Source organism: Streptomyces sp. NPDC051907, from assembly GCF_040681075.1.
Taxonomy (GTDB): domain Bacteria; phylum Actinomycetota; class Actinomycetes; order Streptomycetales; family Streptomycetaceae; genus Streptomyces.
On record NZ_JBFAYB010000036.1, the window covers coordinates 1 to 57,441 of the forward strand.

At 72.2% G+C, this 57,441-nt stretch carries 43 protein-coding genes, 6 tRNA genes and 1 riboswitch (1 of these 50 only partly in view); of the genes, 19 read left to right on the forward strand and 30 right to left on the reverse strand.

Annotated features, from left to right (window positions below):
* Positions 1-456: 456 nt before the first annotated feature.
* Entirely contained in the window at positions 457-1,035 is a 579-nt protein-coding gene (locus tag AB0M39_RS20055) for a MarR family transcriptional regulator (protein ID WP_365366119.1), read from the reverse strand.
* 237 nt (positions 1,036-1,272) lie between these two features.
* Here AB0M39_RS20055 and AB0M39_RS20060 point away from each other — a divergent pair, with 237 nt between their 5' ends.
* Positions 1,273-2,571 (forward strand): MFS transporter, encoded by a 1,299-nt coding sequence (locus tag AB0M39_RS20060; RefSeq protein WP_365366215.1) that lies wholly within the window; start codon positions 1,273-1,275, stop codon positions 2,569-2,571.
* A 58-nt stretch (positions 2,572-2,629) separates the two neighbouring features.
* Here AB0M39_RS20060 and AB0M39_RS20065 read toward each other — a convergent pair whose 3' ends face one another.
* Entirely contained in the window at positions 2,630-4,285 is a 1,656-nt protein-coding gene (locus AB0M39_RS20065; protein ID WP_365366121.1) for a SpoIIE family protein phosphatase, read from the reverse strand.
* A gap of 108 nt (positions 4,286-4,393) precedes the next feature.
* Positions 4,394-5,836: an NAD(P)/FAD-dependent oxidoreductase gene (locus AB0M39_RS20070; protein ID WP_365366123.1), complete on the reverse strand. Its 1,443-nt coding sequence runs from the start codon at positions 5,834-5,836 to the stop codon at positions 4,394-4,396.
* 340 nt (positions 5,837-6,176) lie between these two features.
* On the opposite strand from AB0M39_RS20070, the gene AB0M39_RS20075 reads away from it, so the two are divergent.
* The gene (locus AB0M39_RS20075; RefSeq protein WP_365366125.1) at positions 6,177-7,016 is read left to right on the forward strand and encodes a TetR family transcriptional regulator; all 840 of its coding nucleotides are present in this window, start codon (positions 6,177-6,179) and stop codon (positions 7,014-7,016) included.
* Positions 7,017-7,397: 381 nt separating this feature from the next.
* Positions 7,398-9,503, forward strand: a complete 2,106-nt coding sequence (locus AB0M39_RS20080; RefSeq protein WP_365366127.1) for a sigma-70 family RNA polymerase sigma factor — start codon at positions 7,398-7,400, stop codon at positions 9,501-9,503.
* A gap of 146 nt (positions 9,504-9,649) precedes the next feature.
* Here the strand turns inward: AB0M39_RS20080 and AB0M39_RS20085 are convergent, their stop codons facing one another.
* Positions 9,650-11,794: an asparagine synthase-related protein gene (locus AB0M39_RS20085; protein ID WP_365366129.1), complete on the reverse strand. Its 2,145-nt coding sequence runs from the start codon at positions 11,792-11,794 to the stop codon at positions 9,650-9,652.
* Positions 11,795-12,544: 750 nt separating this feature from the next.
* Between AB0M39_RS20085 and AB0M39_RS20090 the strand changes: the two genes are divergently transcribed.
* The 4 genes from AB0M39_RS20090 to AB0M39_RS20105 all read left to right on the forward strand — a co-directional run bounded on the left by AB0M39_RS20090 (position 12,545) and on the right by AB0M39_RS20105 (position 18,139).
* Positions 12,545-13,972, forward strand: a complete 1,428-nt coding sequence (locus AB0M39_RS20090; RefSeq protein WP_365366131.1) for an MFS transporter — start codon at positions 12,545-12,547, stop codon at positions 13,970-13,972.
* 132 nt (positions 13,973-14,104) lie between these two features.
* Positions 14,105-15,328, forward strand: coding sequence for an L-2-hydroxyglutarate oxidase (gene lhgO / locus AB0M39_RS20095; RefSeq protein ID WP_365366133.1), 1,224 nt, complete (start codon positions 14,105-14,107; stop codon positions 15,326-15,328).
* Positions 15,329-15,899: 571 nt separating this feature from the next.
* Positions 15,900-16,646 (forward strand): tRNA (guanosine(46)-N7)-methyltransferase TrmB, encoded by a 747-nt coding sequence (trmB, locus tag AB0M39_RS20100; RefSeq protein ID WP_365366217.1) that lies wholly within the window; start codon positions 15,900-15,902, stop codon positions 16,644-16,646.
* A 158-nt stretch (positions 16,647-16,804) separates the two neighbouring features.
* Positions 16,805-18,139 (forward strand): PrsW family intramembrane metalloprotease, encoded by a 1,335-nt coding sequence (locus tag AB0M39_RS20105; protein ID WP_365366135.1) that lies wholly within the window; start codon positions 16,805-16,807, stop codon positions 18,137-18,139.
* Between the two features lie 95 nt (positions 18,140-18,234).
* Here AB0M39_RS20105 and AB0M39_RS20110 read toward each other — a convergent pair whose 3' ends face one another.
* The 4 genes from AB0M39_RS20110 to AB0M39_RS20125 all read right to left on the reverse strand — a co-directional run bounded on the left by AB0M39_RS20110 (position 18,235) and on the right by AB0M39_RS20125 (position 22,529).
* Entirely contained in the window at positions 18,235-19,179 is a 945-nt protein-coding gene (locus tag AB0M39_RS20110; RefSeq protein WP_365366137.1) for an aldo/keto reductase, read from the reverse strand.
* Between the two features lie 279 nt (positions 19,180-19,458).
* A complete protein-coding gene (locus AB0M39_RS20115; protein ID WP_365366139.1) occupies positions 19,459-20,520 on the reverse strand; it encodes a M23 family metallopeptidase in 1,062 nt (353 codons plus the stop codon).
* Positions 20,521-20,531: 11 nt separating this feature from the next.
* Positions 20,532-20,687: riboswitch (cyclic di-AMP (ydaO/yuaA leader) on the reverse strand.
* Positions 20,688-20,922: 235 nt separating this feature from the next.
* Positions 20,923-22,095, reverse strand: coding sequence for a PP2C family protein-serine/threonine phosphatase (locus AB0M39_RS20120; protein ID WP_365366141.1), 1,173 nt, complete (start codon positions 22,093-22,095; stop codon positions 20,923-20,925).
* Between the two features lie 360 nt (positions 22,096-22,455).
* Positions 22,456-22,529: transfer RNA gene (locus tag AB0M39_RS20125), tRNA-Met, on the reverse strand.
* Between the two features lie 100 nt (positions 22,530-22,629).
* On the opposite strand from AB0M39_RS20125, the gene AB0M39_RS20130 reads away from it, so the two are divergent.
* Positions 22,630-23,562 carry a hypothetical protein gene (locus tag AB0M39_RS20130; protein ID WP_365366143.1) on the forward strand — a complete coding sequence of 311 codons (933 nt, stop codon included), beginning with the start codon at positions 22,630-22,632 and terminating at the stop codon, positions 23,560-23,562.
* 304 nt (positions 23,563-23,866) lie between these two features.
* Here the strand turns inward: AB0M39_RS20130 and AB0M39_RS20135 are convergent, their stop codons facing one another.
* Positions 23,867-24,067 (reverse strand): DUF5988 family protein, encoded by a 201-nt coding sequence (locus AB0M39_RS20135; protein ID WP_365366145.1) that lies wholly within the window; start codon positions 24,065-24,067, stop codon positions 23,867-23,869.
* A gap of 75 nt (positions 24,068-24,142) precedes the next feature.
* Between AB0M39_RS20135 and AB0M39_RS20140 the strand changes: the two genes are divergently transcribed.
* Positions 24,143-25,537, forward strand: a complete 1,395-nt coding sequence (locus tag AB0M39_RS20140) for a chloride channel protein (protein ID WP_365366147.1) — start codon at positions 24,143-24,145, stop codon at positions 25,535-25,537.
* A gap of 184 nt (positions 25,538-25,721) precedes the next feature.
* Here AB0M39_RS20140 and AB0M39_RS20145 read toward each other — a convergent pair whose 3' ends face one another.
* From AB0M39_RS20145 to AB0M39_RS20155, 3 genes are all read right to left on the reverse strand, one after another.
* The gene (locus AB0M39_RS20145; protein ID WP_365366149.1) at positions 25,722-26,972 is read right to left on the reverse strand and encodes a sigma-70 family RNA polymerase sigma factor; all 1,251 of its coding nucleotides are present in this window, start codon (positions 26,970-26,972) and stop codon (positions 25,722-25,724) included.
* The gene (locus tag AB0M39_RS20150; RefSeq protein WP_365366151.1) at positions 26,969-27,376 is read right to left on the reverse strand and encodes a YciI family protein; all 408 of its coding nucleotides are present in this window, start codon (positions 27,374-27,376) and stop codon (positions 26,969-26,971) included. Before AB0M39_RS20150 ends, AB0M39_RS20145 begins: the two co-directional genes overlap by 4 nt.
* A gap of 117 nt (positions 27,377-27,493) precedes the next feature.
* Positions 27,494-28,303, reverse strand: coding sequence for an alpha/beta hydrolase (locus tag AB0M39_RS20155; protein WP_365366153.1), 810 nt, complete (start codon positions 28,301-28,303; stop codon positions 27,494-27,496).
* A gap of 133 nt (positions 28,304-28,436) precedes the next feature.
* Between AB0M39_RS20155 and AB0M39_RS20160 the strand changes: the two genes are divergently transcribed.
* Positions 28,437-30,110, forward strand: a complete 1,674-nt coding sequence (locus AB0M39_RS20160) for an alkaline phosphatase family protein (protein WP_365366155.1) — start codon at positions 28,437-28,439, stop codon at positions 30,108-30,110.
* A 453-nt stretch (positions 30,111-30,563) separates the two neighbouring features.
* Here the strand turns inward: AB0M39_RS20160 and AB0M39_RS20165 are convergent.
* The 6 genes from AB0M39_RS20165 to AB0M39_RS20190 all read right to left on the reverse strand — a co-directional run bounded on the left by AB0M39_RS20165 (position 30,564) and on the right by AB0M39_RS20190 (position 35,300).
* A tRNA-Lys gene (locus AB0M39_RS20165) sits at positions 30,564-30,636 on the reverse strand.
* Positions 30,637-30,914: 278 nt separating this feature from the next.
* The gene (locus AB0M39_RS20170; RefSeq protein WP_365366157.1) at positions 30,915-33,086 is read right to left on the reverse strand and encodes a DEAD/DEAH box helicase; all 2,172 of its coding nucleotides are present in this window, start codon (positions 33,084-33,086) and stop codon (positions 30,915-30,917) included.
* 287 nt (positions 33,087-33,373) lie between these two features.
* Positions 33,374-33,952, reverse strand: coding sequence for a hypothetical protein (locus AB0M39_RS20175; RefSeq protein WP_365366159.1), 579 nt, complete (start codon positions 33,950-33,952; stop codon positions 33,374-33,376).
* A gap of 123 nt (positions 33,953-34,075) precedes the next feature.
* The gene (locus AB0M39_RS20180) at positions 34,076-34,438 is read right to left on the reverse strand and encodes a CrcB family protein (RefSeq protein WP_365366161.1); all 363 of its coding nucleotides are present in this window, start codon (positions 34,436-34,438) and stop codon (positions 34,076-34,078) included.
* On the reverse strand, positions 34,435-34,917 hold the full coding sequence (crcB, locus tag AB0M39_RS20185) for a fluoride efflux transporter CrcB (RefSeq protein ID WP_365366219.1): 483 nt from the start codon (positions 34,915-34,917) through the stop codon (positions 34,435-34,437). Before crcB ends, AB0M39_RS20180 begins: the two co-directional genes overlap by 4 nt.
* 32 nt (positions 34,918-34,949) lie before the next feature.
* Positions 34,950-35,300, reverse strand: a complete 351-nt coding sequence (locus tag AB0M39_RS20190) for a metallopeptidase family protein (RefSeq protein WP_327324599.1) — start codon at positions 35,298-35,300, stop codon at positions 34,950-34,952.
* A 75-nt stretch (positions 35,301-35,375) separates the two neighbouring features.
* On the opposite strand from AB0M39_RS20190, the gene AB0M39_RS20195 reads away from it, so the two are divergent.
* The 4 genes from AB0M39_RS20195 (at position 35,376) to AB0M39_RS20210 (ending at position 37,307) form a co-directional block, all read left to right on the forward strand.
* Positions 35,376-36,944: a metallophosphoesterase gene (locus tag AB0M39_RS20195; protein ID WP_365366163.1), complete on the forward strand. Its 1,569-nt coding sequence runs from the start codon at positions 35,376-35,378 to the stop codon at positions 36,942-36,944.
* An 80-nt stretch (positions 36,945-37,024) separates the two neighbouring features.
* A tRNA-Glu gene (locus tag AB0M39_RS20200) sits at positions 37,025-37,097 on the forward strand.
* 39 nt (positions 37,098-37,136) lie between these two features.
* Positions 37,137-37,211 (forward strand) — tRNA-Asp (locus AB0M39_RS20205).
* 22 nt (positions 37,212-37,233) lie between these two features.
* Positions 37,234-37,307 (forward strand) — tRNA-Phe (locus AB0M39_RS20210).
* A 107-nt stretch (positions 37,308-37,414) separates the two neighbouring features.
* On the opposite strand, the gene AB0M39_RS20215 is transcribed toward AB0M39_RS20210, so the two are convergent.
* The 3 genes from AB0M39_RS20215 to AB0M39_RS20225 all read right to left on the reverse strand — a co-directional run bounded on the left by AB0M39_RS20215 (position 37,415) and on the right by AB0M39_RS20225 (position 39,712).
* Positions 37,415-38,239 carry a cytochrome c biogenesis CcdA family protein gene (locus AB0M39_RS20215; RefSeq protein ID WP_365366165.1) on the reverse strand — a complete coding sequence of 275 codons (825 nt, stop codon included), beginning with the start codon at positions 38,237-38,239 and terminating at the stop codon, positions 37,415-37,417.
* Positions 38,236-39,180: a DsbA family protein gene (locus tag AB0M39_RS20220; RefSeq protein ID WP_365366167.1), complete on the reverse strand. Its 945-nt coding sequence runs from the start codon at positions 39,178-39,180 to the stop codon at positions 38,236-38,238. The genes AB0M39_RS20215 and AB0M39_RS20220 overlap by 4 nt, the downstream gene beginning before the upstream one ends.
* A 67-nt stretch (positions 39,181-39,247) precedes the next feature.
* Positions 39,248-39,712 (reverse strand): hypothetical protein, encoded by a 465-nt coding sequence (locus tag AB0M39_RS20225; protein ID WP_365366169.1) that lies wholly within the window; start codon positions 39,710-39,712, stop codon positions 39,248-39,250.
* A gap of 112 nt (positions 39,713-39,824) precedes the next feature.
* Between AB0M39_RS20225 and hrpA the strand changes: the two genes are divergently transcribed.
* From hrpA to AB0M39_RS20240, 3 genes are all read left to right on the forward strand, one after another.
* Positions 39,825-43,784 carry an ATP-dependent RNA helicase HrpA gene (hrpA, locus tag AB0M39_RS20230; protein ID WP_365366171.1) on the forward strand — a complete coding sequence of 1,320 codons (3,960 nt, stop codon included), beginning with the start codon at positions 39,825-39,827 and terminating at the stop codon, positions 43,782-43,784.
* Between the two features lie 91 nt (positions 43,785-43,875).
* Positions 43,876-43,950: transfer RNA gene (locus tag AB0M39_RS20235), tRNA-Asp, on the forward strand.
* A gap of 424 nt (positions 43,951-44,374) precedes the next feature.
* Complete coding sequence (locus tag AB0M39_RS20240) at positions 44,375-44,545, forward strand: DUF6274 family protein (RefSeq protein WP_365366173.1); 171 nt, start codon at positions 44,375-44,377, stop codon at positions 44,543-44,545.
* 606 nt (positions 44,546-45,151) lie between these two features.
* Here AB0M39_RS20240 and bldC read toward each other — a convergent pair.
* Together bldC and AB0M39_RS20250 are read right to left on the reverse strand one after the other, a co-directional pair.
* The gene (bldC, locus tag AB0M39_RS20245; protein WP_003949541.1) at positions 45,152-45,358 is read right to left on the reverse strand and encodes a developmental transcriptional regulator BldC; all 207 of its coding nucleotides are present in this window, start codon (positions 45,356-45,358) and stop codon (positions 45,152-45,154) included.
* 508 nt (positions 45,359-45,866) lie between these two features.
* Positions 45,867-46,709: a hypothetical protein gene (locus tag AB0M39_RS20250; RefSeq protein ID WP_365366175.1), complete on the reverse strand. Its 843-nt coding sequence runs from the start codon at positions 46,707-46,709 to the stop codon at positions 45,867-45,869.
* Between the two features lie 155 nt (positions 46,710-46,864).
* On the opposite strand from AB0M39_RS20250, the gene AB0M39_RS20255 reads away from it, so the two are divergent.
* Together AB0M39_RS20255 and AB0M39_RS20260 are read left to right on the forward strand one after the other, a co-directional pair.
* On the forward strand, positions 46,865-47,959 hold the full coding sequence (locus AB0M39_RS20255) for a Glu/Leu/Phe/Val dehydrogenase dimerization domain-containing protein (RefSeq protein ID WP_365366177.1): 1,095 nt from the start codon (positions 46,865-46,867) through the stop codon (positions 47,957-47,959).
* 457 nt (positions 47,960-48,416) lie between these two features.
* Complete coding sequence (locus tag AB0M39_RS20260) at positions 48,417-48,668, forward strand: DUF3073 domain-containing protein (protein WP_365366179.1); 252 nt, start codon at positions 48,417-48,419, stop codon at positions 48,666-48,668.
* A gap of 111 nt (positions 48,669-48,779) precedes the next feature.
* On the opposite strand, the gene purM is transcribed toward AB0M39_RS20260, so the two are convergent.
* From purM to AB0M39_RS20295, 7 genes are all read right to left on the reverse strand, one after another.
* Entirely contained in the window at positions 48,780-49,880 is a 1,101-nt protein-coding gene (purM, locus tag AB0M39_RS20265) for a phosphoribosylformylglycinamidine cyclo-ligase (protein ID WP_365366182.1), read from the reverse strand.
* Positions 49,881-49,913: 33 nt separating this feature from the next.
* A complete protein-coding gene (gene purF, locus AB0M39_RS20270) occupies positions 49,914-51,431 on the reverse strand; it encodes an amidophosphoribosyltransferase (protein ID WP_365366184.1) in 1,518 nt (505 codons plus the stop codon).
* A gap of 1,280 nt (positions 51,432-52,711) precedes the next feature.
* Entirely contained in the window at positions 52,712-53,524 is an 813-nt protein-coding gene (locus AB0M39_RS20275; protein WP_365366186.1) for an META domain-containing protein, read from the reverse strand.
* An 88-nt stretch (positions 53,525-53,612) separates the two neighbouring features.
* Positions 53,613-54,404, reverse strand: coding sequence for a sterol carrier family protein (locus AB0M39_RS20280; RefSeq protein WP_365366188.1), 792 nt, complete (start codon positions 54,402-54,404; stop codon positions 53,613-53,615).
* 108 nt (positions 54,405-54,512) lie between these two features.
* Positions 54,513-55,604, reverse strand: coding sequence for a hypothetical protein (locus tag AB0M39_RS20285; RefSeq protein ID WP_365366190.1), 1,092 nt, complete (start codon positions 55,602-55,604; stop codon positions 54,513-54,515).
* Between the two features lie 327 nt (positions 55,605-55,931).
* Complete coding sequence (locus AB0M39_RS20290) at positions 55,932-56,753, reverse strand: M23 family metallopeptidase (protein ID WP_365366221.1); 822 nt, start codon at positions 56,751-56,753, stop codon at positions 55,932-55,934.
* Between the two features lie 226 nt (positions 56,754-56,979).
* Positions 56,980-57,441 carry the 3' portion of an ArsR family transcriptional regulator gene (locus tag AB0M39_RS20295; RefSeq protein WP_365366191.1) on the reverse strand. It continues 45 nt past the right edge of the window, so the window shows 462 of its 507 coding nt (coding positions 46-507); the start codon falls outside the window, past its right edge — the gene reads right to left on this strand; its stop codon occupies positions 56,980-56,982.

Genomic DNA, 57,441 nt, shown 5'->3' on the forward strand with positions numbered 1-57,441 from the left:
CAAGGAACGGACGCTTCCTTTGTACTCACCCTCTCGGGCTTTCCTCCGGGCGCTTCCCTTCGGTCTTGCGTCTCCGACTCTATCAGACTCTTTCGTGTCCGATTTCCTCGGTGCCTTTCAGGTTCCCGCTTCCGCGTTTCCCTTTCCGGTGAGTCCGACTCTATCAGATCCTTTCGGGCCTGATTCCCGGTCGAACTCGGGTTTGTCTTTGCGGCTGTTGGGCCGTTCCGACGCTCAAACTCTAGCGGATTTTCCAGGCGACTCATAATCGAGTCTTCGAAATGAATTTCGGCATGCCGAAATTCGTCCCGGCTGGGAGATCGTGCTGAGTTTGGTTGCCGCATCTGCGGCGGGAGTGGCTGTCGAAGAACCGTTCCGGCTCCGCGACAACTCGAAGAACCTTACGGACCGGCGAGGGTCGTGTCAACCCCCGCTCTCCGTTGCCCCAGCTCCGACCTAGTCCAGGTCGGTCAGGCGTCCGCCGGCGTCCGGCTGCGCGCGCTCCACGCGGCGCAGGACGCGGATGAGGAGCTCGCCGAGGACACCGCGCTCGCCGGGCTCGAGGTCCTGGAGGAGCTCCTCCTCGAAGTCCGTCGCCATGCGCATCGCCTCGAGCCACTTCGTACGGCCCTCGTCCGTCAGCTCGACGATGACCCGCACCCGGTTGTTCTCGTCGCGGTCGCGCGTGACCAGGCCCTCGCCCGCCATGCGGTCGATGCGGTGGGTCATCGCGGCCGGGGTGAGACCGAGCCGCTTGGCGAGCTCGCCCGGGCCCAGCCGGTAGGGGGCGCCCGCGAGCACGAGGGTCTTGAGGACCTCCCACTCGGCGTTGCTGATGCCGAGGTCCGCGAGCTGGCGGCCGTACGCGACGTTCATCCGCCGGTTGAGCCGGCCGAGCGCCGAGACCACCTTCTCGACCTGGGGGTCCAGGTCGCCGTACTCGCGCTGATACGCGGCGATCTGCTCGTCGAGCGTCGGCTCCTGCGGGCCGGACGGTGCCTCGGGGCTATGGCCCTCGGGGGTCGCAGTAGGCATGCGCCGAAGTATCGCACGGTACGCGTTGGCGTTGAAGTCCTTCTATGTGTATTGTTGACGTTCTAACTTTAGTGTTGAAGTCTTCAGGGGTCAGTCCTTCGCTTCCCTTCAGACCTCTTCCTCTTCCTCTTCTTCTCTTCTCTCTTCAGACAGACCTCTTCAGCCCCTCGCTCAGGGGCTGAAGCCCGTTCAAGACCCTCGAGGCAGGTGAGTGTGAGCACGGCGATGGGTGCAGCGATGCGCCGGATCCAGGCAGGGAACGCGCTGAGCGCGTTCGGACTCGGTTTCACCGTTCCGTATCTGTACGTCTATGTGGCGCAGGTCCGGGACCTGGGCGCGACGACGGCCGGCGCCGTCCTCGCGGCCTTCGCTATGGCCGCGCTCGTCGCCCTCCCCTTCACCGGCCGCGTCATCGACCGGCGCGGGCCGCTTCCCGTGCTGGTCGGGGCCGCGCTGCTGGCGTCCGTCGGCGCGCTGGGCATGGGGCTCGCCAGCAGCACGACGACCGTCGTGCTCGCCGCGGCGGTGCTCGGCGCCGGGACCGCGGTGATGCAGCCGGCGCTCGCCACGATGATCGTGTGGTCCTCGGACACCTCGACCCGGACGCGCGCGTTCGCCATGCAGTTCTTCCTGTCGAACCTCGGGCTCGGCGTCGGCGGGCTGATCGGCGGGCACATCGTCGACGAGAGCCAGCCGGACACCTTCCTGCTGCTGTTCGCCATCGAGGCCGTGATGTTCCTGGTGCTCGCCGGGATCGCGGTGAGCGTGCGGCTGCCGCGCACGGTGTCGATCGCGGACGCCCGCCCCGAGAACGCCGAGGCCAAGGCCAAGGGCGGAATGCGCGCGCTGTTCGGGCACCGGGCCATGGTGCAGCTGTGCGTGCTGGGGTTCGTCCTCTTCTTCGCCTGCTACGGACAGTTCGAGTCGGGCCTGGCGGCGTACGGAACCGAGGCCGCCGGGATCCAGCCCGCCACGCTCGGCACCGCGCTGGCCGCCAACACCGCGGTGATCGTGGTCGCGCAGTTCGTGGTGCTGAAGTTCGTCGAGCGCCGCAGGCGCAGCCGGGTGATCGCCGCCGTCGGGCTGATCTGGGCCGTGGCCTGGATCGCGGCGGGGTACGCGGGGCTGGGGCACGGCAGCCAGGCGATGGCGACGGCCGCGTTCATCTCGACGTACGCGCTCTTCGGGCTCGGCGAGGCGATGCTGTCGCCGACCGTCGCGCCGCTCGTCGCGGATCTGGCGCCGGAGTCGATGGTCGGGCAGTACAACTCCGCCTTCGCCCTGGTCAAGCAGCTCGCGCTGGCGATCGGCCCGGCCGTGGGCGGGCCTATGGGCGCCGCGTTGCACGGGCCGTACATCGTGACGTTCGTGCTCTTCTCGCTCGGCATCACGGTGCTGGCGCTGAGGATGGGCCGTCAGCTCACCCCGGTCCAGGACCAGCCGTCGCTGGCGGCGAGGTCCCGGGTGGTGGCGCAGCACAAGCCCGCCGATGCCGCCCCGGCGGAGCCGGCCGAGCCGGTCGGCTCCGCGATCTAGCTCCGGGCCCAGACCGGCTCAGACCGGCTCAGACCAGCTCAGACCGAATCTGTCCGGCTCAGGCCGGGAGGGCGAACTCGCACCAGACCGCTTTGCCGCCGCCCGGCGTGCGGCGGCTCCCCCAGGACGAGGCGATCGTCGCGACGATGGAGATCCCGCGACCCGCCTCGTCTTCCGTTTCCGCGCGGCGGCGGCGCGGAAGGTGGTCGTCGCCGTCCGTCACCTCGATGATCAGGCGGCGGTCGGTGCGGCGGAGCCGAAGGCGCATGGGCGGGGTGCCGTGCTGGAGGGAGTTGGCGACCAGTTCGCTGGCGGCCAGGACGCCCAGATCGTGCAGCTCCGGGGAGAAGCGCCAGGAGGCGAGGACTCCGGAGGCGAAGGCACGCGCGCGTGGCGCGGCCTCGACGCCGCCGAGCAGGTCGAGGGCCGCGTTGTGGAACAGCTCGGCGGACGGTCCCGTACGCGTCGGATGCTGGACCACCAGGACCGCGACGTCGTCGTCGTGCTCGGCCGTGACGCCCAGCGAGCGGATCAGCCGGTCGCACACGACCTGAGGGGCGCCGGTCGCCCCGGACAGCGCGCGCTCCAGCGCGGCGACCCCCTCGTCGATGTCCTCGCCGCGGCGCTCGATCAGACCGTCGGTATAGAGGACGGCGCTGGAGCCGGGCGGGAGCGCGATGGAGCCCGAGGTGTGGATCCAGCCGCCGGTGCCCAGCGGCGGACCGGTGGGCTCCGCCGCGCGGCTGACCGTGCCGTCCTCGTCGCGCACCAGGATGGGGAGGTGGCCCGCGGAGGCGTAGACGAGCCGGCCTTCGTTCGGGTCGTGCACGGCATAGGCGCAGGTGGCGATCTGGCTGGCGTCGATCTCGGCGGCGAGGCCGTCGAGCAGCTGGAGGACCTCGTGCGGCGGCAGGTCCAGCCGGGCGTACGCCCGCACGGCGGTGCGGAGCTGGCCCATGACCGCCGCCGCGCGCACACCGCGGCCCATGACGTCGCCGATGACGAGCGCGGTACGGCCCGCGCCGAGGGTGATCACGTCGTACCAGTCGCCGCCGACGGCCGCGTCCGTGCCGCCCGGCTGGTAGGTGGCGGCGATGCGCAGGTCGTCGGGCTGCTCCAGCTCCTGCGGGAGCAGGGATCTCTGGAGCGTGACCGCCGTCTCGCGGTGGCGGCGCTCGCTGGCGCGCAGCCGCTCGGCGGCCTCGGCGTGGTCGGTGACGTCGGCCGCGAAGACGAGGACTCCGGCGCCCTCCTCGGGGCTCTCCGCGGGCAGGCAGGTGACGGTGTACGAGCCGGAGCCGAGGACCTTGCGGGACTTGACGGTGCGGGGCTTGCCGCTGCGCAGGACCTGGTCCATGAGCGGCAGCAGGCCCAGTTCGGCCAGTTCAGGGCAGACGTCGGCGGCGAGCGCGCCGGCCGGGCGGGGTCCGAAGGCGGCGGCGTAGGCGTCGTTGACGTACGCGATGCGGTGCTCGGAGCCGTAGACGAGGGCGACCAGGGCGGGCAGACGGCCGAGGATCTCCCGTACCGGGAAGTCCTCGAGGGCGGGGGCGTCGAGCACGGGCTGTGCCGGCTGCTGCTGCTCGAACTCGCCGCGGGCCGCGGGCACGGAGCCTTCCCCTCGCTGCGTCGGGGAGAGCCCATGGTCGGTTCTCCGTGCTGCGGCGCGACGCTGCGTACCGGGGAGCCTTGGGCTCCAACGCGTGAAGTTCACTGACTTTCTAGCCTCAATGGGTTGTCGCCAAGGGTCACTCTGTGCACGTGTGAGCCCACCTATGGTCACACGTCCAGTGTGACCGACCGGACTGACAGCCGGGGTCGTCTACTCGACTCTTGGACCGCTCCCCGACGAACCGTCGGGGCCGGGCTCGGGGGGCTGTTTCGGCTTCAGGGGCCCATGGTGGTGCGGGCCGTGGCCCGGGCGCCGGTCGCTGCCGCCCGCCGCCAGCTCGAACTCCGCGCGCGGATGCTCGAGCGAGCCGAGGGAGACGATCTCGCGTTTGAAGAGCCCGGAGAGAGTCCATTCGGCGAGCACCCGGGCCTTGCGGTTGAAGGTGGGCACGCGGCTGAGATGGTACGCCCGGTGCATCAGCCACGCCGGGTAGCCCTTGAGCTTGCGTCCATAGATGTGCGCGACGCCCTTGTGCAGGCCGAGGGAGGCCACCGAGCCGACGTATTTGTGCGCGTACTCCTTGAGGGGCTCGCCGCGCAGCGACGCCGCGATGTTCTCCGCGAGCACCTTGGTCTGGCGCACGGCGTGCTGGGCGTTGGGCGCGCACTCCCGGCCCGGCTCGGCCGTGACGTCGGGGACGGCCGCCGCGTCGCCCGCCGCCCAGGCGTGCTCCACGCCCGCGACGGTGAGCTGCGCGGTGCACTTGAGGCGGCCGCGCTCGTTGAGGGGCAGGTCGGTCGCGGCGAGCAGCGGGGCGGGCCTGACGCCCGCCGTCCATACGACGGTGCGGGTCGGGAAGCGGCTGCCGTCGCTGAGGACCGCGACCCGGTTCTCGCAGGAGTCGATACGGGTCTCGAGGCGTACGTCGATGTTGCGTGCGCGCAGCTCCCGTACGGCGTACTTGCCCATCTCCTCGCCGACCTCCGGGAGGATGCGGTCGGCGGCCTCGACGAGGATCCATTTCAGGTCCTCGGCCTTGATGTTGTGGTAGTAGCGCGAGGTATAGCGGGCCATGTCCTCCAGCTCGGCGAGCGCCTCGACGCCCGCGTAGCCGCCGCCGACGAAGACGAAGGTGAGGGCCGCGTCGCGGATCGCCGGGTCGCGGGTGGAGGAGGCGATGTCCATCTGCTCGATGACGTGGTTGCGCAGACCGATGGCCTCCTCGACGGTCTTGAAGCCGATGCCGTAGTCGGCGAGGCCGGGGATCGGGAGGGTGCGCGAGATCGAGCCGGGCGCGAGGACGAGCTCGTCGTAGGTGATCTCGATGGGACCCGCGCCCTCCTCCTCGGTGGCGAGGGTGACGACTCTCGCGGTGCGCTTGGCGTGGTCGACGGCCTTGGCCTGGCCGATGACGATCTTGCAATCGTCGAGCACGCGGCGGAGGGGGACGACCACATGGCGCGGGGAGATGGAGCCGGCCGCGGCCTCGGGGAGGAAGGGCTGATAGGTCATATAAGGGTCGGGCGTGACCACTGTGATGACTGCTTCGCCCCGGGCCAGCTCGTGCTTGAGCGTCCGCTGCAGGCGCAGCGCGGTGTACATCCCGACGTAGCCGCCGCCGACAACGAGAATGCGCGCAGGTTCCTTCACCATCCCATGACGCAACGGGCTCAGTCGTTTGTCCACAGCCCCGACAAATTGTGTGACCGGAAGACGTCTACGGCCGGGCGTAGGCCGACGGCCCTCTCGGGCGGAACATGCGCAGGTCAGGGCATATGAGGGGGGTATCGAGAGGGGGTTGAATACGGAACCTTCCGGCCCTTGCTCCGATCGGGGGGCGCAGTGTGCGGAACTACCCCCTTCTGAATTGACTCCGGCTCAACTATGTTCGTACTTCGTCGGGGTGTCCGTCGAGGCACGCCTGACTACAGGGCGGGGAGGTCTCCGGGGGGAGACGTTCCGAGGGGGAGACACCATGACCGGGGGAACACGTATGCACATCCAAGATTCGCATTGGCAGGCTGCCGCCGTCGCTCCGGCGCCGTCGCTCGACGGGCACGGAAGCACAGGCGGGAACGGGAGCGGTATGACCGCCGCGCCCGATTCGAGCGCTGTCATAGGCGGAGACAGTGGAAACGGACGAGCGGGATCGAGCGGGGCCAGCCGCTCGGCGCCGCTGCGGGTAGACGCCCAGCGCAACCTCGAGCACGTCCTGCGGGCTGCTCGCGAGGTCTTCGGAGAGCTGGGCTACGGCGCGCCGATGGAGGACGTGGCGCGCAGGGCCAGGGTCGGAGTCGGCACGGTGTACCGGCGCTTTCCGAGCAAGGACGTCCTGGTCCGCCGGATAGCCGAGGAGGAGACCTCCAGGCTGACGGACCAGGCGCGTACGGCCCTGGGGCAGGAGGAGGAGCCCTGGTCGGCGCTCTCCAGGTTCCTGCGCACATCGGTGGCCTCGGGTGCGGGCCGGCTGCTGCCGCCGCAGGTGCTGCGCGTGGGCGTGGACGCCGAGGAGTCGACCGTCGTCGCGCGGGAGGAGCCGCGGGTTCCGCAGCAACGCGCGGGCGAGCAGCCCGAGCTGCGCGTCGTCGCTCCTCGGCCGCTGCCGGCGGAGGAGCAGGACGACGCGGGCGCGGCGGACCTGCTGGAGGTCGTGGGACAGCTGGTCGACCGGGCGCGGGCGGCGGGTGAGCTGCGGGGCGATGTGACCGTGGCGGACGTCCTGCTGGTGATAGCCACGGCGGCGCCGTCGCTGCCCGACGCGGCGCAGCAGGCTGCGGCTTCGGCGCGACTGCTGGACATCCTGCTGGAGGGACTGCGTCCGCGGACGGCGTGAGGAGAGTCGGCGCGAGCGTCGGGACGACAGTCGTGACGAGAGTCGTGACAGGCGTTGTGGAAGGGGCACGGCAGGGGGCGTGCTTCCTTCGCGCAGGTGACCGGTCGGGGCTTGTGCTCGCGTCTGCGCCCAGCGCTGGTGCTCGCGGTGGGGCCCGCGCTGGCGCTCGCGCTGGCGCCCGCGTCGGTCGGTGCCGCGTCAACTGACTGTGCAGTGAGGCCGGTTGAGGTTTCCCCGAACGAGTGATGGCTAGCGCTCGGATTCGGTAACTCTCCCCAGATGAATGGTTGTGCTTGCCGTACTAGGGGGTTCGGCCCGCTGCCGCTCTGTGGCACGCTTGCCCGGTGTTCGGGTCTGGGCGTGCTAACGGGGGCTTCCGCGATGAGCGGTGACAGTCAGGACGAGTCTCTCGGCGGCGCGAGCGAAGCAGGCGGCCCGAGGGGCACGGACGGAACCCTCGGTGCCCAGGGAACCGGCGGCGCACGCGGTGCGGAGTCGGCCGGGCTCGCCTCTCGGCAGGTGCCCAGCCAGGGCGGGCGCGGCCGGTCGGCCAGGAAGCCCGGTCTCAGCGCACGCGGCGACGGTGGCGGCGGCGGTCAGGACGAGCACACCGTTCCCGCGCAGCGCGAGGGCGCGGGCGTCGGTTCGGTGCTGCCGCCTCCCCGTGAACTGCCTTTCTCCGACGCCGAGTTGGTCCAGCGCATGCGCGAGGGCGACGACAGCGCCTACGAGGAGCTGTTCCGCCGCCACTCCGACGCCGTCCGCCGGTACGCGCGCACCTGCTGCCGGGACGCGCACACCGCGGACGACCTGACCGCCGAGGTGTTCGCACGGACACTGCAGGCGGTGCGCGGGGGCGCGGGACCCGAGCACGCGGTGCGGGCATATCTGCTGACGACGGTCCGCCGGGTGGCGGCGGCCTGGGCGAAGTGCCAGAAGCGCGAGCAACTGGTCGACGACTTCGCGGTGTTCGCCGCGGAGGCCGCCCGCGGCGCCGGCGCCGATGCGGCGAGCGAGGGGACCCTCGATCTCGGCGCGGACGTGCGCGCGATGCACGAGGCGGAGCAGTCGCTGGCCATGCAGGCCTTCCGCTCCCTGCCCGAGCGGTGGCAGGCGGTGCTCTGGCACACGACCGTGGAGGAGGAGTCGCCGAGCGAGGTCGCGCCGCTGTTCGGGCTGACCGCCAACGCCACGGCGGTGCTCGCCAGCCGGGCGCGCGAGGGGCTCAAGCAGGCCTATCTGCAAGCCCATGTGAGCTCCGCGCTCACCTCGGGCGGCGACTGCGCCCGGTATGCCGACCGGCTGGGCGCGTACGCCCGCGGCGGGCTGCGGATGCGGGCCGAGCGAGGGCTGCGCGCCCACCTCGAGGAGTGCGCCAAGTGCCGGCTGGCCGCGGGCGAGCTGGCGCACGTCAACGCCGGGATTCCGGCGCTGCTTCCGGTCGCGGTCATCGGCTGGTTCGCCGCGGGGTACTCCCTCAAGGCCGCCGGGATCGTGGCCGGCGGGGCCGTGGGGGCGGGGGCGGCAGGAGCGGGCGCTGCCGGAGCGGGTGCGGATGCAACGGCCGGCGGTGCGTCGGGCAGCGCGAGTGGCGGCGGGGGCACGGCGGGCGGCGCCGCAGCCTCGGAGGGGCTGGGCGCTCCGGCGAAGGCCGCGATCGCGGCGACGCTGGCCGTCGCGGCGGCCGCCGGACTGGTGTGGGCCATGGCCAACGACCCCGAGTCCGCGCCGAAGGCCGAGGCGAAGCCGCCGCTCGCGGACTCCGTCCTGCCGCAGAACCCCGCCCCTTCGCAGAAGCCGGCATCGCGGCCAGAGTCGCAGCCGAAATCGCAGCCCAAGGCGCCCGCGCCGTCCGCCCCCGAGCCTGCCCCCGACCCGACCACGACGCCACAGCAGCAGGAGCCCTCGCCCAAGCCGACGCCGAGCCCGGCGCCGCCCCCGAAGCCCGCACCCGAGCCGAAGCCCACACCGCCGCCCGGCGAGCCCGCTCCCCCGGTGCCGCCCGCGCCCCAGCCGACGCCCAGGCCCACTCCGCCGCCTCCGCCGCCGGCCCCGAAGGTCTACCAGGTGAACCGGCTGTCGTACGGCCTGTTCGGCGACCACACCGGCCCCGAGGTGCGCCTCGCCGAGAGCAGCTGGATCTGGCAGCGCTGGGGCATGTCGATCGACGGCAAGCGGTACAGGCACGGTGTGACCGTGCGCGCCCAGTCCTCCGTCGTCATCGACCTCAACCGCCCCTGCTCCGCCTATGACGCGTGGGTCGGGGTCGACGACCTGACGCTGGGCCTGGGGGCGATGCGGTTCTCGGTGTACGGGGACGGGGCGCGGCTGTGGCAGTCCCCGGTCCTGCGGGGCGGGGATCCGGCAGTGCCGGTGCATGTGCCGCTCGCCGGGCGGAAGACGATCCGCCTGGTGGCGGAGCCGCAGAAGCCTCGGGACTCGCTGGCGCTCGGCGACTGGGCGCAGTCGCAGATCAGCTGCGGCTGACAGTCCGGCGGCCGACCACCCGTCTTCACCGGCGGCCACTCACGCAGCCCGACCACGCGCCGTCCAGCCACACGCCCGCGTGCCGCGCGCCGCCCGCCGCCCGCGGCTGAAGGCCCACCCCTCAACGCCCGCCGCGCGCCCGATCCCTACGAGCGCAGCGTCGGCCTCGGCGGGACTCCCCCGGCCACCGCCCGCTGCTTCGGGGCCGCCGTGCCCGTCCAGCAGGTGCCCCTTCGGGACAGGAGCCTGCGCAGCCACAGCTCGGTGGAGATCAGGTCGGCCAGGCCGTCCAGCGCGATGGGCTCGCCCTCGGACGCCGCCCTCAGCGCCTTGCGGACCACCCTCGCCTCCACCAGGCCCGCGTCCGCCAGCAGCGGCGCGTCGAAGAGGGCCAGCAGGTGCGGGAGCGAGGCGCGCAGGCCTTTGCGGGCCGCCGCCGTCGAGGTGGCCTGGGTGGTCGCGCCCCAGCCGGGCGGCAGATCATGGATGCCCGCGCCCGCCAGGACCCTGCGGAGGATGTCCGCCCGGGCGCCCGGCTGGACCCGGAGCGACTCGGGCAGGTCGCGGCAGGCTCGTACGACCTGGTTGTCCAGAAATGGCGCATGCAGACGCTGGCTGCGGATCTCCGCCGCCTGCTCCAGGATTCGCTGGTCGGTCGCGTGCCGGGCGAGCGCGGCACGCGCGCGTGCTTCACCCGGACGCTGTACGGAGGTCGGGCGTGTCGCCGCCTCCGTCAGCCGAACCGATACTTCAACGAGAGCCTCCCCCGTGAGCCAGCGCGCCGCCGGACCCGGTCGGGACCAGGCCAGCGCGGCGAGCGAAGCGCCCAGCGGTCCCGCGCCGTTCAGCAGCCCGCCGCCCGGGCGGTTCGCCTCGACCAGGCGGCCCGCCGCCGTCTCCAGGCCGGTGCGGTAGGGCGTACGGGCCAGCCGTCGCGCCGCCCGGTACACCGTCAGCGGGACGAACAGCGACTGCGGCGACGGCCCCTGTGCCCGCGCCAGGGCGGCGACCGGACGCAGCAGATGGCGCCGCCGTCGGTCCATCAGCAGGTCCGCCAGCCGCGCCGGGTGCGCGTCCAGGACCTGGCGGGCGCCGGCCCCGGTGAAGTGGTCCGCGCTGCCCGCGCCCAGCCGGCTGCGATGGCGCTCCGCCATGACCAGGGAGGGCGCGGGCTCGTCCGTCAGCGGGCCCTCCAGTCCGGCGTAGGGCAGCGCCTCCTCGCCGGCGGCGACGACCACATGGTGCAGCCGCGGGTTCGAGGCGATGGCCCGGGCCCGTTCCAGCTCCGCCTCGCGCCCGGCGGTGGCCAGGTCGTTGAAGGTGACGGCGAGCAGCCGTTCCCCCGCGCCCGTCCCATGGCCCAGCACCGTGCCGGGCACCCCGGGCAGTCCCGCCGCCAGCAGCGCCAGCGTGCCGGACGCGCTGCCTCCGGACAGGTCCGCGCCGATGCCGGCCGCGGGCCCGCCCCGCGCGGCGCGCCGGTCCGCGGGCCCCATCCCCGGGACCGGCCCCGGGTCGGGCGGCAGGGTCTCGGGCGCGTGCCGGGGCGCGGTGAGCCGGGCCCGTACCGCCTCGATCAGCGCGTCCCGTACGCCGTCGACCGCGCGCTCCGCCTCGATCTGCGGCCCGGCGACGGCCAGCGAGGCCACCGGCTCGTACCCGGTGATCTCCCGCGAGCCCTCGCGCAGGATCAGCGCGTGACCGGGCGGGATGCGCTTGACGCCCTCGTACGGAGTGGAGTCGCGCAGCGCCTCCGGCGTCTCCGGGCAGGCCAGCAGCGCGGCCAAGTGCCCGATGTCCAGCTGCGCTTCGATCAGGTCGGCGAGCGGCAGGGCGGCGGTGCCGTACGCGGTGCCGTTCGCCCACGGGGTGTAGAAGACGGGTCTCGCCCCGGCGAGGTCGCCGATGACGGTGACGCGGCGGCCGACCTGCACGACGACCGTGTAGCTGCCCGCCCACGCCGTCAGATGGCGCAGCGCACCGCCGCGCGCGGCGAAGAGCCCCACCCGCAGCTCCTCGTCGCTGGCCGCGCAGCAGCCGAGGACCGCGAGCTTGGCGATGGGGTCGACGGTGACGACGCGCACCTCGTCGGGTCGCCAGTCGCCGACCGCCCAGAGCGGGTCGGGGTCGCCCCACAGCAGCTGGGAGCCCACGGGGTGGACGGTGCGGCCCTCTTCGGGCGCGCCGACGGATCCCGCTGTGCCGAGCCCTCCGGAACCGAGCCCTCCGGCGCCGAACCCTGCCGTGGCGAAGTTCGCGGCGACACTGCTCCAGCCCACCAACCACCGCATCGCGCCTCCACAGGGTGTGGACAAACCCGGGCCGCCGGACCGGGGGCGTGGGACCGCCGGGCCATGGCCGTTCGGGAACATGCTGCCACGAAGGAGGCGCACTGGACGCGATCTGGGCAGCGCGCGCAAAAAGTGAACGCGCCCCCGGCGTTGGCGATTTGCCGACGGTCGAGGGAGAGTCGAGGCGCCGGGCAACCACCCACACGGGAATAAATGGGACCCCATGGACAGTCGACTTCAAGCCAATCTCAGGGCGGATCGGAGTCGTACAACCGTGCCCCAGGCGTGCCCCGAAATCCTCAACGCACAGTCCGGGAGGCGCTGTTCGCCTCCCGGACCGGTCCGCCGCCCGCGGGGATTGAGGCGGCGGTGTCCCCCAGCCCACCGGTTCCAGTACGCAGTGGGCCGACCCACGCAGCACTCATGGAAGCGCTCCCCCAACTGACCGGCCAGAGCGCACGGACGGGCGCACGGCCACACGCCCGGAGCACGACGGCGACGCGCCAACGGTCAACCATCCAACAGAGCGCACAACAATCTCGCCATACGGAACACCGCCTCTTAACGGTCGGGATGCGGCGAACTACGCTGTGTTTACTGATGTTCTCCACAGGGGGCGCATATTCCGAGGGGCTCGGCCACATGCTCTTGCAGCCGGGATACGGGAGCCGCTCACCGGGGAGGACGCAGTACGAATGCCGTGCGCCCCACGGGCGTCGCGGCGGCCGTCTGTGTGTCGAGGGGTGGCGCATGTCCAGGGAGCAACGCGGGCCGAACGAAAAGCTCGGCACCGTTCTCGCCCTCGCGGGAATCAGCAACGCCGGCCTCGCCCGGCGGGTCAACGACCTAGGTGCGCAGCGCGGTCTGACTCTTCGCTACGACAAGACGTCGGTGGCGAGATGGGTGTCGAAGGGCATGGTGCCGCAGGGCGCCGCGCCCCACCTCATCGCCGCCGCCATCGGCGCGAAGCTCGGCCGTCCCGTGCCGCTGCACGAGATCGGCCTCGCGGACGCCGATCCGGCCCCCGAGGTCGGGCTCGCCTTCCCGCGCGACGTGGGAGAGGCGGTGAAATCAGCCACGGAGCTGTACCGCCTGGATCTGGCGGGGCGGCGGGCGGGCAGCGGGGGCATCTGGCAGTCGCTGGCCGGATCCTTCGCAGTGAGCGCTTACGCCACGCCTGCCTCGCGCTGGCTGATAACACCCGCCGACTCCTCGGTGGAACGGTCGGTCGACGCCACAGAGGACACTCCCGACGCTCCCGCACGCGTGGGCCACAGCGATGTGGCCAAGCTGCGCGAGGCCGCGGAGGACGCGCGCCGCTGGGACTCCAAGTACGGCGGCGGGGACTGGCGTTCGTCGATGGTGCCGGAGTGCCTGCGGGTGGACGCGGCGCCGCTGCTGCTCGGCTCGTACTCCGACGAGGTGGGCCGCGCACTGTTCGGGGCGACCGCCGAGCTGACCCGGCTGGCCGGGTGGATGGCCTTCGACACCGGGCAGCAGGAGGCGGCGCAGCGGTACTACATCCAGGCGCTGCGCCTGGCCCGGGCCGCCGCGGACGTCCCGCTGGGCGGCTATGTGCTGGCGTCGATGTCCCTGCAGGCGACGTACCGCGGGTTCGCGGACGAGGGCGTGGACCTGGCGCAGGCGGCCCTGGAGCGCAACCGAGGGCTGGCCACCGCGCGCACCATGAGCTTCTTCCGGCTGGTCGAGGCCCGCGCGCACGCCAAGGCGAGCGACGCGGTGGCGGCGGGGGCGGCGCTGAAGGCCGCCGAGGGGTGGCTGGAGCGCTCGCGGGAGGGCGACGCGGACCCGTCCTGGCTGGGCTTCTACTCGTACGACAGGTTCGCGGCGGACGCCGCCGAGTGCTACCGCGATCTGAAGGCGCCCCGCCAGGTGCGCCGCTTCACCGAGCAGGCGCTGTCCCGGCCGACGGAGGAATTCGTGCGCTCGCACGGGCTGCGCCTGGTGGTGTCGGCGGTGGCGGAGCTGGAGTCGGGGAACCTGGACGCGGCGTGCGCGGCGGGCACGCGCGCGGTGGAGGTCGCCGGGCGGATCTCGTCGGCGCGTACGACGGAGTACGTACGGGATCTGCTGCACCGCCTCGAGCCGTACGGCGACGAGCCGCGGGTCGTGGAGCTGCGGGAGAGGGCGCGACCGCTGCTGGTGACGCCCGCGTAGGCGGGTGCGTGGGCGGGTGCGTGGGCGGGTGCGTGGGCGGGTGCGTGGACCGCGAGAAGGCAGTTCCCTGGTTTCGCTGGTTTAAGGCCTCTGTCAGTGGGCCAGTGCACTATCGGGGTGGGAGGTGACGCGGTGAGGGCGTTCGACTGTGACGTGCTGGTGATCGGCGGCGGGATCGTCGGCCTGTCGACGGCGTATGCGCTGACGCGCGCGGCGCCCGGCACGCAGGTCGTGGTCCTGGAGAAGGAGAGCGGCCCGGCGCGCCACCAGACCGGGCGGAACAGCGGAGTGATCCACAGCGGGATCTACTACCGACCGGGCTCGCTGAAGGCGCGCTTCGCGGTGAGCGGCGCCGCCGAGATGGTGAAGTTCTGCGCGGAGTACGGCATCGACCACGAGGTCACCGGGAAGCTGATCGTCGCCACCGAGCGCGACGAGCTGACCCGGCTGCACGCCCTGGTCCAGCGCGGCCGGGAGAACGGCATCCCCGTGCGGGAGCTGGGCCCCGCGCAGATCACGGAGTACGAGCCGGAGGTCCAGGGCCTCGCCGCGATCCACGTCGGGACGACCGGGGTGTGCGACTTCGGAGGGGTCGCGCGGCAGCTGGCGTCGGCCTCGGGCGCGGAGATCCGGTACGGCGAGGAGGTCGCGGCGATCGACCGGCGCGACTGGGGCGTCGCGGTGCGGACGACGGCCGGGACCGTGGTGCGGGCGCGGGCCCTGGTGAACTGCGCGGGGCTGCACTGCGACCGGGTGGCCCGGCTGGCGGGCGACGACCCGCAGATGCGGATCGTGCCCTTCCGGGGGGAGTACTACGACCTGGCGCGCCCGGACCTGGTGCGCGGGCTGGTCTATCCGGTGCCGGATCCGGCCTTCCCCTTCCTGGGCGTGCATCTGACGCGCGGCATCGACGGCGGCGTCCACGTCGGCCCGAACGCGGTCCCGGCTCTGGCCCGCGAGGGCTACGACTGGTCGACGGTCCGCCCGCGCGAGCTGGCGCAGACCCTGGGCTGGCCGGGGTCGTGGCGGATAGCCCGCAGACACTGGCGGTACGGCGCGGGCGAGCTGCACCGGTCGCTGTCGAAGAGGGCGTTCACGGCGGCGGTGCGCCGACTGCTCCCGCCGGTGACGGAGGAGGACCTGCGGCCCGCGAAGTCGGGCGTGCGGGCGCAGGCGGTGCTGCGGGACGGGACGCTGGTGGACGACTTCCTGATCCGCGAGTCGCCGCGCACGGTGCACGTGCTGAACGCGCCGTCGCCGGCCGCGACGGCATCGCTGCCCATCGGCCGAGAGGTGGCCGCGAGGGCACTACGGGCACTGGGCGCGGTGCCGCGGGCGGCTGCGTCCGGGGGGTAGGGACAGGGGCTGGGCGGGGAGCGCGGGGTGGGGCTGCTGCGCCCGCGCGGCTCGCGGCCAGGGAGCACGGGACCGGGCCCGCTCCCCCGCACGGCTCACGGCGGCCGGGGAGCACGGGGTCCGGCGGCTCCCCCGCACGGCCAGCGACTGGAGAGCACGCGACCGGGCCGCTGCCCCCGCACGGCTCACGGCCGGGGAACGCGGGACCGGGCCGCACCCCCGCACGGCTCACGGCCGGGGAGCGCGGGATCGGACCGCTGCCCTGCGCGGCCCGCGACCGGGGAGCGCGGGGTCAGCCTGCTACGCCGCACGGCTCATGGCGGCTGAGGAACGCGGGACCGGGCCGCTGCCCCTGCACGGCTCACGGCGGCCGGGAAGCACGGGGCGGGGTCGCTGCCCCGCACGGCTCGCGACCAGGAAGCGTGGGACCGGGCTGCTCCACCGCGCGGCTCGCGGCCGAGGAGCGCGACCCCGCACGGCTCACGGCGGCCGCGCATGTCTCGGGCCCCCGTAGAATCGAGCCACTGTGTCTGAGCCTCTTAACCCCACCGCCCACACCCCCTCCGTCCCCATCCGGGCCAAGGGCGAGCCCCGCTTTCCCGGGGGGCCCGCCGCGGATCCCGCCGGGTCGCATCACGAGCGGCGGATCCGCAGCTTCCAGCCGCGCCGCAGCCGGGTCACCGCCGGGCAGGGCGACGCGCTCGAGCGGCTCTGGCCGCTGTGGGGGATGGACATCGACGGGCTGAGGGTCCTGGACCTCGAGGAGATGTTCGGCGGGCTGACCGTCGTCCTCGAGATCGGGTTCGGCATGGGCGAGGCCACCGCGCAGATGGCCGCCGAGGACCCCGGCACGGGCATCCTCGCCGTAGACGTGCACACCCCCGGGCAGGGCAACCTCCTCGGACTCGCCGAGCGGAGCGGCCTGACCAACGTCCGGGTCGCCAACGGCGACGCCATCATCCTCCTCCGCGAGATGCTCCCGCCCTGCTCGCTCGACGGCCTGCGCGTGTACTTCCCCGACCCGTGGCCCAAGAAGCGGCACCACAAGCGCCGGCTGATCCAGCCGGAGTTCCTCACCCTCGCCGCCGAGCGCCTGAAGCCCGGCGCCATCATCCACTGCGCGACCGACTGGGAGCCGTACGCCGAGCAGATGCTCGAAGTGCTCTCCGCCCACCCAGCCTTCGAGAACACCCAGGAAGACGGCGGCTACGCGCCCCGCCCGGCCTTCCGCCCGCTGACCCGGTTCGAGGGGCAGGGCCTCGACAAGGGCCACAAGGTCGCCGATCTGCTGTTCCGCCGGATCGCGCGCGACGCGTAGCAGTACGCGTACGCACGGAGGAACGCGCAGCAGAGCGCCCAGCCCACGGCGGAACACGGCGGAACACGATGGAACATGGCGTGGAACAGGACACGTAACCCTCGGTAGTGTTCCGGACGTCGTCGCCAGCTGTCAGTGTCCCCCCTTAGGGTCATTGGGTGTCCGAGTCGCCCCCGCAGCACCCCCCACCGCATCCCGCGGTTCCGGCGTGCGAGCAGCAGCCGCTGTTCGACGCCGTGCCGGAGCGCGCTCGTTGGCGCTACAAGCCACGGCGCGTCTCCCAGCTCTGGCGGAGCAAAGCGCTCAGAGCGGGGGTGCTCGTCACCGTCCTCGCGCTCTGCGGCCTGGTCATCCTCGCGCTGGTGCGCGAACAGACCGGCACCGAGGGCTTCCTGGTCGGCCTGGGCCTGGCGACCCTGCCCGTGCCGCTTCTGATGGCCGCCTTCCGCTGGCTCGACCGCGTCGAGCCGGGGCCATGGCGGAACCTCCTGTTCGCCTTCGCCTGGGGCGCCTGCGCGGCCGCGCTCGTCGCCATCATCGCCAACACCTTCGCGACCCGCTGGATCGCCACCGCCACCGCCGATCCGGCGAGCGCCGACACCCTCGGCGCGACGGTGATCGCCCCGATCGTCGAGGAGAGCGCCAAGGCCGCGGCCGTGCTGCTCATCTTCGTCTTCCGAAAACGGGACTTCACGGGCATCGTCGACGGCGTGGTCGTGGCGGGCTTCACCGCGACCGGCTTCGCCTTCACCGAGAACATCCTCTATCTGGGCACGGCCTTCGGCGAGGACCAGGAGATGGGCGCCTCGGGTCTGGCCTCCGTGACGGCGGCGACCTTCTTCGTGCGCATCGTGATGTCGCCGTTCGCCCACCCCCTGTTCACCATGCTCACCGGCATCGGCTTCGGGGTCGCCGCGCTCGCCGCGCAGCGCCAGCGGATACGGCGGATCGCGCTGCCGCTGATCGGACTCGCGCTCGCGATGGGCGTGCACGCGCTGTGGAACGGCTCGGCGTCCCTGCTGGGCCCCTGGGGCTTCTACGCGGTGTACCTGGCGTTCATGGTGCCGGTCTTCGGGCTGCTGACCTGGCTGACGATCTGGACCAGGCAGCGCGAGCTGCGCACCATCTCCGCCGAGCTGCCCGCGTACGCGGCCGCCGGCTGGCTCTCGCACGCCGAGCCGCGCGCGCTGTCCTCCATGCGGGCGCGCACCATGGCGCGCGACTTCGCCAAGCGGACGTACGGACCGACGGCGGCGCACGCGGTCGCGGAGTACGAGCGGTTCGCGACCTCACTCGCCTTTCTGCGCCACCGGGCCCACCGCGGCGCGGCGGGCCCGGACTTCGTCGAGCGCGAGCAGGAGCTGCTGCACCACCTGTGGCAGCGCAAGGAGGTCGCGGGCCCGTCGCTCGCGTACGCGGCGCGGGCGTCGGGCCGGGTGTGGACCCCGCCGCCGTACCGCGACTACGGCGGCTACAACCCGTACCGCTCCTAAGGGCCGAACGCGAGGCTCAGCGGACCCGGGACGAGGGGAAAGCGGGGCTGGGCGGACGCAGGACCAGGCGGACGCAGGACCAGGCGGACGCAGGGCTAGGCAGACGCGGCGGTGAGCTCGGCGAGCTCCTCCGCCGTCAGCTCCAGCTCCGCCACCGCCAGCAGCGCGGGCAGCTGCTCGACCGTGCGGGCGGAGGCGATCGGCGCGACCACGGTCGGCTGCGCCGCCAGCCAGGCCAGCGCGACGGTCGCGACCTCGGCGCCGTGCGCCTGCGCCACCTTGTCCAGGGCGGCCAGCACCTTCACACCGCGCTCGGTCTCCAGGTGCTTGCCGGCGCCCTCGGCCCGCTGGCTGTCCACGGACGCCCCCGGCCGGTACTTGCCGGTGAGGAAGCCGGACGCGAGCGCGAAGTACGGCATGGAGGCGAGGCCCGCGCGGGCCGCCGTGTCCTGGAGCGTGCCCTCGTAGGTGTCCCGGGAGACGAGGTTGTATTCCGGTTGGAGCGCGACATAGCGGGCGAGTCCCTCGCGCTCGGCGAAGTCCAGGGACTCCTGGAGCCGCTCGGGGCTGATGTTGGAGGCGGCGACGGCACGGACCTTGCCCTCCTTCACCAGCTGGTCGAGGGCGGTGACGATCTCCTCGACCGGGACGGACGGGTCGTCGAAGTGCGTGTAGTACAGGTCGATGTAGTCCGTGCGCAGCCGGGCCAGGGACTCCTCGACCGCTCCCTTGACGGTGGCGGCGGACAGGCCCTTGTACTGGGGGTGCGCGCCGACCTTGGTGGCGACGACCACGTCGGAGCGGTTGCCGCGCGCCGCGAGCCAGTCGCCTATGAGGGTCTCGGACTCGCCGCCCTTGTTCCCCGGGGCCCAGGCGGAGTAGAGGTCCGCGGTGTCGACGAAGTTGCCGCCGCCGGCGGTGTACGCGTCGAGCACGGCGAAGGTCTGCGTCGCGTCGGCGGTCCAGCCGAAGACGTTGCCGCCGAGGGCGAGGGGGAAGACGGAGAGCTCTGAGGCGCCGAGAGGCCTGAGTGAAGTCATGGGGAGATCAACACCCCAGCGGGGACAGGGTATTCCGAGCGCGGGAACGAGAACAAGCCACTGTTCGGCACCGGCGGCGACGGCCTCCGCTGCTCGGCGCCGCTCCTCGGCACCCCTGCTCAGCCGCGCGAGCACCCGGCAGTCCCTGTGTCCGCGCGAGCATCCGGCGCTGCCGGCGTCAACGCGAGGACCCGGCAATCCCCGTGTCAACGCGAAGACCCGGCAGTCCTGGCGTCGGGGGGTGTGCGCCAGACCCGCCGGGGGTTCAGTGAGCGGTGCTCAGACCGTCAGGCCCTTGTCGCGCAGCCAGGCCGCCGGGTCGATGCCCGAGCCGCCCGCCGTGTGGACCTCGAGGTGCAGGTGCGGGCCGGTCACATTGCCGGTCGCGCCGACACGGCCGATGGTCTCGCCCGTGCCCACCTTCTGGCCCGCTCCCACGGTCATCGAGGACAGGTGGGCGTACCAGATCTCCGTGCCGTCCTCCAGCTCGAGGACGACGCGGTAGCCGTACGAGCCGGACCAGGCGGCCGACTTGACCGTGCCGCTGTGGACCGCCTTGGCCGGGGTGCCGGTCGGCGCGGCGAAGTCCAGGCCGGTGTGCTGGCCCGAGGACCACATGGAGCCGGACTCGCCGTAGGTCGAGGTGATCGTGTACGAGGAGGTGGGCAGGGAGTAGCTCGCGGCGAGCTTGGCCAGCCGCTCCGCCTCCGCCTTGGCCTTCGCGGCCTCCTCCGCCTTGCGCTTCTCCTCGGCGGCCTTGGCCTCGGCCTCGCTCTGCTGCTTCTCGGCGGCGGCCGCTGCCTTCTCGGCGGCGAGCTTCTCGGCGGCGGCCTTCGCGTCGGCGTCCGCCTCGGCCTGCTGCTGCTCGGCCTGCTGGAGGATGCGGGCGCGCAGAGCCTCGCCGGCGCCGCCCTGGTCTGCGACGGCCGTGCTGCCCGCGCTCTGGTCGGCGGCGAGCCCCATGGCGGCGGCCGCGGTGGTGTTCTGGTCGTCGGACTCGCCGTTGGAGTCGTCGGAGATGAGGGAGCCGACGCCCGGGAGGGACTCGGCGTCCGGAAGGTCGGGAAGCGATATCGAGACCGGCGGCTTGTCCTGCGCGGTGGCGATGCCGCCCGCGCCGACCGCTGCGATCACGCCGACGCCGAGGACCGTGGAGCTGCGGGCGATGCCGCCGCGCTGCTTGACGACCCGGTGCTTTCCGCGCACCGGACGGACGGTGTCCGCCGTGGGGTTCCACTCGCCGAACGTCGGCTCTGCCGATGTCTCGTCACCGAAGTAGGGCGATTCAAAAGGGACTTCAGTCGCCCGGGGAGCTTCGGGGGCAGGCCTGTTGGACGCCACGGAGGCGCACTCCTTTCCTTCCTTCTCGCCTACCGGGTTAGCTGACGGGTTCGGAGCAGGAAGGTCTCCTACGGTCGCTTCGGCCGCGAACTGCACGGCAAAAGACGTCCGATTCACCCCAATTGGTGGTTCCCCGGTTCCCTTGCGGGATTCGGCGCGTGCGCACGGTGCCGTCATGTCGACGGCTGGGACGACCGCGCTGCGTTATCGAACGTTAATAGACACCGGGGTCTGATTCCAAGCTGTTCTTGTTGATCGTTAAGGAGATTGACCAACCCTTAACGGGACATACAGGTCTGGAATCGGGCGAGTTGACCGCCACACCGGCACCTAGAGGAACATCTACGTCAACCCCACGCACCTGACAGTGCATCAAATGTTATGCGGAGGGGCACCCTTCGGTTACGGACCGTGGGCGTCCTCGCGCCCGTCGTCCGCCGCGCTGACGACCGGCACGGTCCTGCGCCGCTCCGGCTGCCCCTCGACGGGCCTCGTGACCGCGAGGAGCGCCATGTCGTCGGTCGTCCCGCCGCCCGTGTGCCGGCGCACATCGTCCACGAGCGCGTCCAGCAGCTCCTCGGGCCCGGGGAAGATCCGGCCGCCGAGCCGCCCGCCCGGGTCGTAGAAGACACCGGCCGCATCCCGCGCCTCGGAGAGCCCGTCGGTGTAGAGCAGGAGGGTGGCCCCCGGGGGGTACGGATACTCCTCGGCCCGGTCCGGCCAGAGCCCCAGGTCGCCCATCCCCAGCGGCAGCGCGGCGTCGGTCGGCTCCAGCAGGTCCAGATCCCCGTCGACGTAGAGCATCAGCGGCTCGGGGTGGCCGCGGTTGACCACCCGCACCGCGCCGTCCTCCCGTGGGATCTCGGCGAGCACGGCGGTGGTGAAGCCCTCGACGGCGTCCAGCCCGGGCCGCCGGATCCCCTCGCGCGCCAGCGCCCGCTCCAGACGCTCGGCGACGCCCTCCAGCGAGCTCTCCTGCTCGGCCGCCTCCCGGAACGCCCCGATGACGACGGCGACGGCCTCGACGGCGTCCAGCCCCTTGCCGCGTACGTCCCCGACGATCAGCCGTACGCCGTACGCGGTGTCCTGCACGGCGAACAGGTCGCCGCCGATGAACGCGTCCGCCTGCGCCGCCTCGTACCGCGCGGCTACATGGAGCCCGCCGATCCGGTCGGAGGGCGTGGGCAGCACGGCGCGCTGCGCGGTCTCCGCGATGACGCGCGCGGAGGCGAGCCGCTCGCCGCTGAGCCGTACGACCCGGTTGATGAGCAGCGCCAGCCCGGAGACGGTGACGACGGTGGACACCTCGGTGTACGCCGTGACCTGGGACACGGTCTGGTTGTAGAAGTGCAGCCCGACGACGGCCGCGGTCGCCGCGATGCCGGTCAGCAGGGTGGTGAGCAGGGAGAAGAAGGGCGCGGCGATGAGTGGGGCCGCCGCGAAGAAGGGCACGGCGGTGAATCTGGGCGGGGTGAGGACGTCGAAGACCACCCCGCCGACGATCATCAGCGCGGGCAGCGCCCGGACGAACAGTTGAGCGATGTAGCCGCCGCCGGCCTGCTTTCGGTGCCCCACCGATGATCTCCTGCCCAGTCCGCCCACGGCTGCGGACGGTACCGCGCCCTCCCCAGGCTGGCCGGAGCCGCGCCGTGCGGCGACTCGCCGTCGGCCAAGTGGGGGATACGACGCGGGGGCGTATCGAGGCGGCGACGGGCGTACGGCGAGGTGCGCGGGCGTGCGACCCGCGAAACGGCGCATGCTTCCCGTGCTCCGCGCCGGGCGGGGGACGGGCGGGCGCCTGGCCTCGGACTCCTGGCACCTGGCCTCGGGCTGCTGGCGCCTGGCTCCTGGCGCCCTGGCGCCCTGGTGCCTGAGACTTCTGGGCATACGACAGCGGCCCGGCACTCTGATCGAGTGCCGGGCCGCTGCTGCTAGTAGCGGGGACAGGATTTGAACCTGCGACCTCTGGGTTATGAGCCCAGCGAGCTACCGAGCTGCTCCACCCCGCGTCGGTGAACACAACCTTACGCCATCCGGAGCATGATCAAAGCCATTTATGAGTACGACCGCTCTTCCGCCCCTCCAAAGGCGGCCGCGACCATCTGCCATATGGCTGAGACACCAGTGAATTCGGAGAGGCCGACGGCGGCTCGGACGGCCGGGCATCTGCTGCTCGTCTGGATCGTCGGAGCGGCCCTCGCGCCCGCGCTCGGGTTCGCGACGGTCGGCGCGGTGTGGGTCGGCGGGCCGGGCGCCACGCTGGCCGTGCTGCTCGTTGGCGGCCTTCTCTCCATCGCGGCACTGGCCGCGACGGGACTGGTCGTACGCGACGTGGTGCCGCTCTGCGCGACGGCCCGCGGCCTGATGGGCTGGGCGGCGACCGTCCTCGTCGGCGGCACGCTGGGGGCGCTCGGCGGGTTCGCGGCCTGGACCACGGACGAGTTCGACCTGGGCGGCGCGGACATGAGGATCGCGCTGAGCGGGCTTCCGTACGCCGTGGTCGCCGCGTTCTTCGTCCCGAGCCGGTCCGTGCGGCTGACCTCCGCGGTCGCACTCGCCGGGACCCTGGCGTTCACCACGTACACGCTCCAGGAGGCCGGCGAACGCGACCGGCTGGACTCCCTCCTGAACCGCAGCGGGCTCGCCCGCGAGGAGCGGCTGCTCATCGAGCCGCCCGGCGGGCTCGAGGCGGAGGAGGGCAGCGGCACGCTGGGACCGAACGAGTTCCGGATGCACTTCACCCAGGGCGGCGAGCCGGGCGCGTCGCCCGGCTTCGACTACAGGGTGAGCCGGCGCGCGGACGGGGACTGCCCCAAGGACCTGCCGGGGCGGATCGGCTGCCGGGACGCGGGCGGCGGCGTCACCGTGGTCACGCAGCGGCACGACGACGGCGAGGTGTGGGAGTACGTCCATCTGCGGCGCGACGGGCTGCTGCTGACGGCGCGTACGACGGAGGGGATGGGCGTGCCGCAGCTCCGGCAGGCGCTCGAGAAGGCCCGCCCGGCGACGGACGAGGAGCTGCTGGACATCGTGCGGGGGTAGGGGGCGGGGCGGCACGGGGTGGCTTGCGTGGAGGGGCTCACGCGGAGGCAGTCGTACGGGTCACCCGCGCGGAGGCAGTCGTACGGAGGCACTCGTACGGAGGCACTCGTACGGACGCACCGGTACGGACGCACTCATGCGGGGTCCCTCTCGCGGAGGCGCTCGTACGGGTCGCCCGCGCGGACGAACTCGTACGGACGCACTGGTACGGAGGCAGTCGTACGGACGTGTCCGGGCGGGGGCTTGGGCGCGGGGCTCCGGCGCGCGAGGCTCCGACGCGAGGGCTCAGGTCGCGCGCCGGACGCTACTCGGCGATCTCGGTCCGCTCCCACCACTCGTAGACGGGCAGCCGGCCCTGCGGGCTGTCCTCGTGCCGCTGCGTGGCCTTGAAGTGCTCGTAGCCGCCGCGGTGCAGAATCTTCAGCTCGTCTCCGGGAGGATCGATCGGGACGATCCGCTCGTGCAGATCGTCCGGTCCGCCCTCGAGCACTGCCTTGTCAGCCATGAACCCAGTGTTGTCATCCGCCCGGCCCGCTCGCATGTCGGGCGGAACCGCGGACGGCGGGCGAGACTGATCCACATGGCACAGGCCGACGCCGACGCAGGCGAGAAACACCGGCCGCCGGAAGTCGCCGGCGGCAAGGGGCTCCGCGACACGCTGCTCAGCCGTGGGTATCTGGGACTGCTGCTGATGTCCGCCCTCGTCGGCATCCCCGTGTCGTTCGCGTGCTTCGGCTTCGTGAGCCTGGAGCACGAACTCCAGCACTGGGTGTGGGAGTCGGCCCCCGACGCCCTCGGCATGGACGTCGCGCCCTGGTGGTGGCCGCTGCCCGCGCTGGCCCTCGCGGGTCTGCTGCTCGCGCCGATCGTCACCCGTATGCCGGGAAAGGGCGGCCATCTGGCGGTGAAGGGGCTGGGCGGCGGACCCCCCATCGGGCCCAGAGAGGTGCCGAGCGTGGTCCTCGCCGCCCTCGCGTGCCTCCCCCTCGGCGCGGTCCTGGGGCCGGAGGCGCCCCTGATGGCCCTGGGCGGCGGACTCGCTCTGCTCGCTCTGCACTTCGCCCGATCGTCCAGCGCGCGCGGCAACCCGCAAGTCGCCTCCATCCTGGGCGCCGCGGGATCGACGGCCGCGATCTCCACCATCTTCGGCAGCCCGCTCGTCGCCGCCGTGATGATGATGGAGGCCGCGGGCATCGGGGGCCCTCAGCTGATGCTCCTGCTGCTGCCGTGCCTGCTGGCGAGCGGAGTCGGCGACCTGGTCTTCACCGGGTTCGGCGACTGGACGGGGCTGACCATCGGGGCGCTGTCCCTGCCCGTCGTGCCGAAGGTGAGCGGCCCCGACGCCGGGGACTTCCTGTGGGGGATTCCGCTGGCGGCGGCGACCGCGGCCGTCCTCGTCACAGGTCACCGGATCGGCGGACGGGTCGCGGAGTGGACGGCGCACAAGACGGCGGTACGGACGGTGATCTGCGCCGTGGCGGTGGGCGTGTGCGCCGCGGCGTACGCCCTGACCACGGGCCGCTCCCCGGAGGAGGCGGCCCTGTCGGGCCAGGTGACGCTGGGCGTGCTGGCGGGCGATCCGCATGCGTGGCCGGTGTACGCCCTGTTGCTGCTCGTCGTGTTCAAGGGCCTCGCCTGGAGCATCAGCCTCGGCAGCCTGCGCGGCGGCCCGATCTTCCCCTCGATCATGCTCGGCGCGGCGCTGGGGGTCGCCTGCAACGGCCTTCCGGGGTTCGGCGTCGCCTCCGGTCTGGCCGTGGGACTCGCGGCGTCCAGCGCGGCGATCACCCGACTGCCGGTGACCAGCGTGGTGCTGACGGCCTTGCTGATGGGCCCGACCGCGCTGAGCGCCCACCCCCTCATGATCGTCGCCGCGGTGGTGGCGACGGTGTCGGCGGAACTCCTGAGAGGCTGGCACGCGGGGAAGGCGAGGCCGGGGGACACCAAGCCACCGGCGTACGAGGCGCCGACGTAGGCACGGGGGGCGCACTCTCAGCCCCGCCGGCGTTTGAGGCGCGGGGCCCGGGGCAGCGCCCCGGAATCAGCCCCGCCGGCGATTGAGGCGCACACCCAGCCCCGTGGGGGTCCCCCCGGACGAAGTCTGGGGGAGATTGAGGCGCGGGACCTAGGGCAGCGCCCCAGAACCACCCCGCCGGCCCTCACGCACCGTCCCCACCCCCCACCCTCCCCGCCCGCATCCGCAGATACCTCGCCTCCGGAACGCTCAGCGTCGCCCCCGCCGCCCGCTCGTACGCCTCCCGCGCCCCCTCCCCGTCCCCCGCCTTCTCCAGCAGATGCGCGCGTACCGCGTCGAGTCGGTAATGGCCCGTCAGCCGCTCCTCCAGCTCGGCGACTTCGGCGAGACCCGCCTCGGGCCCTCGCACCATCGCGACCGCCACCGCGCGCCCCAGCGCGGCCATGGGCTCGGGCGCGACGCGCAGGAGGATGTCGTACAGGGCGAGGATCTGCGGCCAGTCCGTCTCGTCCGCGCTGGGCGCCTCGTCGTGGAGCGCCGCGATGGCAGCCTGGAGCTGGTACGCCCCGGCCGCCCCCTCGGACAGGGCCTCCTCCACCAGGGCCGTGCCCTCCGCGATCGTCTCCCGGTCCCAGCGGCTGCGGTCCTGCTCGTCGAGCGGGATCAGCTCGCCCGCCGGCCCGGTGCGCGCGGCGCTGCGGGCGTCGGTGAGCAGCATCAGCGCCAGCAGCCCGGTCACCGCGCCCTCCTTGGGCAGCAGTCGGCGTACGGCACGGGTCAGCCGGATCGCCTCGCCGGCCAGGTCGGCCCGGTGCAGTGCGCGGCCGGCGGTCGCCGTGTAGCCCTCGTTGAAGATCAGGTACAGCACCTGGAGCACGGCCGAGAGCCGCTGGTCGCGGTCGTCGGGCCCGGGCTGCCGAAAGGGCGCGCCCTTGACCTTCTGCTTCGCTCGGCTGATCCGCTGCGCCATGGTCGCCTCCGGCACGAGATGCGCGCGGGCGATCTCGGCGGTGGTCAGACCGCCGACGGCGCGCAGCGTGAGCGCGATCTGGGCGGCCGGGGAGAGGTCCGGGTGGCAGCAGAGAAAGAGGAGGGTGAGGGTGTCGTCGTCGGACGGGGCGCGGCTCTCCCCCGGCGCGGGGGCCGTGAACGCGTCCCGTGGCGTGAGCGCGGCGACCGTCTCCTCGCGCCGCCGCCGGGCCTGGTCGCTGCGCAGCTGGTCGGTCAGCCGCCGCGAGGCGACCTTGATCAGCCACCCACGGGGGTTGTCCGGGAGCCCGGTCCGCGGCCACTGCTCAGCGGCCGCAAGCAGGGCTTCCTGCACGGAGTCCTCGGCCTGGTCGAAATGTCCGTACCGGCGCACCAGCGCGCCGAGGACCTGCGGCGCGTGCAGGCGCAACAGGTCCTCGACCTCGACAGCGGTCGTACTCCTCAAACATCGCCTCCGCCGATGGGCCGGATGACCACCGGGTACTCCGGGGAGCCCTCGGGAACCGGGCACTGCGCGACGCGCGCGGCGATCTCCGTGACCCGCTCCAGGCTCGCGCAGTCGAGCACCCAGAAGCCGGCCAGCAGTTCCTTGGTCTCGCTATAGGGGCCGTCGGTGATCACCGGCCGCCCGTCGGAGCCCGCGCTGACGAAGCGGGCCTGGGCGGGCTCGGTCAGGCCCTCCGCGTGCACGAGCTCGCCGGACTCGGCGAGGTCGTTGTTGATCTCGCCCATGAAGGCGAACATCGCCTGCATGTCCTTCTCGCTCCAGGCCGGGCTCGAGGAGTTCCCCTTGCCGACCATCGCGTCGTAGTCGGCCTGCGAACCCTGGACCATCACCAGATACTTCATGACTTCGCTCCTTAGGGCGCCGTCACCCTTGTGGGCGACTCTCACAGGAGACGTCGGCGCCGACGACGGCTTCTCGACACCTCGCGGAAGATTCTTTCCTCTGAGCGCGCTGCCCGCTCAACGAAGCACGCTGCCCGCGAACTCGGCGACGTCGGCGACGACGCGGTCGGGCTGCTCCCAGTGCACGGCATGGCCGACGCCCTCGTACACCAGCAGCCGCGAGCCATGGACGGCGTCGAGGACGGCCTGCTGGTCGGCGCGCGGGAGGAAGTCGTCCTGGTCGCCCCAGACGACGAGGGTCGGCACCAGGATCCCGGCCAGAGTGGCGGGCAGGTCGGCCTCCATCAGGCCGCGCATGGTCTCCTTCCATACGTGGGCGGGGACCTTGAGGTTCTCCTCGGTCATGGTCTCGAGGAGCCCCCTGGCGATCGGCCGGGCGGTCAGGCCGCCCATGAAGCCGTCGACGAACTCGCGGGACACGGGATCGGCGAGCCCCTGGATCTCCTCCCACACCCGGGCGACCGCCGGCTTGTCCGCGAGCGTGGCGGGCGCGCCGAGGAGGACCAGGCCCAAGATCCGGTCGGGATGGCTGCCGGCGACCATCCGGGCGGCCACACCGCCGCTGGAGGCGCCGACGAGGACGGCGCGCTCGATCCCGACCGCGTCGAGGAAGCCCACGAGGTCGGCGGCGAAGTCCTCGGGCCGGTAGCCCTCGTCGGGGCGCCGTTCGGCGTCGCCGTGTCCGCGCTGGGTGGGCGCGTACCCGTGGAGGGACACGGGCAGCCGTCGCAGCATCGGCTCGAAGGACCACCATGAGTCGGCGATGGCGTGGACGAAGACGACGGGCGTGCCGCCGTAGCCGGCCTCCGCGTACGGAAGGACCGGCCCGTCCCGCAGAGACGCGGTCTTGACGGAGATCGTGGTCATCCCACCCAGCGTCTCCTCCGGGCATGGCCGAGGCAACATCTCGGCCACCGTCATCTCGGCCACCGGTCCGAGCGTCACCCGCTTGGCGCAGCAGGTGTGGCCGGGGCCCGTGGCATGCCGTAGCACGAGAAGCATGACGGCTGCGGAAGCTGACCCGACGGGCTCCATGGGCGCTATGGGCGCCGGCGACGCCAGGGCGCCTATAGAGCATGTGATCGTGCTGGCCCTGGAGAACCGCTCCTTCGACCATATGCTCGGCTTCCTCGACCATCCCGACCCGGACTTCGACGGGCTGCGGCGCGGCGGCCCGTATACGAACCCGGGCTGGCTCGGCGGCACGGTCGAAGCCACCCCGCAGGCCGGGCGCCAGGTGCGGATCGACCCGGACCACAGCCATGACGCGGTGATGGAGCAGCTCGCGGTCCGCGGCTCGGGCGGCGCGCGACGGGCCACGAACCAGGGATTCGTACGGAGCCTGGAACGCAAGGGCCGAGGGCTGTCCAAACGGCGGTTCGACGGCCTCCTCAGCCCGCTGGCGGAATGGCTCGACCGTCTCACCAGCTCGAAGGCGCGGGCGGGCCTCGGGCCGGGGGCGATGCTCTGCCAGCCGCCCGCCCGCGTGCCGGTGCTGGCCAAGCTGGCGCTCGAGTTCTGCGTCTGCACCCGCTGGTTCTGCTCGGTGCCCGGCGAGACCTGGCCGAACCGGAACTTCCTGCACGCGGCGACCTCCGACGGCGAGGTCGGCAACGAGATCCGCTGGTTCCACAACGACACGATCTTCGAACGGCTGGAGCAGTCAGCCCAGTTGGGCGACCGGAAGCCATGGCACATCTACCACGACGACATTCCGCAGGCGTGGGCGTTCAAGAACCTGTGGGACAGCCCGCGCCGGCATGCCAACTGGTTCCATCTGTCCGAGTTCGAGCGGCATGTCGAGAAGGGGACGCTCCCCGCGTACTCCTTTCTGGAGCCGAACCACTGGCCGCGCCGCCCGGCGGTGAGCGTCTCGGGACTCTTCGACACGGAGAGCAACAGCCAGCACCCGGGAAACAACGTCTCCGAGGACGGCGCCGGCCCCGCGGCCTCCGACGTCGTATCCGACGCCGCCTCCGACTTCGCATCCGACTTCGCACGCGGCGAGGCGCTGATCGCGACGGTCTACGAGGCCCTCCGCGGCAACCCGGAGGTCTTCAAGAGGTCGCTGCTGCTGATCACCTACGACGAGCACGGCGGCTTCTTCGACCACCGCCCCCCGCCGTCGTGCCCCGCGGCCGAGGGCCAGGACCCCTCGACCCTCCCCTGGACCACGAGGCTGCGCCACGCGCTCCTGCGCCGGGAGCCGGAGTCCTTCGACTTCTCCCTCCTCGGCCCCCGGGTACCGGCCGTGATCGTCTCCCCGTACATCAGACGGCACACCGTGGACCGCGAGGAGCACGAGCACGCGAGCGTCCCCGCCACGCTGCGCGCCCTGTTCGCCCCGGACACGGACCACCTCACCCCCCGAGCGGAGAAGGCCAGGCCCTTCCACACCGTCCGAAACCTGGAGGAGGCGCGGGCCGCCGACCTGCCGGACCTGAAGGCCTACGTCCGCTCGCTCGCCAGGTCGAGAAGCCGCCCGGAGCGATTCGACGACCGCCAGGAAGTCCCGGAACACGCCAAGGACTTCGTGGCCCAGGCCCAACTCGTGGCAGCGGAGCTCACCCGCACCCGAGGGGTCAGGGCCCCAATGCCGACGGACCCCTTCGCCATCACCCGCGCCTTCGAAACAACGGCCGACCACCACCGCGAGGACCTCGGCGAGGGCTGACGCGGGGCCATGCCTCCGACGCCAGCGGCCAGCCCGATCGCGATCCCCCGGAGCGCCTGCCCGGGGCCCTGCTGGGGTGTCCGCGAGCACCGGCGGGCCGGACTGGCGCGCGGCGAGATGTGGTTCGACACGGGGAACGTGCTCACCGGGGACCACGGTTCATGGCTGCACCCGGAGAAGGCGAGCGACGCTTTCCGGCGCATCCTCGCCGCGACCGCGCTCCCGCCGATCTCCCGTCGATCTCCCGTTGATCAACCTGCGAGACCTGCGCCGTGTCGTCGCCTCGCTCGTCTACGCGGCGAAGACGGTCTTTATCGCCTCGCCGCGCCTCGGGCACGCTTCGGGCGAGCAGACGCCCCGAAAGGCCGTCAGACGAGCCGCGGCCCGGCCGGGAAACCCCGGTCGGGCCGCAGAGCGCGCAGGTCAGCGAGTCGGTGAAGACTCTCCGCCGAGTAGGCCGTGTGGGACTCGAACCCACAACCAACGGATTAAAAGTCCGCTGCTCTGCCAATTGAGCTAACGGCCCTCGGAAAGACGCACCTGAGCAGCATAGCCGGAGCCCGGCCCGGAGCCGATCGGGTATCCCGGTGGTGCGCCGGGCGGCGCGGGGAGGCGGGCTGGGGGCGGCAGATGCGCGCCCTGCCCGCCCGTTCGGAACAGCCCGCCGACACGCCGACGCGGGCACACCGCCGGGCGCAGGAGCGATCGGGTCCTCACAACACCGCAGGGCCCGTACGACACCAGCGTGTCGTACGGGCCCTGTGAGTCAGGCAGTCAGCCGGCGGTCACGCCGCCCAGCCGGGATCAGCCGTTGCGCTTCCAGCGCGGCTTGTCGTCGCGGCGGCCGAAGGAGCCGGTGTTCGTGCCGGTGCCGCGGTGGTCGTCGCGGCGGCCGTAGGGGCGGTCGCCGCCGCCGGAGCGGAAGCCGCCCGACGGGCGGTCGTCACGACGGTCGCGGTTGAACGGACGGTCGCTGCCACGGTGGCCGCCGGTGGGGCGGTCGTCGCGGCGCTCGAAGGAGCGGCCGCCACGGTCGTCGCGGCGGAACCCGCCACGGTCGCCACCGCGGTCGTCACGGTTGAAGCCGCCGGACGGACGGTCGTTGTCACGACGGAAGCCACCACGGTCGTTGTCGCGGCGCTCGAAGGAGCGGCCGCCACGGTCGTCACGGCGGAAGCCGCCACGGTCGCCACCGCGGTCGTCACGGTTGAAGCCGCCCGAGGGACGGTCGTTGTCACGACGGAAGCCACCACGGTCGTTGTCGCGACGGTCGTCGCGGCGGAAGCCGCCACGGTCGCCGCCACGGTCGTCACGGCGGAAGCCCCCACGGTCGCCGCCACGGTCGTCACGACGCTCGAAGGAGCGGCCGCCACGGTCGCCGCCACGGCGGTCGAAGTTGCCGCGGTCGTCGCGACGGTCATACGACGACCGGCCCTCGCGCTCCTCGCGGACCTCGCGGACCTCGGGCTGCGCCGCCGCGGCGACGGCTGCCTCGACCTCGGCCACCGCGGCCTCGGCCACCTCGGCCACCGCGGTCTCCGGGTCCTCGCCGCGCTCGCGCGCCGCGCGGGCCACCAGGCGGTCGGCCTCCTCGCGGAGCTCCGCCGCGCGCTTCTGCACACGCTCGAGCTGCTTGGTCAGGTCGACGACCTCGCGCTCGGCCTGCTTGGCCGCGTTGTTCGCGGAGTCGGCCTGGACCTCGGTCAGCGAACGGGCGCCGGTGATCTCGGCGACCTCCGGGTCGAACGCGCCGGCGCCGCCCACGATGTGACGCGAGGCGTCGACGCCCGCGTCCTCCATGAGGCGGAAGATCTGGCGGCGCTGGTGCGGCAGCGACAGCGAGACGACCGTGCCGGACTTGCCGGCGCGGGCGGTGCGGCCCGAGCGGTGCAGGTAGTCCTTGTGGTCGCCGGCCGGGTCCACGTTCAGGACCAGGTCGATGCCGTCGACGTGGATGCCGCGGGCGGCGACGTCGGTCGCGACGAGCGCGTTGACGTAGCCCTTCTTGAAGTCCTCGAGGACGCGGGTGCGGGCGCCCTGCGTCATGCCGCCGTGCAGCGCGTCGGCCTTCACGCCGGAGTCGCAGAGCTGCTCGGCGATGCGGTCGGCGCCCAGCTGGGTGCGGACGAAGATGATGGTGCGGCCCTTGCGGGCGGCGATCGCGGCCGTGACCGGCGCCTTGTCCTTCGGCTTCACGACGAGGACGTGGTGGGTCATGGTCGTGACGTTGCCCTGGGCGCTGTCGACCTCGTGGCTGACCGGGTCGGTCAGGTAGCGCTTGACCAGGGTGCTGATCTCGTTCTCCATGGTCGCGGAGAAGAGCATGCGCTGGCCGCCGGCCGGGACCTGGTCGAGCAGCTCGGTGACCTCGGGCAGGAAGCCCAGGTCGGACATCTGGTCGGCCTCGTCGAGGACGGCGACCTGGACGTTCTCGAGGGAGCAGGCGCCGCGGTTGATGATGTCGCGCAGACGGCCCGGAGTGGCGACGAGGATGTCGACGCCGCGCTCGAGCGCGTAGATCTGGTTGCCCATGGACGTACCGCCGCAGACGACCTTCATCTTGAGGCCGACCACGTCGCCGTACGGCTGGAGGGCGTCCGCGACCTGCATCGCGAGCTCACGGGTCGGGGTGAGGATGACCGCGCGGGGCTTCTTCTTCTCGGTGTGGCCGCCGGCCAGCGTGGCCAGGGTCGGCAGACCGAAGGAGAGGGTCTTGCCGGAGCCGGTGCGGCCGCGGCCCAGGATGTCCTTGCCGGCCAGGGCGTCCGGGATGGTCGCGGCCTGGATCGGGAACGGGGAGGTGACGCCGTTCTGCGCGAGCTTGCGGACGACGCCCTCGGGCAGACCGAGGTCCGCGAAGGTGACGGTCGGCTCGGCGGACTCGGCGGGCGCGTCGACGATCTCGATGGACTCGACGACCTCGACGGCCGACTCGTTCTCGGGCATGACGGCGTGATCAGTACTGAAAGTGGACATGCGAAATGCGAAACCTTCCGGAGTCTCGGCACGCGCCCAAACTCCGTGAATTCGCAAATCGACCGCCTCAATGCGGTCAGCCACGGCTAGGGAGAGTACGCGCCACGCGGCGCTCTTCCTTTTCGGCGCCGGGCAATGGGATCAAACGATCTACCACCATACGCACCCTCCCCCACTGAAGGCAAACCGCCTCGATGTGACGCCGACGACACCGCCCCGCCGGTGCCGTCCCCCCGCCGGCTCCCCGTCGGCTTCGAGCGAGCTCCAGCCCGGGCGCCACAGCGCCGCTACGCCGGGCTGACCTGCGGGGACGCCGTCGGCTCCGCCTCCACGCCCTGCCTGCTCTGCCCGTCGACCAGCCGCAGCGCCCCCGCGTGCACCTCCGGCGCGGACGACGCCGACGGCGGGTCGGTCGGCTCGCTCGGCTGGGGCGTGGGGCTCACCGGCGGCGGCTCCGAGGGCGTCGGCTCCGGCTCGGACGGCTGTACGGACGGGGGCGGCCCCTCGTTCGTCGGCGTGGGGTCGGGGGTCTGCGGGCGCGGCCCGCCCCCCGTCGGCTTGGCCTTCGCGGGCGCGGAGGCGCTCGGACTCGCCGAGCCCTTCGCGTCCTTCCCGCCCTTCTTGCCGGGCTTGTCCGAGCCGTGCCCGGACGTACGGGCCTGCCGGCCGACCCCCTGCCCCGACTGACCGCCGTCCGCCTCCTCCAGGACCCCGCGCCGATCGGCGGACGAGCGGGGCGCGGGCTTCTTGCCCTCGTCGTCGCCCACGCTCATGCAGCCTGCCGAGGCCATGACGGCCAGCGAGGCGACGACCCCGAGGGCCAACCGGCGGCCGGGGACGGACAAGGGGACCGACAACTGGCGCACGGGGGCACCTCCGGGGCAAAAGGGGCGTGGGATGCGGTACGTGGGTTTCACTGTCCAACTCCCTGCGCCCCACAAGGGACACGCCTCCCCACGCTCCCGTACGCCTCCTTGTGCAACCGGTCCTCAGCGCGTCAGCGCGCGGGCCAGCTCCTGCCCCAGGAACACCGCTGAAAGCCCGACCAGAAGCGAGCCCGCGACATTCGCGGCGGCCAGGAGCGTCCGGCCGCGCTCGGCCAGCCGCAGCGTCTCGTACGAGAGCGTGGAGTACGTGGTCAGCGCCCCGCACAGACCCGTGCCCAGCAGCGCGTACGTCCCCGAGGACGCGGCCGCCCCCACCAGCACGCCCAGCGCCAGGCTGCCCGCCGCGTTGACGACGACGGTCCCCCAGGGGAAGACGGACGCGTGCCACGCCTGGACCGCACGGTCCGTCAGATACCGCAGCGGCGCGCCGATCGCCGCGCCCACCGCCACCAGCAGCCAGGTCACTTCAGGGCCGCCCTGGTCGCCGTCGCCGCCAGCCAGACGGCGACCAGGGCCGCCACGGCCGTGCCGCCCGCGTACGCCAGCGCCCTGCCCGCCTCCCCGTGCTCCAGCAGATCGGAGACGTCCAGCGCGTACGTCGAGAAGGTGGTGAACCCGCCGAGCACGCCCACCCCGAAGAACGGCCGCGCCAGCGGATGCGCCGGCCTGCCGCCTTCGCCGACCAGCGGCATGAGCACGCCGATCAGCGCGCAGCCCAGGACGTTGACGCAGAAGACCGCCCACGGGAACGCGCCCTGGGGCGTGGGCCACAGCACCGTCGCGCCGTACCGGGCCAGCGCTCCCACGACCCCGCCCGCCGAGACGGCGGCGAGCAACGGCCACCTATGGGCGCCGGCGGTCTCCGCGCGCTGGTCGGGAGCGTGGAGGTCGACGTCCGGGTCGACCGCCTCGGAGGCCGGACCGCGGGGGCGGCGCGGACCCATCCGGCGCGGGCGGCTCGTCCGGCGCGGGCGGCTCATCCGTAGCCCAGCGCGTGCAGCCGTTCGTCGTCGATGCCGAAGTGGTGGGCGATCTCGTGCACCACGGTGATCTCGGTCTCCGCGACCACGTCCTCGCGGTCCTCGCACATCCGCAGCGTGGGCCCACGGTAGATGGTGATCCGGTCCGGCAGCACGCCCGCGTACCACTCGCCGCGGTCGGTGAGCGGGGTCCCCTCGTAGAGCCCGAGCAGCTCGGGATCGTCGGCGGCCGGCTCGTCCTCGACGAAGACCGCGACGTTGTCCATCAGCCGCGTCAGCTCGGGCGGGATCCTGTCCAGCGCCTCTGCGACCAGTTCCTCGAACTCCTCGCGCGTCATCTCCAGCACGTGGCCATTGTCACGTACCCCGTGCGAACGGTCGCCCCCGGCATGGGCCTCCTTCGCCCTGGGCATACGGGACCAATGGCCCGCGAAGCACCGGAACCCATCCGTCCGCTCCGTACGAACCACCCGCTCCACTCCGGCCTCGTCCGGCTCCAGCGCCACTACCGCTCCCGCCGCACCGCCCCCACCAGCGCCCTCGTCGACAGCCCGCACCCCTGGGCCCGCGCGCTGGGACTGACCGCCGTGGTGCTGCTCGGCGCCTGGCTCGGGCTGCTGATCGTCGGCAGCGTCCGCACCCCGGTGGGCCCGATGGACACGAGCATGACCCTGCGCCCCTCCCTCTCCGGCGGCACGAAGATCAACGTCTCGCCGCTCGGCGCGCTGGAGCTGGACTCGCACCTCGCGCCCATCCGCCTCGACGTCGACGTCGACCAGCTCGACCCCGAGCGCTCCAGCGCCCTGGTGAAGCACCCCGAACGGCTCTCCGGCCTCCAGGACGAGGTCGCCCGCGACGTGACGGACGGCACGACCGAGCTCGCCGTGCGCTCCTGCGTCGCCGTCGTCTCCGGCGCGACCGCGCTCGGCCTCGCCGTCTACCGCCGCCCGCGCCGGGCACTGGCCGCGGGCGGCCTCGCGCTCGCCCTGCTGGCCGCGTCCGGCGCCTCCGCGTACGCCACCTGGAACCCGAAGTCCGTGCTCGAGCCGAAGTTCTCCGGGCTGCTCTCCTCGGCCCCCTCGCTCGTCGGCGACGCCCGCTCCATCGTCACCGAGTTCGACGTCTACCAGCGGGAGTTGGCGCGGCTGGTCACCAACGTCACCAAGCTGTACGACGCGACCTCGACGCTCCCCGTCTACCAGCCGGACCCGGCCACCGTCCGCGTGCTGCACGTCTCCGACATCCACCTCAACCCGGCGGCCTGGCACATCATCGGCTCGCTGGTCGAGCAGTACGGCATAGACGTGATCATCGACTCCGGCGACACCATGGACCACGGCACGGCAGCCGAGAACGCCTTCCTCGACCCGGTCTCCGACCTCGGCGCGCCCTACGTCTGGGTCCGCGGCAACCACGACTCGCGCGTCACCCAGGCGTACCTCGACCGCCTCGAGAACGTGCACGTCCTCGACGAGGGCCGGGCGGTCACCGTCGCGGGCGTGCGGATCGCGGGCAGCGGCGACCCCCAGTTCACCCCCGACCGCTCGGTCGTCGCCCAAGGCGACCCCGCGGAGCGCATGACGGGCCTGCGCCTCGCCTCCGCCCTGCGCGACCAGAAGCGCGCCGGCACGCCCGTCGACATCGCGGTCGCCCACAATCCGGTGGCCGCGCGCGAGAGCGACGGCGAGGTCCCTCTCGCCCTCGCGGGCCACGTCCACCACCGCAAGACGGAGGTCCTCCCGCACGGCACCCGCCTCAAGATCGAGGGCTCGACGGGCGGCGGCGGCCTGCGGGCGGTGCAGAACGAGAAGCCGGAGAAGGTGCGGGCCTCGGTGCTCTATCTGGACCGCCAGACCCGCCGGCTCCAGGCCTGGGACGAGATCACGCTGGGGGGCCTGGGACTGACGACTGCCGAGGTCAGCCGCCATCTGCCGGAGGAGAACACGCCCGGCGCGACGCCCTCGCCGACCCCCTCTGCCTCGCCCCCGTAAACCGTTTTGGCGATAGCTCCCCGCATCCCATATGCTTCTCACGTCCCCGACGCGCTGCGAAGCGCCCAGGCGGGCCCTTAGCCCTCATCGTCTAGTGGCCCAGGACGCCGCCCTTTCAAGGCGGTAGCACGGGTTCGAATCCCGTTGGGGGCACGCATTACCGTGTGCGAGACTTGGTCTCGCACATTGCTTGGTCCTGTGGAGCAGTTTGGAGTGCTCGCCACCCTGTCAAGGTGGAGGCCGCGGGTTCAAATCCCGTCAGGACCGCTGAAGCTCGCAAGGGCTTCGTGGCTGGGTAGCTCAGTTGGTACGAGCGATCGCCTGAAAAGCGATAGGTCGCCGGTTCGACCCCGGCCCCAGCCACAGTTCGAAGGCCCCGATCCGCACGGATCGGGGCCTTCGTCGTCTGCGCGGCGCGTGCCCGGGGCGCGCAGGCCCCGACCCTCGCGGGGATCGGGGCCCGCCCGCCGTCAGGCTCGTTCGCGGCGCCGCCGGCCCCGTACGCCCAGGACCACGGCCGCCACCGCCACCAGCGCCGTCAGCAGCGCCCAGTCCGGCACCGCCTCGCCGATGCCCTGCGCCCACTCCTGGACGGCGAACGAGTCGTCGACCGAGAGCAGCCCCGGCAGCGCCGTCGTGCCGTCGAACACCAGGAACACCGTCCCCAGCACCACGAAGAAGAGGCCCGACAGCAGCGACGTCGTATGCAGCTCGAACCGGCCCAGCCGCAGCGGACGGCCGCGCAGCCAGCGCCGTCCGCCGAGGTCGAAGCGGTCCCACAGCAGCGCGAGCAGGAAGAGCGGGACCGCCATGCCCAGGCCGTAGACCGCGAGGAGCAGTCCGCCGTAGACCGGGCTGCCGCTGACCGCCGCGACCATCAGAACGCTGCCGAGGATCGGGCCCGCGCAGAACCCGGCCAGGCCGTAGACCAGGCCAAGGGCGTAGACGGAGACCGCCGTCGTCGGGCGGATACGGCCGGACAGCTCCGCGACGCGGCGGGGCGCGAAGCCCTTCCCCAGGACCTGGGCCACGCCCAGCGCGATGATCAGCCAGCCGCCCGTGGTCACCAGCAGATCGCGGTTGCCGTAGAAGAGCCGGCCGGCGAAGGACCCGGCGGCGCCCAGCGGGACGAGCGTGGTGGCCAGGCCGGCGTAGAAGATCGCGGTACGGGCCAGCAGCTTGCCGGCGGAGTCGATGGAGTACGCGAAGAACGCCGGGAGCAGCAGGGCGCTGCACGGGCTGATCAGCGCGAGGAGGCCGCCGAGGAAGGCGGCCAGATAGCCGACGTCGGTCACTGGGCCGTCTCCGGACCGGTGTTCTTGTCTGACTCCGGCTTCTTGTCCGCCTCCGGGCCGGTCTTCTTCTCCCCCTCCGGCTTCTTGTCCGTCCCCGGGCCGGTCTTCTTCTCCGTCCCCGGCTTCTTCTCCGCCTCCGGGCCGGCTTCCTCCCTGGCCTCGCTCGCCGCCTGGGCCTTCGCCGCCTCGATCGCCTCCGTGAACGTCCGAGTCGGCTGCGCGCCCGCGATCGGCCGGCCGTTCACCAGGAACGACGGCGTGGACGTCGCGCCCAGGCCGTACGCCTCCTCCTGGTCCCGCTTCACCGCCGCGCGGGCGGCCTCGCCGTCCGCGTCGCGCGTGAAGCGCTCCAGGTCCGGCACGCCCGCCTGCTCCGCGAGGGCCTTCAGCCGGTCCTCGCCGAAGCCCTCCTCCTTGGCGCCCTGCGCGTACGCCGCCGCGTGGAACTGCCAGAAACGCCCCTGCCGGCCCGCGGCCCACGCCGCCCGCGCCGCCGCCTCGGACTCCGCGCCGAAGATCGGGAAGTTGCGCCACTCGATGCGCAGCGTGCCCTCGTCGACGTACTTCTTCACCAGCGCGGGCTCGGTGTCCCGGGCGAACTTCCCGCAGTAGCCGCACTTGAAGTCGGCGTACTCGATCATCACGACCGGCGCGTCCACCCGGCCCATGGCCAGCGGGTCGCTCGCGTCGCGGCGGGCGAGCTTCGCCAGTTCGGCGTACGGGTCGGTCTCCGGGTCGGCGGAGACCTCGGCCGCGGAGGAGGAGCCCGACGAGTCCGGCTTGGTGGCGGTGTACGAGGCGTAGCCGAGCAGCAGCGCGGCGGCGACGGCCCCGGCGCCGACGGCCAGCGACACCCGGGAGGGGGACTTCCGCGAAGAACGCGAAGGACGCGGAGGACGCGAGGAAGGCGAAGAAGGCGTAGGGGAGGAGGAAACGGGCATGGAACTGCTCCTGAGCGAATGATCGAAGGTAGGTAAGCGGGCACGCACACGGCGCGTGACCGCCGGCCTAGACGCGCAGGATCGACAGCTCCACCGGCGAGGGAGGGTCGAGCGGCGGCGGCCCCCGCCCGGGCGGCACGTCGAGGACGGTCTGCTCCTGGGAGCAGCCGCCCGACACGCCGTGGGCGTCGTGCAGGGCGGGCAGCAGCTCGTACGCGGAGAAGCCGCGCGGCGGGGCGGCGGGGTGCGCTCCGCTGAAGTCGTCGGGCGCGCCCTGGCCGCAGCCGGGCGCCTGGCCGGGCGGCCGCGCCAGCACCTGCGCCTGTATACGCGCGGTCTGTATATGCGAGGGCGCCGCGACCGCGGTCACGGCGGGGTCGGCCGAACGGGTCGGCGCCGTGGCGCCTCCATGGGCCGTCGCCGCAGTGCAGAGAAGCAGAGAGAAGAGGAGCAGGGAGAAGAGGAGTCCCAGCAGTCCCACAGCGGCCGTCGGCAGACGCCGAACGCGGTCGCCGCAGAGCAGCATGGGCACGCTCCCCCTCGTACGGCGCTTCGGAACTGGTCGGATCTGTTCCATACTGCACCAGCTCGTGGTGGAAATGCGTTCGCCAGTGCTTTCCCAGGGGTGCGATCCTGGAATCCGTATGTCTACTTCCTTCGCCGACCTTCAGACCCTGCTGGCCGGGGCGTCGCTGCGCGACGCCCATCGGCTCGGCCGCCGTCTCGAAGGCGCCCGCCGCATCCGTAAGCCCGAGGCGCGGCAGGCCGTGCTGGACGAGATCGCCGCCGAGGCCGAGAAGTCCGCGGCCCGCATCGAACAGCGCGCCGGCCGGGTGCCCGAGGTCGCCTACCCCGAAGAGCTGCCCGTCAGCCAGAAGCGGGACGTGATCCTGGAGGCGATACGGGACCACCAGGTCGTGATCGTCGCCGGCGAGACCGGCTCGGGCAAGACGACGCAGATCCCCAAGATCTGTCTGGAGCTCGGCCGGGGCGTCCGCGGCATGATCGGGCACACCCAGCCCCGCCGGATCGCCGCCCGCACCGTCGCCGAACGCGTCGCGGAGGAGCTGCGCACCCCGCTCGGCGAAGCCGTGGGCTGGAAGGTCCGCTTCACCGACCAGGTCGGCGGCGACACCTTCGTCAAGCTGATGACGGACGGCATCCTGCTCGCCGAGATCCAGACGGACCGCGAGCTGCGCGCGTACGACACGATCATCATCGACGAGGCCCACGAGCGGTCCCTGAACATCGACTTCCTGCTCGGCTACCTCGCGCAGCTGCTGCCCAAGCGCCCCGACCTCAAGGTCGTGATCACCTCCGCGACCATCGACCCGGAGCGCTTCTCCCGCCACTTCGGCGAGGCGCCGATCGTCGAGGTCAGCGGCCGTACGTACCCCGTCGAGGTCCGCTACCGCCCGCTGCTGGAGGACGAGGGCGAGGAGTCCGACCGCGACCAGATCACCGCGATCTGCGACGCCGTGGAGGAGCTCCAGGGCGAGGGCAAGGGCGACATCCTCGTCTTCCTCTCCGGCGAGCGCGAGATCCGCGACACGGCGGACGCGCTCAACAAGAAGCAGTACCGCTTCACCGAGGTCCTGCCGCTGTACGCCCGTCTCTCGCACGCCGAGCAGCACCGCGTCTTCCAGCCCCACACCGGACGCCGGATCGTCCTCGCCACGAACGTCGCCGAGACGTCCCTGACCGTCCCCGGCATCAAGTACGTCATCGACCCCGGCACCGCCCGCATCTCCCGCTACAGCCACCGCACCAAGGTCCAGCGCCTGCCCATCGAGCGGATCAGCCAGGCCAGCGCCAACCAGCGCAAGGGCCGCTGCGGCCGTACGTCCGACGGAATCTGCATCCGGCTCTACTCCGAGGACGACTTCGTCTCCCGTCCCGAGTTCACGGACGCGGAGATCCTCCGTACGAACCTGGCGAGCGTCATCCTCCAGATGACCGCGGCCGGCCTCGGCGACATCGAGAAGTTCCCCTTCATCGACCCGCCGGACCACCGCAACATCCGCGACGGCGTCCAGCTCCTCCAGGAGCTGGGGGCGCTGGAGCAGGCGGAGAAGTCCCCGGAGGGGAGGAAGGGGCAGCGGCTGACGGCGCAGGGGCGCAAGCTCAGCCAGCTGCCCGTCGACCCGCGGCTGGCCCGGATGGTCCTGGAGGCCGACAAGAACGGCTGCGTGCGCGAGGTCATGGTGATCGCCGCCGCGCTCTCCATCCAGGACCCCCGCGAGCGCCCCGCCGAGAAGCAGGCGCAGGCCGACCAGCAGCACGCCCGCTTCAAGGACGAGACCTCCGACTTCCTCTCGTATCTCAACCTCTGGCGCTATGTCCGCGAGCAGCAGCGGGAGCGCGGCTCCTCCAGCTTCCGCCGTATGTGCAAGCAGGAGTACCTGAACTTCCTGCGCATTCGCGAATGGCAGGACATCTACGCACAGCTGCGCACGGTCGCCAAGCAGATGGGGATGCACTTCGAGGAGGCCTCGGCGGACGCCCCCGCTCCGGACCAGTCCGTCCATGTCTCGCTGCTGGCGGGCCTGCTCTCCCACATCGGCATGAAGGATGTGAAGGAGGGCGCGAAGAACGAGTACCTGGGCGCCCGCAGCGCCAAGTTCGCGGTCTTCCCCGGCTCGGCGCTCTTCAAGAAGCCCCCGCGGTTCGTCATGTCGGCGGAGCTGGTGGAGACGTCCCGGCTGTGGGCGCGGGTCAACGCCAAGATCGAGCCCGAGTGGATCGAGCCGCTGGCCCAGCACCTGGTCAAGCGCACCTATAGCGAGCCGCACTGGGAGAAGGACCAGGCGGCGGTGATGGCGGTCGAGAAGGTCACGCTGTACGGCGTGCCGATCGTCACCGACCGCAAGGTGAACTATGGGCGGATCGACCCGGAGACCTCCCGCGATCTGTTCATCCGCAACGCGCTGGTCGAGGGCGACTGGCGCACCCACCACAAGTTCTTCGCCGACAACCGCCGGCTCCTGACCGAGGTGGAGGAGCTGGAGCACCGGGCGCGGCGCCGGGACATCCTGGTCGACGACGAGACGCTCTTCGACTTCTACGACCAGCGGGTGCCCGAGCACGTCGTGTCCGGGGCGCACTTCGACTCCTGGTGGAAGCACAAGCGCAAGGAGGAGCCCGAGCTCCTCGACTTCGAGCGCGAGATGCTCATCAACGAGAAGGCGGGCGCGGTCACCAAGGACGACTACCCCGACTCCTGGCGGCAGGGTCGGCTGAAGTTCCGGGTGACGTACCAGTTCGAGCCGGGCGCCGACGCCGACGGCGTGACCGTCCACGTCCCGCTCCAGGTGCTGAACCAGGTCACCGCCGAGGGCTTCGACTGGCAGATCCCGGGACTGCGCGAGGACGTGGTGATGGAGCTGATCCGCTCCCTCCCCAAGCCGATCCGCCGCCACTACGTCCCGGCGCCGAACTACGCGAAGGCGTTCCTGGACAGGGCCGTGCCCCTCCAGGAGCCCCTGCCGGTCACGCTCGCGCGGGAGCTGCAGCGCATGGTCGGCGTCCCGGTCACGGGGGACGACTTCGATCTGGGCCGGGTCCCGGACCATTTGAAGATCACGTTCCGGATCGTCGACGAGCGCCGCAAGAAGCTCGCGGAGGACAAGGACCTGGAGGCGCTGAAGCTCAAGCTGAAGCCGAAGGCCCGCCAGGCGCTGTCCCAGGCCGCGGCGAGCGCGAGCCCGGGCGGCGAGTCCATCGAGCGCACCGGCCTGACGGACTGGACGATCGGCGCGCTGAGCCGCGTCTTCGAGACCCGGCGCGCGGGCCAGCCGGTCAAGGCGTACCCCGCGCTCGTGGACGAGGGGGGCGCCGCGACGGGCCCGGTGTCCGTACGGCTCTTCGACACGGAGGCGGAGCAGGCGCAGGCGATGTGGCGGGGCACGCGCAGGCTCATCCTGCTCAACATCCCGGTGAACCCCGCCAAGTTCGCCTCGGACAAGCTGACCAACCAGCACAAGCTCGCCCTGTCGAGCAATCCGCACGGCTCGATCCAGGCCCTCTTCGACGACTGCGCGACGGCGGCGGCGGACAAGCTGATCGCGGACCACGGCGGGCCGGCCTGGGACGAGGAGTCGTTCCGGAAGCTGTTCGACAAGGTGCGCGCGGACCTGGTGGACGCGACGGTGCGCACGGTGAGCCAGGTGCAGCAGATCCTGGCTGCCTGGCAGGCGTGCGAGCGCCGGCTGAAGTCGACGAAGAGCCTGGCGCTGGTCGCCAATGCAGCGGACGTACGGGAGCACCTGACGCGGCTGATGCCGGCCGGCTTCGTCACGGCGACGGGCCTGCGGCGGCTGCCGGACCTGATGCGCTATCTCGTGGCGGTGGATCGCCGGCTCCAGCAGATGCCGACGGCCGTCCAGCGCGACACGACCCGTATGGAGAAGGTCCACGAGATGCAGGACGAGTACGCCTGGCTGCTGGAACAGCTGCCGCAGGGGCGCCCCGTGCCGCAGGAGGTCCTGGACATCCGCTGGATGATCGAGGAGCTGCGGGTGAGCTACTTCGCGCACGCGCTGGGCACGGCGCAGCCCGTCTCGGACAAGCGGATCGTGAAGGCGATCGACGCGGCGGCGCCGTGATCCGGCCGTCGCCATGAGTGAGTTCGACCGGACCCTCTGACCTGCTGTACAGTCTCTCTCGCAGCCAAGGAGCAATCGGGCTGCGAAACCTGGTCCTGTGGAGCAGTTTGGAGTGCTCGCCACCCTGTCAAGGTGGAGGCCGCGGGTTCAAATCCCGTCAGGACCGCGTGTATTGCGAAGGCCCGCACCGAATGGTGCGGGCCTTCGTCGTATGCCCGCATGGAGCGAGCGGGCTCCCACGAGGCCGGTCTCGAGCCGGTCGTGAGCCGCCCTGAGAGCCGCCCTGGGAGCCCGGACGAGCGCCGGGAGCGCGTTCCTCGCGCGCGTGGGCCCCGCACGCCGACAGACGCGCCCGCGCTCACGCTGCCGGAGCGCGGGAGGGCCAGGGCCGTACGAGGGCGGGAGAAGGGCGTCGGGGGCGCAGCCCCGCGCAGAGTGGGCCAAGGCGGGACAGGGCGGGGGAGCGAGCCCCGGGCCGGCGCACGGCTCGCGCGCCCGGATTCGGACCCTCCGCGCACCCGCATCTTGACGGCGTCATCTGCCACCGGTACCCAGTCCATAAGGGACGGCACACACCGGAGGTGACGTGCATGGCGGCGTCCGCAGCAAGGCAGCACGAGACCAGAGCGCTTCTACGCGCCCATCTGAAGGCCGCGTCCGGCTACCGGCACCTCACAAGGCACTGCCCCATCTGTCATCGCCTCCAGCGGCTCGCCATGGAGCCGTCCGGACCCGAGGACAGAGGCCTCGCCGACGAGTGACCTCGGCAGCGACCCCAGCGGTGATCTCGGCAGTGACTCCGGCGGTGACTCCAGCTCGGGTTGCGCGTCAGTTTTTCCGTGGCAGGCTCGAATTTGGCAAGAGGCGTGCACTGTGACGGGAGTCACCGAACTAGTTTCCAGAACCTGGGAACTTACCCCCTCCCTACAACCAACCAATTTAATATGTGCAATTGCACCCCCTTCCGGACCCCTCCAGGGCGGTCGGCGCCCTCCCCCCAGACGGCCACAGCCGCCCCCATCCCGGGACAGAACCCACACGCCTCCCCTGCGCGACCTGCACGCGAAACACACGTGCCGCACACCCGCCGGACACGCGGAAGGCAAGGGCGCGCAAGGCTCAAGGAGGCGCGGGAGGGGCGCAGAAGAGGCGCGGAAGAGGTGCCGGCACGGCCTCAGGGCATGACCGTGAGGCCCCTGGGACCCAGAAGGGCCGGGGTGTGAACCAGGGCATAAAAAGATCGCGCTGGACCCGGCGGAGTCCAACGCGATCGACGACGAAGCCTGTTGGGGCAGACCGTGTCATGTGGAGCTATAGACGGGCTGAGCCGGGATGGGGGCCCCGGAAACGCCCGATAATGGGGTGTGTCAGGCCTCGCTGCGCTGCTGCGGAATACCCGCAAGCAGTGCGCGGACCTCTGCCTCGCGGTACCGACGATGTCCACCGAGCGTGCGGATGGACGTGAGCTTGCCCGCCTTGGCCCAGCGGGTCACCGTCTTCGGGTCCACGCGGAACATCGTGGCAACCTCAGCCGGGGTCAGCAGCGGCTCGGCATCAGGGGTGCGAGCGGTCATGAGCGGCCTCCTCGGGAGAACCGAACCTTCTCGGTTCTTTCCTCTAAATTCTGCACCTTGACCCGCGTTGCCCGAAATGGCGGACGCGAGCCGAGTCGGTTATAGGACGAACGGCTTGTCCTCGGCACTACAACTACACCATCTGTCCAGCCACGTCGGCCAAACCGATGGAATTGCCCTCTCAGGTGTTCATCAGCGGCGGAAGCCGATGGACCATGCCATAGCGGACAGTCACGTCACAGTGACGATCAGTCACAGAGCGATCAGGAGCCACCAGACCCCCCATAGCGTGCAATGCAGAGTAATCCGCCCATAGTTAGGCGGAAGGAGCCCTCCCCGGACTCCTTGTCCTATTTTGACACGAGGGTGGGCGATAGACGCAAGGGCCCAGTAAGTGCCGTCCGTCACGCTTGAGGCATAGGCCCGGATCGGGACCTACGTCCTAGCCGACAGTCCTCAATGATCCAACATTGACGCCCGAAAGCGAACATCAGTGGCATAACAATGGTCAGTTGGCGAACTGACGATCTCTGACGGCCCGCCAGCGCTCCGTCAGCCGGCCGTACGCCTCGTCCGCGCCGTCGCCGTCCCCGGCCCGCAGCGCCGCGATCCCCTCGGCGAGATCGGCCGCCGACCGGTCCTCGGCGAGCTGCCGCTCGGACAGGGCGTGCACCAGCCCGCCGTAGTCCAGCTCGACCAGGGAGCGCGGATGGAACTCCTCCAGCCACTTCCCCACGTCCACCAGGCCCTCGGTCAGCTCGCCCTCGTCGATCGACTCCCGCAGCGCCCGCAGCGTCCGCGCGAGCCGCCGCCTCGCCTGCACCATGGGCGTGCGGTAGCGCAGCCGGGCGGCCCCCGTCTCCCCGGCCGCCTCGTAGTCCCGCTCCTCGTCGTCGAAGAGCGCGAACCAGCGCACCGGCACCTGCCAGACCGCCGTCCTGATCCAGGGCCGCGCGTCCGGGTTCCGCAGCCGCCACTGCTCGTAGTCCGCCGCCGCCTGCCCCCGCACCACCGGCGGGATCGCCGCGTCCAGCAGCGCCGGCGGCAGCCGCTCGGCCAGCTCCTCCAGCGCCAGCCAGCCGCGCAGCCGGGTCCGCCAGGGGCAGACGCACACCACCCCGTCCACCTCCGTCACAAAGGCGTCCGCGCTCTCGTGGACCGGCACCGGCACCGGCGGGGTGGGCAGCAGGTCGGCCAGCGACCGGTTCAGCTCGTCCTGGGCCGTCGGCGCCCCGTCCCGGCGCGCATAGCGGGCCCAGTGGGTCCGCTCGGGCTCGGGAAAGGCCGCCAGCGGTTCGTAGATCCGCAGGTAGGCCGCGTACGGGACGAGAACCGATGACAGCGCTGGCATGCCGCAAATCCTTCCACGGGCTTACTCCGGGAGGGGGTGATCCTCAGCACTGCGTCGGATCTACGCGCGCGTAGGACTTACCCTCTCCCCAACTGGGCCATCCCCACCCACAGGAAGGCCCTCCTTCCGCCGCTTCGTACTTGGGAGTCACCACCGTGACCGATGTGACCGGCGCGTCCGTCGATGTACTGCAGACCCTGTTCCGATCGGACCAGGGCGGCCATGAGCAAGTCGTGCTGTGCCAGGACCGCGCCTCCGGGCTCAAAGCCGTCATCGCCCTCCACTCGACCGCCCTGGGCCCGGCCCTGGGCGGCACCCGCTTCTACCCGTACGCCTCCGAGGAAGCGGCCGTCGCCGACGCGCTGAACCTCTCCCGGGGCATGTCGTACAAGAACGCCATGGCCGGCCTTGACCACGGCGGCGGCAAGGCCGTGATCATCGGCGATCCCGAGACGATCAAGACCGAAGAGCTGCTGCTGGCCTACGGCCGCTTCGTGGACTCCCTCGGCGGCCGCTATGTGACCGCCTGCGACGTCGGCACCTACGTCGCCGACATGGACGTCGTGGCCCGCGAGACCCGCTGGGCGACCGGCCGCTCCCCCGAGAACGGCGGCGCGGGCGACTCCTCCGTGCTGACCGCCTTCGGCGTCTTCCAGGGCATGCGCGCATCCGCCCAGCACCTGTGGGGCGACCCGACCCTGCGCGGTCGCAAGGTCGGCGTCGCGGGCGTCGGCAAGGTGGGACACCACCTGGTCGAGCACCTGCTGACGGACGGCGCCGAGGTCGTGATCACGGACGTGCGGGCCGACTCCGTGCGCCGGATCCTCGACAAGCACCCGGGCCAGGTCGCCGCGGTCGCCGACACCGACGCGCTCATCCGCGTGGAGGGCCTGGACGTCTACGCCCCCTGCGCGCTCGGCGGCGCGCTCGACGACGACAGCGTCCCCGCGCTGACCGCCAAGGTCGTGTGCGGCGCGGCCAACAACCAGCTCGCCCACCCGGGCGTCGAGAAGGACATCGCGGACCGCGGGATCCTCTACGCCCCCGACTACGTGGTGAACGCCGGCGGCGTCATCCAGGTCGCCGACGAGCTGCACGGCTTCGACTTCGACCGGTGCAAGGCCAAGGCCGCGAAGATCTTCGACACCACGCTGGCAATATTCGCACGTGCGAAGGCGGACGGGATTCCGCCGGCCGCCGCGGCCGACCGGATCGCCGAGCAGCGGATGGCGGAGGCGCGCGGCCGCTGACCGGAAAACGGCGGTCGGCACCCCGTCGGGGAGACGTCCGCAGCCGCTGGGTCTCCCGGTGAGAGGCGCCGGGAGACCGGTGGAGCGCCGCCGGGAGAACAGCGGGCGACCCGGGGTGAACGACGGGCGAGCGCCGTGAGTCCGCCGGGGTGCGCGCCGGGGAACGCCGCAGGGCGCGGCCCGGGAGGCCGCCGGGGGACCCTCTGGGAGAGAAGACTCACCCCGGTCGGCGGGTCGACTGCCAAGAAGAGGTTAAAATCGCAGTTGACCAGCGAGGACGGGGCTCCTTGCGGGTTCTGCGAAGTGGCGCGTCATGCGGGCGGCGTACCGTATGGCCGCGGAAGCAGGTACCGTTGAAGCCCTACGGACCGGTCTCTCTGCGGAGAGCCCGTTCTGAATCATGAACGCGTGTCAAGACTCTGGGGCCGTCGAGCCCCGTCACCGAGGGGGTCGAGCCATGGGGCGCGGCCGGGCCAAGGCCAAGCAGACGAAGGTCGCCCGCCAGCTGAAGTACAACAGCGGCGGGACAGACCTGTCGCGTCTGGCCAATGAGCTGGGCGCATCACCTTCGAGTCAACCGCCGAACGGCGAGCCGTTCGAGGACGACGAAGAGGAAGATGACCCGTACGCACAGTACGCGGATCTGTACAACGACGACGATGACGAGGACGAAGAGTCCGGTCCGTCGTCGCAGCGCCGCGGCGCTTGACGTACGCACACCTCACCACGTCTCAACGCAGACCCACGTGACCCGGTCCGAGGCCGAAGCCCGGACCGGGTTTCGCGCTGCCCGCGCGGAACCCGGCCGGGTCCCGCGGTCTCACTTCGCGTAGTCGCCGATCAGCTCCGCGCCCGTGGCGTGGTCGCCGCGCTCGGTGATCTCGCCCGCGACCCAGGCGTCGACCCCGCGGTCGGCGAGGGTGGCCAGCGCCGCGTCCACCGACTCGCCGGGCACGACGGCGATCATGCCGACGCCCATGTTCAGGGTCTTCTCCAGCTCCAGCCGCTCGACTTGGCCGGCCTTGCCGACGAGGTCGAACACCGCGCCCGGGGTCCAGGTCGAACGGTCGACCACCGCGTGCAGACTGTCCGGAACGACCCGGGCCAGGTTGTTGGCGAGGCCGCCGCCGGTGATGTGGCTGAAAGCGTGCACCTCGGTGGTCCGGGTGAGCGCCAGGCAGTCCAGCGAGTAGATCTTGGTGGGCTCGAGCAGCTCTTCGCCGAGCGTGCGGCCGAAGTCCTCGACCTGCTGGTCGAGGGACATCTTCGCGCGGTCGAACAGGACATGACGGACCAGCGAGTACCCGTTGGAGTGAAGGCCCGAGGAGGCCATCGCGATGACCGCGTCACCCGTACGGATACGATCCGCGCCCAGCAGACGGTCCGCCTCCACCACGCCCGTGCCGGCGCCGGCGACGTCGAAGTCGTCCTCGCCCAGCAGGCCGGGGTGCTCGGCGGTCTCGCCGCCGACCAGCGCGCAGCCGGCCAGGACGCAGCCCTCGGCGATGCCCTTGACGATCGCGGCGACCCGCTCGGGGTGGACCTTGCCGACGCAGATGTAGTCGGTCATGAACAGCGGCTCGGCGCCGCAGACGACGAGGTCGTCGACGACCATGCCCACGAGGTCGTGGCCGATCGAGTCGTACACGCCCATCTTGCGGGCGAGGTCGACCTTCGTGCCGACGCCGTCGGTGGCGGAGGCGAGCAGCGGACGCTCGTAGCGCTTGAGAGCGGAGGCGTCGAAGAGGCCGGCGAAGCCGCCCAGGCCGCCGAGGCCGGCGACCTCGGGGCGCTGCGTCTTCTTCACCCACTCCTTCATGAGCTCGACCGCGCGGTCTCCCGCCTCGATGTCGACGCCCGCGGCTGCGTAGCTGGCGCCGGCGCCCGCGTGCGGAGCACGCTCAGAAGATTCAGCAGACATGCTGGAGAACTTTCGTGTCGTACTGCAGGGGGGTTACGGACGCCGGAGCGCGTCGGCGGCGTCGGAGCCGCCCGCCAGCTCGGTCTCCAGAAGCTGCTTGCCGAGCAGCTCGGGGTCGGGAAGGTCCATCGGGTACTCGCCGTCGAAGCAGGCACGGCAGAGGTTCGGCTTGTCGATGGTCGTGGCCTCGATCATGCCGTCGATGGAGATGTACGAGAGGGAGTCCGCGCCCAGCGAGGAGCCGATCTCCTCGATCGTCATGCCGTTGGCGATCAGCTCCGCGCGGGTGGCGAAGTCGATGCCGAAGAAGCACGGCCACTTCACCGGCGGGGACGAGATCCGGATGTGGACCTCGGCGGCGCCGGCCTCGCGGAGCATCTTGACCAGGGCGCGCTGGGTGTTGCCGCGGACGATCGAGTCGTCGACCACGACCAGGCGCTTGCCCCGGATGACTTCCTTGAGCGGGTTCAGCTTGAGGCGGATGCCGAGCTGGCGGATCGTCTGGGACGGCTGGATGAAGGTGCGGCCGACATAGGCGTTCTTCACCAGGCCGGAGCCGTAGGGGATGCCGCTGGCCTCGGCGTAGCCGATCGCGGCGGGGGTGCCGGACTCCGGCGTCGCTATCACCAGGTCGGCCTCGACGGGCGCTTCCTTGGCGAGCCTGCGGCCCATCTCCACACGGGAGAGATAGACGTTCCGGCCGGCGATGTCGGTGTCGGGGCGCGCCAGGTAGACGTACTCGAAGACACAGCCCTTGGGCTTCGCTTCCGCGAATCGAGAGGTGCGGATGCCGTTCTCGTCGATGGCGATGAGCTCGCCCGGCTCGATCTCGCGTACGTAGCTGGCGCCGCAGATGTCGAGGGCGGCGGACTCGCTCGCGACGACCCAGCCGCGGTCGAGGCGGCCGAGGACGAGCGGGCGGATGCCCTGGGGGTCACGGGCCGCGTAGAGCGTGTGCTCGTCCATGAAGACGAGGGAGAAGGCGCCCTGCACGTCCGGGAGGACCTTGGCGGCGGCTTCCTCGACGGTCAGCGGCTTGCCGTCGTCGTCGGTCTGACCGGCGAGGAGGGCGGTGACCAGGTCGGTGTCGTTGGTCGCGGCGACCTGGGTGGCGCGGCCGTTCTCCTTGGGGAGGGCGGCGACCATCTCGGCCAGCTCGGCGGTGTTGACCAGGTTTCCGTTGTGGCCGAGCGCGATCGAGCCGTGGGCGGTCGCCCGGAAGGTCGGCTGCGCGTTCTCCCATACGGAGGCGCCCGTGGTCGAGTAGCGGGCGTGACCGACCGCGATATGACCTGAGAGGGAGCCCAGAGAGGTCTCGTCGAAGACCTGGGAGACCAGGCCCATGTCCTTGAAGACGAGGATCTGAGAGCCGTTGCTCACCGCGATTCCCGCGGATTCCTGGCCTCGATGTTGGAGGGCGTAGAGCCCGAAGTAAGTGAGCTTCGCGACCTCTTCACCCGGAGCCCAGACACCGAAGACGCCGCAAGCGTCCTGGGGGCCTTTCTCACCGGGGAGCAGGTCGTGGTTGAGTCGTCCGTCACCACGTGGCACGGCACCGAGTGTAGGCGAGATCGACCACTGGTCCGAATTGGGGATGCGAAGCGCTGGTGGGAGGGGGTATGCACGGCACGCCGGGCGTGTCGTGAAGGGGCGGCCCGAGGGGCAGTTGGGACGCGGGGGCGGTGTCCACGGGTCTGTCCACGATCCGGGACGAGGGTGGGGACAGGTAGGCGGTCGGGGGGGCGGTCAGGGGGCCTGGGGCCCTGGGTCTGTGCGACCTGTTGGTGACGGGGGGACGCGGGTGGGCGGGCACCGGGCTCGGCACGGCGATGTACCCGCACCCGGGGCGGGCACCGGGCTCGGCACGGCGATGTACCCGCACCCGGGGCGGGCACCGGGCTCAGCGCGGCCGGGGCTGGCTCTGCGGGCTGGCCAAGGATCGGCGAGCCCGGCGCGCCCACGAGGCAGCATGCGGACACCCGCGCCCCCGGCCAAGGCTCGGCGGACCAGGTGCCAAGGAGGCCAGGCTCAGCATGCCGACACCCGCGCACACCCGGCGGGGCCCGGCTCAGCCCTGTGCCCGCACGGGCACCAGGCTCAGCATGGCCGGGGCCAGCCCTGCGGGCTGGCCAAAGCTCGGCGGGCCAGGCGCGGCCGCAAGCAGGCCGGGCTCAGCATGCCGACACCCGCGCTCGGGCGGGGCATCCGCTCAACATGGCGACACCCGCGCACCCAAGCGGGAGCCGGGCTCAGCGCGGCCGGGCCGGCTCTTCGGGCAGGGCCAGGCCCAGTACGCCGACACCCGCGCGCCCCGGGAGGGCCCCAGGCTCAGCGTGACCGGGGCCAGCCCTGCGGGCTGGCCAAGGCTCGGCGAGCCCGGCGCGCCCACGAGGGGACCGGGCTCAGCATGGCGGCACCCCGCCCAGGCGGGGTGCCCGCACAGAACGGCGACACACCCGCCCCCGGCAGGGCACCAGCTCAGCCCGGTGCACGGGCGGGGCCTAGCCCGCACGGCCGGGGCCAGCCCTGCGGGCTGGCCAAGCGCGGCAGCAAGGGGGCCGGGGTCAACATGCGGGTGCCCCGCCAAGGCGGGGCACCCCACAGCACAGCGACCCACCCACCCCGGGCGGGAGCCGGGGGCGGCCTTTCAGGGTGGCCGAGGCTCGGCCGGCCAAGGCCGGGCTCAGCATGGCGGTGCCCCGCCCGGGCGGGGCACTGGCTCAGTGCGCCGACACACCCCCCGTCCCCGGGCGGGGCACCCGCACAGCACGGCCGGGGGCAGCGCCTCGGGCCGGCCGAGGCTCAGTGGCCCGGGCCCGGCCGCCAAGGGGCTACTTCGGGGCCGTCGCCGCCAGGCCCTTGCCGTTCTCCGCGGTGAGCGACAGGCCGCGGTGGTTCACCTCGTACGTCACCTTCCCCGCCAGCACCTTGAGCACCTCGCGCTCCAGGTCCATCTGCGGGTCCGGGCACACCATCCGGGTGGCGGCGATGCGGCCGAAGGCGATGGTGGAGCCGGAGATCTTCGCGGTGCTGGTGAAGCGGTTGCAGCCGAGGCTGCCGCGGACCGTGCCGTCCTTGCCGAACGTCAGGTGCGCCTTCTTCTCCGTGCCGGCGGGCAGCGAGGTCGCCGTCTCGCCGGACAGCAGGGAGTTCACCTCCCACTTGGCCCCCACCAGCGGCGACGGGCGCTCCTCGGTCAGGGTGATCGCGTCGCCCTTCTCCGTCGTCAGGGTGAGTCTGCCGTCGGCGAGCTTCGCCTTCAGCTTGCCGGCGAAGGCCTTCCGCAGCGCGTCCTCGAACCCTTGGATCTTCTTCTCGCAGGCCATCTCGGTCGACTCGGCCGGCTTCACCGTGACCGTGTCGCCGTCGACCTCTACGTCCGCGCCGAAGTGGTTGCAGCCGTAGTTGCCCTGGGCGCGGCCCTTCGTCGTGAGTTCGACATGCGCGCCGCCGGGAGCCGCGGACTTCTTGCCGTCGACGCTCACGCTGTCGACGGACCAGTGGACGCCGGTCAGGGGCAGGTCGGCAGTGCCCGACCCGCCGCCGTCGCCGCCGGAACCCGCCCCGGACCCCGACTCCGCGCCGCAGGCGGCGAGAGCGAGGACGGCCAGGGCGGTGGCAGGGATGCTCAGCTGGTTACGCATACCGATGGGACGGGACACCTGAGGCTCCGGTTCCCCTCTTCTCCCACGCCCCGCCGCCGCCGCGTCGGCGCGGCCCAGCGGAAACCCGTCAGCCGAGCAGCGGCAGCAGCGCCGACAGGTCCGCGCGCTCCCCGCTCGCGCTGACCCTGGCCGCGGCCAGCTCCCCGGCCCACTCCTTGCGCCCGGTGGCCAGGCGTATCCAGGTCAGCGGGTCGGTCTCGACGACGTTGGGCGGGGTCCCGCGCGTGTGCCGGGGGCCCTCGACGCACTGGACCACGGCGAACGGCGGCACCCGTACCTCCACCGACCCTCCCGGCGCCTTCGTCGCGAGCGCGTCGGCGAGCAGCCGGGTGCAGGCGGCGAGCGCCTGCCGGTCGTACGGGACGGCCAGCCCGGCCGCCGCGTTCAGATCGTCGGTGTGGACGATCAGCTCGACCGTGCGGGTGACCAGATAGTCGCCGAGGCGCATCGCGCCGACGCGGGTGGCGACCAGCCGGTCGTCCACGGCCGTGGGCAGCAGCTCGGCGAGCCGGGCGGCCGTGCGGGCGTACAGCTCGGCGGGCTCCGCGCTCGCCGCCAGCTCCTTGGTGTCGTCGGAGATGCCCTCGGCGCGCGCGGCCGTGGCGAACGGCCAGTCCAGCAGGGCGACTTCCTGGCTCGCCGGCTCGGGCAGCTCGATCGCCCGGCTGACCGCGCCCACGGCCAACGCCATATGCCCGGCCAGCTCGCGCACGGTCCAGTCCCCGAGCCGGGTCGGCAGGGCCAGCTGCTCGGGCGTCAGCGCGACCGCCGCCTGCCGCACCTGCTCGAACTGGGCGAGCACGGCGGCGCGGATCTTGGCGGAGTCGTAGCTGCGGGTGCGCTTCTTGGCCGGGGGCATGCGAACGACAGTAGAGGGTGGGTCTGACAACGGCCCCATGGCCGCGGCTCTCGACGTTTCCGGCACTCGACGGCCGCGACACTCGACGACCCGGCACTCGACCGCGCGTCAGTCCCGGTCGGCCTTCACCGACTTGGGGAACGTCACGTCCGTGCAGCCGCGGCGCTCGGCCACGTCGTCGACGTACGCCCGGAACAGCCCGGCCAGCCGCTCGTCGACGGCCTTGTCGTACCCCGGCACGACGCTCATGGTGTGCACGGCCGGCACGCCCCGGCAGACGGACGAGGCCCACCAGACGCCGGTCCCGGGAGCGTCTCCCGCCGTGCCGGGCGCGAGGCGCCGCGGCTTGACGCTGGGCATGTACCTGTTCTGCGCGTAGACGGCGTCCGCGTGGTCCCCGAACCAGGAGCCCATCGCGATCCACCACAGGTCGTCGTCGGAGCGGGGCCTGTCGTTCGCCGACTCGCCCGCTTCCCACCGCGCGGACGGGCTCAGGGCCAGCAGACAGCGCTCGCTCCAGGCGTGGGCCGCCGTCGGCGAGGCGAGGGCGCGGTCGGGGAGGCGTCCGCGGGCCGATGTGCGCAGCAGCCCGGCGTACCAGGCGCAGGCGCCGTCCGCCCGGGCGGCGGGGCTCAGACGGCGGCTCGGCCTGGCCAGCGCGGCGTCCGGCGCGTCCGCCACCTCGGCCGCGCAGCCCAGCCGGTCCGCGGCCTTGCGGGCCGCGTCGACGGCGATGTCGGCGAGCCGCGCCCGTTCGGCGTCGCTCACCTCGCCCTCGCCCGCGCCCTCGTACACGGCCCTCGCCCGTACCGCCAGCGAGGTCGGGCGGGCCGTGGACCCGCCGCACACGGCGTTGACGGTGACGCTGTCGTGGTCGTACCAGCCGAGGCTGCCGTCCCCCAGGGGCTGGTCGAGCGGGCGGAGGGCGCGGCTCGTCCGGTCCGAAGGCCGGTCGCGGTCGATGGGGCCGCCGAAGGGGCGCTCGTCGAGGCCGCCGACGACATGGGCGTGCTTCTCGCCCGGCCGCGGTGTGAAGGTCAGCGCGAAGTGCTCGTACGACGTGCCGGGGCGGCCGACCTTGTAGATCGCGCACGATCCGGGCGTCCCCGGGAGCAGCTGGAAGCTGTCGTCGTCCGACGAGCCCGCCTTGGCCCGGTCGATCCCGCCCGCCAGGTCCATGACCGCCGCGCCGTCGACCACGCCTCCGCACGCCTGCGTGATCGCCTTCTCGCCGGCCGCGCGGTCGCGGTTCTCCGTGTACTCCGCCCAGAGTGCCCAGCAGGCCGCGCCGATTCCGGCGACGGCCAGCGCGCACAGCAGCCGGTTGACGGCGTTGCGGCGCCGGCTGCCGCGGTCGGGGACGAGTCGGACGGGCGGTCGGGGAGGGCGGCATGCGAGCCCGGGTCGTCCGGCGAGCGCCGTATGTGCGAGTTGCTCATGGACTTCCCGACTCCCCCGACTCCGCCGCCCTGCGCCGACGGACGAACGTAGCAGCCGGACCAGGGGGAGACGGGAAGATCAGGCGGCTCAGACGGGGAGGACGGGCGCCGTGACGGTGAACGCCTCGCCGTTCGGGGGGACGCCGACGCCCCTCCAGCGGAACGGGATGCCGCGCGCCGAGTCCAGGTCGGGCCCGTTCATCAGCTGGAAGTGGAGGTGCGGCTCGGTGGAGTTGCCGGAGTTGCCGCAGCTGCCGAGCTGCTGTCCCGCCCGCACCCGGTCGCCCGCGCGGACGGCGAGGGAGCCCCGCTGGACGTGCGCGTACGCCGCGTACACGCCGTCTCCGAGGTCGAGGATCACATGGTTGCCGAAGATCTTGGAGACGCCGAGGGTGTCTCGTACGAACGCCTCGACGGTCATCAAGTAGATCAGCGCCAGAAGGGAGTTGCGGCTGAGGTGGTCGCGCTGGCCGTCGCTCGCGTGGACGACGGTGGCGTCGGCGACGGCGTAGAGGGGACGGCCGAAGGCCGGGAAGTCGCGGTTGCGGCGGACGACGGGCCACAGCCACCGGAAGCCGGGACGGACCTCTTCCTCGGCGCCGGCTTCCTTCGCGAATTCCTTCGCGTCGCCCTTGGCGTCGCCCTTGGTGTCGCCTTTCCCCTCCTCTATAGCGGCCCCCAGCGCCGCCGCCGTCCCGTCGCCCCTGGCGTCGCCGTCCTTCGCGTCCGTCACTTCCCTGGCGTCCTTGGCCTCGTCTTCGGCGGCGCCCGCCACGATGTCGATCGCGTACGCCTGCCCATAGGCGTGCGTCCCATGGCTCGGCACCTTGTCCGCGGGGCTGTTCAACGCCGTCCAGCGCCCGGCCACCGGCGGATCCACCTCCACCGCCGCGGGCCGCTCCGCCGCCATCTCGACGCGGTTCGTCCGCGTCAGGCCGATGACCAGGACGACCGCTATCACCACCGGGGTCCATATGAAGCCCCAGGCGAAGGGCAGCCCCACGGTGGAGTGGACGACGATCAGCCCGACGAAGACGAGCATGCAGCAGCGGTAGAGGATCATGGTCAGTTTGCGGACGGACATTCTCGTTCCCCCAGAACAAGTAGTGCGCGTGCAGGGATCGCGTATTTCGTGATCAGGACGGACGGGCCGCGGTGAGCACCACCAGCAGCGGCACCACGCGCGTCCCCGGCACCTCGTAGCGGCCCCGGCTCGGCGTGTGGAGCCAGCCGGCGGCGGTCAGCTGGCGCAGGTGGTGGTAGATCTGGCCGGTCGTGCCGAGCCCTTCGAGCTCGGTCAGCTCGGCGGCGGTGCGCCGGCCGCCGAGGATCTCCTTCAGGAGCCGCAGCCGTACGCCGTGGCCGAGCGCCGCCAGGGCGTCGGCGGCATCCGACCAGTCGCCGCCCAGCAGGCCGTCGGCGAGGGTGCCGTACTGCCATTCGTACCGCTCGCCGGTCGGCAGACGTACGGCGCCGGTGAAGAGCACCCCGCCGTCCGGCGCCCCGGCCTCGGCGAGCTGCGCCTTCAGGCCCTCGAGGGCCCAGAAGTCGCCCGCGCCGACCACGGGCGCCGTCGTGCTGTCCGCGCTCTCCAGCGC

Excerpts from the sequence above, each read along its gene's own strand:
- AB0M39_RS20055 (WP_365366119.1), bottom strand. The coding sequence starts at position 1,035 with ATGCCTACTGCGACCCCCGAGGGCCATAGCCCCGAGGCACCGTCCGGC.
- AB0M39_RS20060 (WP_365366215.1), top strand. The coding sequence starts at position 1,273 with ATGCGCCGGATCCAGGCAGGGAACGCGCTGAGCGCGTTCGGACTCGGT.
- AB0M39_RS20070 (WP_365366123.1), bottom strand. The coding sequence starts at position 5,836 with ATGGTGAAGGAACCTGCGCGCATTCTCGTTGTCGGCGGCGGCTACGTC.
- AB0M39_RS20075 (WP_365366125.1), top strand. The coding sequence starts at position 6,177 with ATGCACATCCAAGATTCGCATTGGCAGGCTGCCGCCGTCGCTCCGGCG.
- AB0M39_RS20080 (WP_365366127.1), top strand. The coding sequence starts at position 7,398 with ATGAGCGGTGACAGTCAGGACGAGTCTCTCGGCGGCGCGAGCGAAGCA.
- AB0M39_RS20085 (WP_365366129.1), bottom strand. The coding sequence starts at position 11,794 with ATGCGGTGGTTGGTGGGCTGGAGCAGTGTCGCCGCGAACTTCGCCACG.
- AB0M39_RS20090 (WP_365366131.1), top strand. The coding sequence starts at position 12,545 with ATGTCCAGGGAGCAACGCGGGCCGAACGAAAAGCTCGGCACCGTTCTC.
- AB0M39_RS20110 (WP_365366137.1), bottom strand. The coding sequence starts at position 19,179 with ATGACTTCACTCAGGCCTCTCGGCGCCTCAGAGCTCTCCGTCTTCCCC.
- AB0M39_RS20130 (WP_365366143.1), top strand. The coding sequence starts at position 22,630 with ATGGCTGAGACACCAGTGAATTCGGAGAGGCCGACGGCGGCTCGGACG.
- AB0M39_RS20135 (WP_365366145.1), bottom strand. The coding sequence starts at position 24,067 with ATGGCTGACAAGGCAGTGCTCGAGGGCGGACCGGACGATCTGCACGAG.
- AB0M39_RS20140 (WP_365366147.1), top strand. The coding sequence starts at position 24,143 with ATGGCACAGGCCGACGCCGACGCAGGCGAGAAACACCGGCCGCCGGAA.
- AB0M39_RS20150 (WP_365366151.1), bottom strand. The coding sequence starts at position 27,376 with ATGAAGTATCTGGTGATGGTCCAGGGTTCGCAGGCCGACTACGACGCG.
- AB0M39_RS20155 (WP_365366153.1), bottom strand. The coding sequence starts at position 28,303 with ATGACCACGATCTCCGTCAAGACCGCGTCTCTGCGGGACGGGCCGGTC.
- AB0M39_RS20160 (WP_365366155.1), top strand. The coding sequence starts at position 28,437 with ATGACGGCTGCGGAAGCTGACCCGACGGGCTCCATGGGCGCTATGGGC.
- AB0M39_RS20170 (WP_365366157.1), bottom strand. The coding sequence starts at position 33,086 with ATGTCCACTTTCAGTACTGATCACGCCGTCATGCCCGAGAACGAGTCG.
- crcB (WP_365366219.1), bottom strand. The coding sequence starts at position 34,917 with ATGGGTCCGCGCCGCCCCCGCGGTCCGGCCTCCGAGGCGGTCGACCCG.
- AB0M39_RS20195 (WP_365366163.1), top strand. The coding sequence starts at position 35,376 with ATGGCCCGCGAAGCACCGGAACCCATCCGTCCGCTCCGTACGAACCAC.
- AB0M39_RS20220 (WP_365366167.1), bottom strand. The coding sequence starts at position 39,180 with ATGCCCGTTTCCTCCTCCCCTACGCCTTCTTCGCCTTCCTCGCGTCCT.
- hrpA (WP_365366171.1), top strand. The coding sequence starts at position 39,825 with ATGTCTACTTCCTTCGCCGACCTTCAGACCCTGCTGGCCGGGGCGTCG.
- AB0M39_RS20240 (WP_365366173.1), top strand. The coding sequence starts at position 44,375 with ATGGCGGCGTCCGCAGCAAGGCAGCACGAGACCAGAGCGCTTCTACGC.
- bldC (WP_003949541.1), bottom strand. The coding sequence starts at position 45,358 with ATGACCGCTCGCACCCCTGATGCCGAGCCGCTGCTGACCCCGGCTGAG.
- AB0M39_RS20250 (WP_365366175.1), bottom strand. The coding sequence starts at position 46,709 with ATGCCAGCGCTGTCATCGGTTCTCGTCCCGTACGCGGCCTACCTGCGG.
- AB0M39_RS20260 (WP_365366179.1), top strand. The coding sequence starts at position 48,417 with ATGGGGCGCGGCCGGGCCAAGGCCAAGCAGACGAAGGTCGCCCGCCAG.
- purM (WP_365366182.1), bottom strand. The coding sequence starts at position 49,880 with ATGTCTGCTGAATCTTCTGAGCGTGCTCCGCACGCGGGCGCCGGCGCC.
- AB0M39_RS20275 (WP_365366186.1), bottom strand. The coding sequence starts at position 53,524 with ATGCGTAACCAGCTGAGCATCCCTGCCACCGCCCTGGCCGTCCTCGCT.
- AB0M39_RS20280 (WP_365366188.1), bottom strand. The coding sequence starts at position 54,404 with ATGCCCCCGGCCAAGAAGCGCACCCGCAGCTACGACTCCGCCAAGATC.
- AB0M39_RS20290 (WP_365366221.1), bottom strand. The coding sequence starts at position 56,753 with ATGGCGGCGGAGCGGCCCGCGGCGGTGGAGGTGGATCCGCCGGTGGCC.